Source organism: Nocardia sp. 2TAF39, assembly GCF_052114905.1.
In the GTDB taxonomy this organism is placed as follows: Bacteria; Actinomycetota; Actinomycetes; order Mycobacteriales; family Mycobacteriaceae; genus Nocardia.
In genome coordinates this window covers 113140-169458 of record NZ_JBFRFQ010000006.1, presented here as the reverse complement: position 1 = coordinate 169458, position 56319 = coordinate 113140, and the positions used below count along the sequence as shown (strand labels likewise).

Here is a 56319-nt window from a genome sequence, read left to right as displayed (position 1 = left end):
GGTCGTGGTGATGAGCAAGGAGAAGGCCGAATCGCTCGGTCTGAGCTGGATCGCCGAGATCGGTGCCGCGGGCGTGGTCGCGGGCCCGGATTCGACACTGCAGGATCAGCCCGCCAATGCGATTGCCAAGGCCTGCGCGCGGGAAGGCATCGCGCCCGCCGACCTGGATCTGGTGGAGATCAATGAGGCCTTCGCGGCCGTCGGTGTCGCCTCCACCCGCAAGCTGGGCATCGACCCGGCGAAGGTGAACGTCAACGGCGGCGCCATCGCCATCGGCCACCCGCTCGGCATGTCCGGCGCCCGCATCCTGCTGCACCTGGTGCTGGAACTGAAGCGCCGCGGCGGCGGCATCGGCGCGGCCGCGCTCTGCGGCGGCGGCGGTCAGGGCGACGCGCTGATCGTCCGCGTCTGACTGCGGGCAGCCCGCATCCCGCGCTGAACTGCAGATACCCGGTACCGCGTCTATCACGGAAGCTGGGTGTTCGCGCCCCCTCAGCAGGGCCATGGCGAGGGAATGCGCAATCTCGCGGCGCTCGACGATGCGAGTGTGACCCGTTCGACTACGACGGTCCGTAGTGCGTCCGGCAGAATGGTCACCATGGGCAATGTCTTCGACCTGAGCACGGTCGCCAAGCGGTTTCGCTTCATCGCGGTGCTCGAGGCGATCTCCTGGGTCTTCCTGATCATCGGCATGGTGTTCAAGCGCCTTCCTGAACCGGTGCTGTGGCCCGTCAAGGTGTTCGGCATGACGCACGGGATCATTTTCGTGCTCTTCGTGATCACCGCGATCGTGGCTGCGCGGGAGCTGGGCTGGAACGCCAAGACCACTGTTCTCGCGCTGCTGTCCAGCATTCCGCCGTTCTGCACCGTTCTGTTCGAGGTCTGGGCGGTGCGCGCGGGCCGGCTGGGTGAGCTGAGCAACACCGTGTCCACGGACTCCGGAGCTCCCGTATCCGTGACGTCGTGACAAACTGGAAACCGTGACTCGACCAGCTGCCCGCCGTCCTTCGCCCGCTGTCGCCGCCGCCATGTCCGGTGCGGTGGATCTGTCCAGTCTGAAGCAGCCCGCCGCCGGTGCGGGTGGTGCGGCGGGGGGCGATTACTCGGTCACTGAGGCCGATTTCGAGACGAAGGTACTACGCCGCTCGACGCAGGTTCCGGTCGTCGTCGTGCTGTACTCGCAGCGCAGCCCGGGCAGCATCGAGCTGGTGCGGACGCTGGAGCGTCTGGTCGCCGCCGACGGTGGCACCTGGGATCTGGCCACCGTCGAGGCCGAGGCCAATATGCGGATCGCTCAGGCGCTGCGGGTGCAGGGCATTCCGACGGTGATCGCGATTGCGGGCGGCCAGCCGCTCGCGGACTTCGAGGGCGCTCAGCCGGAGCCGCAGGTGCGGCAGTGGCTGAACGCGGTCGTCGACGCGGTCGCGGGCAAGCTCGAGCGCAACGGAGAACCGGAGCCCGCCGAGGACCCGCGCTTCACGGCGGCTGAAGCCGCGCTGGAGCAGGGCGATTTCGCGGGCGCCGAGGCGGCCTACGAGGCCATCCTCGCCGTCGAGCCCGCGAACGAGGAGGCCAGTGCCGCGCTTCGCCAACTCCGGTTCCTCGGTCGCGCGCAACAAATCCCGGAGTCGGCGATCGCGACCGCGGACGTCGACCCGTCGAATGTCGATACCGCGCTCGCCGCCGCCGATCTCGAACTGTTCCACCAGCGGCCCGAAGCGGCTTTCGACCGGCTGATCGCCGTCGTCAAGCACACCGCGGGGGACGAACGCACCAAGGCGCGCACTCGCCTGCTGGAGCTTTTCGAGCTGTTCGACCAGGCCGAGCCGTTCGTCGTCGCCGCGCGCCGCAAGTTGGCTGCCGCGCTGTACTGAGTTCGCTCAGCGTTCGGGAGGTCCGACGCGCTCTGCGCGCGCGGCTGCCGGCCCGTCGCTAGGCCGGGCGCAGCCAGACCGCGCTGTTCGGCGCGAGCGCAACCGTGGCCGACGCTGGACGGTCGTGCCACGGCTCCTCGGCGGCCACCACCTCGCCCAGATTCCCGATGCCGGAGCCGCCGTACTGGACGGCGTCGGTGTTGAGGATTTCGATCCAGCGGCCCGCGTGGGGGAGGCCGACGCGGTATGCGCCGTGTACGGAGCCGGAGAAGTTGTAGACGCACGCGACTACGGACCCGTCCGAGCCGTAACGCAGGAACGCCAGCACGTTGTTTGTGTGGTCGTTCGCCTCGATCCAGGCGTAACCGCCCGGTGTAGCGTCCTGGCTCCACAGGGCGGGATGGGCGCGGTAGACAGTGTTGAGGTCGCGCACCACCGCCGTAACGCCCTGGTGTAGTGGATTTTCCAGCTCGTGCCAGTCCAGTCCGCGATCGTGCGACCACTCGCGGAACTGGCCGAAGTCCTGCCCCATGAACAGCAGCTGTTTGCCGGGATGGGCCCACATGTAGGCCAGCAGTGCCCGCACGCCACCTGCTTTGGCGAATTCGTCGCCGGGCATCCTGGTCCAGAGCGTGCCCTTGCCGTGCACGACCTCGTCGTGGCTGATCGGCAGCACGTAGTTCTCGCTCCATGCGTACATCAGTGAGAAGGTGACCTCGTTGTGGTGCCAGGAGCGGTGGACCGGGTCGCGGCCGAGGAACCCGAGGGTGTCGTGCATCCAGCCCATGTTCCATTTCATGGTGAAGCCGAGCCCCCCGACGTCGGTGCCGCGGGTGACGCCCGGCCAGGTGGTGGACTCCTCGGCGATGGTCACGACGCCGGGATGATGGCGGTGCACCGTGTCGTTGAGCTCCTGCAGGAAGTCGACGGCCTCCAGGTTCTCCCGGCCGCCGTGCACGTTGGGTTCCCATTCTCCTTCGGCACGTGAGTAATCCAGGTAGAGCATGGAGGCGACCGCGTCGACGCGCAGGCCGTCGATGTGGAACTCTTCGATCCAGTAGCGCGCGTTGGCGACGAGGAAGTTGCGCACCTCGTGCCTGCCGAAGTCGAAAACATAGGTGCCCCAGTCCAGTTGCTCGCCTCGGCGCGGGTCGGCGTGCTCGTAGAGCGGGGTTCCGTCGAAGCGGGCCAACGCCCATTCGTCGCGCGGGAAGTGCGCGGGAACCCAGTCCAGCAGCACGCCGATGCCCGCCGCGTGCATGCGGTCGACGAAAGCGCGGAAGTCGTCCGGGGAACCGAATCGTGCTGTCGGCGCGTAGTACGAGGTGACCTGATAACCCCAGGAGCCGCCGAAGGGGTGCTCGGCGATGGGGAGTAGCTCGATGTGGGTGAAGCCGGCCGCACGCACGTATTCGGCGAGTTGGTCAGCTATTTCGCGGTAGCAGAGGCCAGGACGCCATGAGCCGAGATGCACCTCGTAGACGCTCATCGGCGCACTGGTCGGATCGGTCGCCGCGCGCCGGTCGAGCCAGGCGTGGTCGTGCCAGACGTAGTGGCTCTCGGTGACCACCGACGCGGTCGCGGGAGGCGGTTCGGTGGCGAAGGCCAGCGGGTCGGCGTGATCGACCGTCCGGCCGTCGGCGCCGTGCACGCGGTACTTGTACTTGGTGCCCGGTTCGACATCGGGGACGAAAACCTCCCAGATCCCGGACGATCCGAGCGAGCGCATCGGCGCGGTGTTGCCGCTCCAGCCGTCGAAGTCACCGATCACGGTGACGCCTCGCGCGTTCGGCGCCCACACCGCGAATGAGGTGCCCTGCACTGCACCGTCCAGCGTGGTGTACCGGCGTGGGTGTGCGCCGAGCACCTCCCATAGCCGTTCGTGGCGGCCTGCGCCGATGAGATGCAGGTCGAGTTCGCCGACGGTGGGCAGGAAGCGGTAGCCGTCCGCGCCGAGGACGGTCCGGCCGCCCGGATAGGTGCTCACGATGCGATAGTCCATGAGATCCGGGTACGGCACCACCGCGGCGAACACGCCGTGGCCCAACGGCTTCAGCGGATGATCGACGCCACCTACGCGCACGGACACCGTTTCGGCGTGCGGGCGCAGCGCCCGCACGGCCGTGCCGTCGGGATGGGGGTGGGCGCCGAGTACAGTGTGCGGATCCGTGTGGGTGCCCGCCGCCAGGAGCATCAGATCGCGGCGTTTCATCGCAGCGTCCTGCGATAGGTCAGTTCGCTGCGGGCCTGCTGCGGTACCGGGGGCAGGGTGAGGATGTGCGCGACGGCGTGCGCGGGGTCCAAGCGAACGTAATTGGTTTGGGCCCAGTGATATTGCTCGCCGCTGACCTCGTCGTACACGACCGGGTGGTCGTGCCACTCGCGGCCGATAGCGGGCAGGTCCAGCGAGATCATCCCCCATTCGGCGCCGAACGGGTTCAGGTTCACCACCACCAGCACCGCGTCGCCACTGGCCGGGTCGATCTTGGAGTAGGCGAGCAGCGCATCGTTGTCCACGTGGTGGAAGTGCAGGCAGCGCAACTGCTGCAGGGCGGGGTGCGCGCGGCGGATCTCGTTGAGCCGGGTGATCCACGGTTCCAGCGATTCTCCGTGCGCCAGAGCCTCGGCGAACGGGCGCGGGCGCAGCTCGTATTTCTCCGAGTCGAGATACTCCTCGCTGCCTGGGCGCACCGCCTGGTGCTCGAACAGTTCGAAGCCGGAGTAGACGCCCCAGGTCGGTGCGAGGGTGGCGGCCAGCACCGCGCGGACGGCGAACATGCCTGGTCCGCCGTGCTGAAGGCTTTCGTGCAGGATGTCCGGGGTGTTCACGAACAGGTTCGGGCGGGCTTCGTCGGCCTTCGCGGCCAGTTCGTTGCCGAACTCGGTCAGTTCCCACTTCGCGACGCGCCAGGTGAAATATGTGTAGGACTGGCTGAATCCGCGCCGCGCCAGGCCGTACAGCCGGGCCGGGCGGGTGAACGCCTCGGACAGGAAGATCACGTCCGGATCGGTGCGGCGCACGTTCGTGATCAGCCACTCCCAGAAGTCGGCGGGCTTGGTGTGCGGGTTGTCCACCCGGAAGATCTTGACGCCCAGGCCGATCCAGTGCCGCACCACGCGCAGCACCTCGGCGTACAGGCCGTCGGGGTCGTTGTCGAAGTTGACCGGGTAGATGTCCTGGTATTTCTTCGGCGGATTCTCGGCGTAGGCGATAGTGCCGTCCGGCAGGGTGGTGAACCATTCCGGGTGCGCCTGGACCCACGGATGGTCGGGTGCGCATTGCAGTGCGAGATCGAGCGCCACCTCGAGGCCGAGTCGTGTTGCCGCGGAGACGAAGTCGGCGAAGTCGGCTTCGGTGCCGAGCACGGGATGTATGGCGTCGTGGCCGCCGTACTTCGAGCCGATCGCCCACGGCGAGCCGACATCGCCGGGCTCGGCGACCAGCGCGTTGTTGCGACCCTTGCGATTCACCTCGCCGATCGGGTGGATCGGCGGCAGGTACACCACGTCGAAGCCCATGGCGGCCACGCGCGGCAGCTCGTTGGCCGCGGTGGCGAAGGTGCCGTGGATCGGCTTACCGGCGGCGTCGCGGCCGCCGGTCGACCGTGGGAAGAACTCGTACCAGGATCCGTAGAGCGCGCGGTGCCGCTCGATCTGCACGGTGTGCTGCGGTCCGCGGGTGACCAGGTCGCGCAGGGGAGCGGCCCGGAGAATATCGGCGACCTCGTCGGTGAACGCCGGAGCCACCCGCGCGGGCAGCTGCTCGTCGCTGCGCAGTGCCGCTGCGACCGCCCGCAGCCGCTCGAACTGCTTCTTCGGCACGGCCTGTGCCGCGCGATCGAACAGTCGGGCGCCGAGCTCCAGGTCGTTGGCCAGGTCAGCTGCGCTCTGCCCGACGGCCAGCTTTGCCTCCACCGCCGACCGCCAGGTGGCGAGGGGGTCGCTCCAGCCTTCGATGCGGTAGGTCCACGCGCCGGGCAGGTTCGGCGTGAAGGTCGCGTTGAACACGTCGGGTTCGTGATCCGGCGTCATCCGGATCCGGACCGGGCGTGCCGCGCCGGGCGACCGGACCACCAGCGTGGCCGCGACGGCGTCGTGGCCCTCCCGCCACACGACGGTGCGCACCGGGAACACCTCGCCGACCACGGCCTTGGCGGGCCGACCGCCTGCGATGGACGGGGCAGTGTCATCGATAGCGATGCGGCCGGTCACGGAACCAACCTACCGGCAGCCGGCCGTGTGGACCGGATCAGTGCGTCGATCAGATCGATCCCGCCGCGAATCGATCCCGCCGCGTGCGGAGTTCCCGGCGCTGTCCGAAGAACAGGTGCGATGCCGGACCGCTGGCGTGACCTCAGCGGGCGTCAGCGGCGAGGCCCAGACCGAGGGCGACCAGGAAGGCGCCGAGCGCGCGTTCGATCCGCTGCCGAATGCCGGCCCGGCGCAGCCAGGCGCCCGCGCGGTCGGCGGCCAGGACGACGCCCATGCACCAGGCGGTGTCGATCACCAGTTGGATGAGCGCGAGGATCGCGACCGTCGGCAGCACCGGTCCGCTGGACGGAAGGAACTGCGGCAGGATCGTCAGCCCGAAGACGGCCGCCTTGGGGTTGGCGGCGATCGAGATCAGCGACGCGCGGAAAGCGGCGCCGGGTGTCCGTCCCGACGGCAGCATCTTCGTCATCGTGGCGCCGAATTCGTCGTCACCGCGCGCGCCCCGCCACGCCTGGACGCCGAGCCAGATCAGCACCAGCGCACCGACGACGTGCACCGCGGTATTCATGGCCCGGTTCGCGACCAACAGCACCGATAGCCCGGCCCCGCCCGCCAGTGTCCAGCCGAGCACCCCGATTTCATTGCCCGCGACTGCAGCGAGCCCCGCCGCGCGGCCGTCGCGCACAGCGCGCTGAAGAAACAGGGCGGTCGCCGGGCCGGGTAGCGCCGCGAGGATCAGGCAGGCCGGCAGGAATTGGGGAAGGACGTGAACCCAGTGCGGCATCAGCCGATACTGCCCGTTGCGTTCGGGCGCCGGCCACTGATTTTCCGCATGGCACGTCGGGTGACATGCTTGCGAACCAGGAGATCCCCAGGTCAGCTGGGTTAATGGACACGCAGTCGATGAGACCGCGCTACTGCGGACCCGTGTAGTTTCTACCCAATGAAGGCATTGCGTCGATTCACCGTCCGTGCCCATCTGCCCGAGCGTCTGGCGGCCCTCGGTGAGCTCGGCACGAATCTGCGCTGGTCGTGGCATCCGCCGACGCAGGACCTGTTCGCCGAGTTGGAGCCGCGACGGTGGCAGGAGATGGGACACGATCCGGTCCGGATGCTCGGCGAGGTGCCCGCGTCCCGGCTGGACGAGCTGGCCGCCGACCCCGACTATGTCGGTCGCGTCGACGCCGCGGCCGCAGACCTGCGTGATTACCTGGCGGCGCCAGGGTGGTTCCAACTCCGCGCGGGGGAGGAGGAGGTCCGCGGAATCGCTTATTTCTCGATGGAGTTCGGCGTCACCGAGGTGTTGCCCAACTACTCCGGCGGTCTCGGCATCCTGGCCGGTGACCACCTCAAGGCCGCCTCCGATCTGGGTCTGCCGTTGATCGGCGTCGGATTGCTCTATCGCTCCGGCTATTTCCGGCAGTCGCTGTCCGCGGACGGCTGGCAGACCGAGCGCTATCCGGCCCTGGACCCGCAGGGTCTTCCGCTGCGCGCGCTCACCTCGGAGGGCTCGCCAGTCCTCGTCCACGTGGCCATGCCCGACAACCGTGTGCTGCGCGCGCGAGTGTGGATCGCGCAGGTCGGACGGGTTCCGCTGTTGCTGCTCGACTCGGATATCGCCGAGAACGATTCGGAACTGCGCGCGGTCACGGACCGTCTCTACGGCGGCGATCAGGAGCATCGGATCCGGCAGGAGATCCTGGCGGGCATCGGCGGCGTACGCGCTGTGCGTGCCTACACGTCCTCGGCCGGACTGCCCGATCCGGACGTCTTCCATATGAACGAAGGCCACGCGGGCTTCCTCGGTGTCGAGCGGATCCGTGAATTCGTCTCGGCAGGTAGGGATTTCGATTCCGCGCTCGCCGCAGTGCGGGCGGGCACGGTGTTCACGACCCACACCCCGGTCCCGGCGGGCATCGACCGGTTCCCGATGCCGATGGTGCGTCGCTACTTCGGCGGCGCACACGGCGAATCCGAATCCGCCATGCTGCCCGGCCTCTCCGTGGACCGGATCGTGGCGCTGGGCCGCGAGGCCGACCCTTCCGTCTTCAACATGGCGCACATGGGTCTGCGCCTCGCGCAACGCGCCAACGGTGTCTCGAAGCTGCACGGTGAGGTGAGCCGGGGCATGTTCGCCTCGCTGTGGCCGGGATTCGACGCCGCCGAGGTGCCGATCGGTTCGGTCACCAACGGTGTGCACGCCACCACCTGGGCCGCCCGCGAGTGGGTCGACAAGGCGCGCGAGCACATCGGCGCCGAGCTGGTCGAGGAGGCGCGCGGCTGGGAACGCCTGCGCGATATCGACCTGGCCGAGTTGTGGTCGACGCGGAACACGTTGCGCGCGACCTTGGTCGACGAGGTGCGCCGCCGGGTACGCGCGTCCTGGCTGGAGCGTGGTGCCGCGGAGGCCGAACTCGGCTGGGTGAATGGTGTTTTCGACCCGAACGTGCTGACCGTGGGGTTCGCGCGTCGGGTGCCGACCTACAAGCGACTCACCCTCATGCTGCGCGATCCGCAGCGGCTGCGGGCGCGACTGCTGGATCCGGAGCGACCGATGCAGCTGGTCGTCGCGGGCAAGAGTCACCCCGCCGACGACGGAGGAAAGGCACTCATCCAGCAGGTCGTCCGCTTCGCCGACGATCCCGAGGTGCGTCACCGGATCGTCTTCCTGCCCGACTACGACATGTCGATGGCCCGCTATCTGTACTGGGGCTGTGACGTCTGGCTGAACAACCCGCTGCGGCCACTGGAGGCGTGCGGTACATCCGGCATGAAGTCCGCGCTCAACGGCGGGCTCAACCTGTCCATCCGGGACGGCTGGTGGGACGAGATGTACGACGGCGAGAACGGCTGGGCCATCCCGACCGCCGACGGCGTCCGCGACGAGCACCGCCGCGACGACCTCGAGGCCGCCGCGCTCTACGACTTGTTCGAGCGCACCGTCGCCCCGCGCTTCTACGATCGCGACGCGTCCGGGATGCCGGTGCGCTGGGTCGAGATGGTTCGCCACACCTTGCAGACCTTGGGGCCGAAAGTGCTGGCCTCCCGCATGGTCCGCGACTACGCGGTGGGGTACTACGCGCCCGCCGCCACGGCCTATCAGCAGGCCATCGCCGACGATTTCGCGGTAGCCCGCGCCATCGCCGAGTACCACCACCGTCTGGAAGCGGCGTGGCCGTCGGTCAAGGTGATCCAGGTGGATAGTGCGGGCCTGCCGGATACGCCGATCATCGGGGCTCGGCTGTCGCTGACCGCGCGGATCGAGCTCGGCGGGTTGAGCGTCTCGGACGTCGTCGTGCAGGCGGTGCTCGGCCGGGTGTCCGCGGCCGACGATCTCTCGGATGTCACCACGGTCGCGATGACGCACAGTGGTTCCGATTCCGGTGTCGAGTTGTTCACCGTCGACACCCCGGTCCCGCTGTCCGGCGCGGTCGGCTACACAGTGCGCGTGCTGCCACACAACGATCTGCTGGCCTCCGACGCCGAACTCGGTCTGGTGTCCGCGCCGCACGCCTGAGTGACCGTACAGCTCGCCATGAGCTCTTCCGGCAGCCGGTCGGTCCCGGCGCGTTCGGCTGGTGCGCTGCCCGGTGAGCTGCTCTACGAACGCGATCAGCTCGATGAGGCCGAGCAGCTGCTGGACGAGTCAGCGGCTCGGGATCGAAGGTGGTGGCCCCGGTCACGGTTGCGCGCGGCTGTTCCACGGTGGGTTGTCCGAGTCAGTGAATCGTCGGCTACCGTGCCCTGGCACACCCGTATCGTTCCCGAGTGGAGTCAGCCATGGTCACCGACGTTCTGAATCGGACCCGAGGACGCCTCGACGCGTATTTCGGCATCAGTTCGAACGGCTCGACCATGAAGCGGGAAGTGATGGCCGGGACGGTGACGTTCCTGGCTATGTCCTACGTGCTCGCGGTGAATCCCGCGGTGCTCGGCGACCAGGGCGCGCTGGGCGAGCGCGGCATCCCCATGCAGGCGGTGTTCACCGCGACAGCCGTCGCCGCCGTGTTCGGCACGCTCGTCATGGGCATCTGGGCCAGGTACCCGATCGCGCTCGCACCGGGGATGGGGCTCAACGCGTTCTTCGCGTACTCGGTGGTGCTCGGCATGGGGATTCCGTGGCAGGTGGCGCTGTCGGGCACATTTCTGTCCGGGCTCGTCTTCTTCGTCCTCGCGGTCACCAAGATTCGCGAACGCATCCTCAACGCCATCCCGATGCAGTTGAAGCTGGCTGTCGGCGCGGGCATCGGGTTGTTCGTCGCGTTTCTCGGCCTGAAGAACGCGGGCATCGTGGTGAACAGCGACGCGACGTTGGTCACGCTCGGTGACTTCACCAAGGGCACGACGCTGCTCGCGCTGTTCGGGTTGCTGGTGACCGTGGTGTTCCTGGTGCTCGGCTGGCACGGAGCGGTGCTGTACGGCATCGTGCTCACCGCGATCGTCGGGATCGTCAGCGGCTTGGTCGACCTGCCCCGTGGCGTGATCGCCGCGCCGGAGGGGCTGGAGCACACCTTCGGCCAGGCGATTGTTCATCTGCCCGATGCGTTCACTGCTCAAATGGCCGTGGTGGTGCTGACCATGCTGTTCGTCGACTTCTTCGATGCTTCGGGCACCTTGATCGGCGTTGCGAACCAGGCCGGGCTGCTGGACAAGAACGGCAAGCTGCCGCGCGCGGCGAGTGCGCTGGCGGCGGACTCCGTGGGCACCATGGCGGGCGCGGTCATCGGCACCTCGACCACCACCGCCTACGTCGAATCGACTGCGGGCGTCTCGGCGGGCGGCCGTACCGGGCTGACCGCCGTCACCACCGCGGGCTGGTTTCTGATCGCGATGTTCTGCTATCCGATCTTCGCGGTGGTCGCGGGTTCCGGTGCGGTGACCGCGCCCGCCCTGATCGTGGTCGGCATCCTCATGGCCCGCGCGTTCGGCGAGATCGACTGGAACCGGTTGGAGTATTCGGTTCCCGCGTTCATCACCATCGTGATGATGCCGCTGACATACTCCATCGCTAACGGTCTCGCCATGGGCATGCTCTTCTACCCGGTTGTCATGGTGGCGAGGGGCCGGATCAAGGACGTGCACCCGGCCATGTGGGCGCTGATGGTGGTGTTCCTCGGCTACTTCTTCTTCCTCGCGGAATGACTCTCCCGTGCGTCTCGGGCTGAACCATTCCAGGGGCTGAACCGTGTGGAATGGGACCGGAAGTTGGTGCCCACGTGCGACGATCGGGCCGCGGTCCGATTCATTGCCGAGGCAGAGACCGTGTCCGGAACGACATTGCAGGGATGAGGATCACGATGACCAGGAAATCCGTACTCGAACGCACCGCGAACAACGCCGCATTGGATGGGATCTCGACCGATATCGGACTTCTGGTCCTACGCGTCGTCTTCGGCGGCATCCTCGCCGCGCACGGTTCGCAGAAGCTCTTCGGATGGTTCTCCGGCCCGGGATGGCGAGCGAACGCCGACGGCTTCGAGAAGATGGGTTACAACCCGGGCAAAGTGTTCGGGACACTGGCTGGCCTGTGTGAGTTCACCGGGGGTGTCTTGCTTCTGCTCGGTCTGCTGACTCCCCTTGCCGCGGCCATCGTGCTCGGCACGATGATCAACGTGATCAACACCACTTGGCACGGCGGACTGCTGACCGGCAAGGGTTACGAGATGGGACTGCTGTTCGCGGCGGCGGCCACGGCGATCGCGTTCACCGGACCCGGCAAGTTTTCGCTGGACGCGGGGCGTCCATGGCAGCGGCAGGGTTTTGTGTGGGGTGTGGGTGCGGTGATCATCGCGGTCGTTGCCGCAGTGCTCACCCTGATCCTGAAGTGGGTTCTCTGAGCCGGTGACCCAGCCGGTTTCGCGGCGCGGTGCTCGGCGCGGCGATCGCAGTATTCGGGCGACCGTTCGCCCGCGCAGACGCTGAGCGGAGTCGCCGCGCTCGCACTGCCGGGCATGGTGATCAGGGTCGACGCGGTAGCCGTGCGAGACTGACGTTCGTGGAGGGGGTTCGGGCCCCGCGCCGCGTGCAGGGCAAGGCGCGGGGACCGCCGATACTTCGGTGTGGGAATTGGGGGTCCACGGAAGTATCGCGAATCAATCTACTTCCATCCAGAAGTATGTGCGCATCGGTGTGCGCTGTATCACAGCGTGGCCGCTGTAAGCCGTTGCAGCGCTTTGACCACGACCTCCGGGTCTGCGGTCTCCCAGTAGGGCGGCAGCGAAGCGCGCAGGTAGCTGCCATAGCGGGCAGTGGCGAGGCGTGAGTCCAGGATGGCGACCACGCCACGATCGTCGACGCTGCGCAGCAGGCGGCCCGTGCCTTGGGCGAGCAGCAGTGCGGCGTGATTGGCCGCCACGGTCATGAACCCGTTTCCGCCGCGCAGTTCCACCGCCCGCTGCCGGGCCGCGAGCAGCGGGTCGTCCGGACGGGGGAACGGAATGCGGTCGAGGATGACCAGGCTCAGCGACGGACCCGGCACGTCGACGCCCTGCCACAGCGACAGCGTGCCGAACAGCGAAGTTTCCGGATCGTCGGCGAACTTGCGGACCAGCGCGCCCGTCGCGTCGTCGCCCTGGCACAGCACAGGAGTGCCCAGTCGCTCGCGCAGCGCGTCGCTGGCGGCGCGCGCCGCGCGCATGGAGGAGAACAGGCCGAGTGTGCGCCCGCCCGCAGCCTCGATCAACCGTTCGATCTCGTCCAGGTAGGCAGGCGCCAGCCCGTCGCGGCCGGGCGCGGGCAGGTGTTTGGCGACGTACAGGATGCCGGACTTGGCGTGGTCGAAGGGCGAGCCGACGTCGAGCGAGCTCCATCGGACGATGTCGGCGTCCGAGGGAGCTTCGGCGCCGTTCGCGGTGGCCGCGTCGGTGCGATTGCCCGACTGCGCGGGCAGACCCCAGGTGACGGCGAGTCCGTCGAACGATCCGCCGATCTGCAACGTGGCCGAGGTCAGCACGACCGTCGCGGTGCCGAAGAGCCTGCTGCGCAGCAGCCCGCCAACGGCGAGCGGCGCCATGCGCAGCGAGCGGCGTACGACGCCGCGCATCTCGTCGGCCGCCAGCCAGATGACATCGCGGCGGGAGGCAGGGTCCGGCTCGTCGAACGCGGTCAGCGCGCGGACCGCGCTGTCGTGCACCTCGTCGATCGCGGCCACCGCCAGATTCCGGGCAGCGGCGTTCTCGGGATCGCCCTGCGTGGTGGCGCCTTGTGGCGCGAGCGCGGTGCGCGCGTTCCACGCGGCGTCGCGGATGAGGGCGAGTATCGGGGCCACGCCGTCGGGCAGGCTGTCCCAGCGGGCGGCGGGCAGGTCGTCCAAGACGTCGTGCCACGACTCGGCGGCGCCCTCCAAACGATCCAGCTCCTGCTCGTCGATGAGCTTGGCGCAGCGCCGGGCGGCCGCGCTGATCGCGGTAGGGGCGAGTTCGGCGGTTGCCACGCCGGTGACTCGGTCGACCAGCTCGTGCGCCTCGTCGATGACCACGACGTCGTGCTCGGGCAGCACTTGGATGCCGCTGATCGCGTCGATCGCGAGCAGTGCGTGATTGGTCACCACCACGTCGGACTGCGCCGACTCGGCCCTGGCTCGCTCGGCGAAGCAGTCCTGACCGAAAGGACAGCGGGACTTGCCGAGGCATTCTCGCGACGACACGCTGACCTGTCGCCAGGCGCGATCGCTCACCCCCGGGGCGAGCTCGTCCCGGTCGCCGGTCTCGGTGTCGGAGGCCCATTCGTTGAGCCGCTGCACCTCGCGTCCCAGACGCGAGATCGCGAATGCGTCGAACAGCTCCGCCTCGGCGGGCTCGTCCGGGATCGCGCTGTTGATCTTGTTCAAGCACAGATAGTTGTTGCGCCCCTTGAGGATCGCGTATTTCGGGGTCCGCCCCAGTGGCTTGCTCAGCGCCTCGGCGAGCCGGGGCAGATCCCGGTCGACCAGCTGGCGCTGTAGTGCGATCGTCGCCGTCGAGACCACCACGGTGCGTCCGGTACGCACCGCGTGGCGCAGGCTCGGGACGAGATACGCAAGCGACTTGCCGGTCCCCGTCCCGGCCTGCACCGCGAGATGTTCCTTGGTGTCGATCGCGTGGTCCACCGCCGCCGCCATCGTCACCTGCCCGACACGCTCCTTGCCGCCGAGCGCCTGCACGGCGGTGGCCAAAAGGTCGGAAACGGGCGGCAGTTCGGGCACGCGAGCAGCCTACTTGGTACGTCCGACACAGCAGGGCGGTCAGCGAGACCGGACGGTCCTATCGGTGGATACTTCCTTCCAGGTCTACACCCGCCGTGCGCATGCGGTCCAGTGCGGCGTTGGTGGTGTCCGGTGCGACCCCTGCGGTGAGATCGAGCAGAACACGGGTGTCGAAGCCTTCGATGCGCGCGTCGAGGGCGGTGGCGCGCACACAGTGGTCGGTGGCGATGCCGACGATGTCGACGGCATCGATGCCGTGGTTGTGCAGCCAGTCCGCGAGTCCGGTGCCGTCCTCGGCGGCGCCCTCGAACCCGGAGTAGGCCGCGGAGTAAGCGCCCTTGGAAAAGATCTGGTGGATGGACCCGGTGGTCAGTGTGGGGTGGAAATCGGCGCCGGACGTGCCGACCCGGCAGTGTGGCGGCCAGCTGTCGACGTAGTCGGGGTTGTCGGCGAAGTGTTCGCCGGGATCGATGTGGTAGTCGCGGGTCGCGACGATCGCGTTGTAGTCCGTGGCCGCGAGGTGTTCGCTGATCCGCGCGGCCACCGCGGCACCGCCGGTGACGGCGAGCGAACCGCCCTCGCAGAAATCGTTCTGGACGTCGACGATGATCAGGGCTCGGGTCATGGTGGCCTCCCGCGGTATGAACTGTGTGGCCCGTCTCGATTCTGCCGCTACGTCGAACGACCTGTTCACGCGACTCGCGGTGAATTCCCTACCCGCGATGTAAACGCGGGCACCCCGGGCGCTGATCAATGAATGTCCCTTGTTCCCGTTCGGTCCGCCAGGTCCGTCGCCTCCCCGCACGGAGGACACCATGAGTCAACTCAGACTGTCTCGCACCGTAATCATCGGCACCGCTGTCTATCTCGCGATCTCGTTTCTCTCGAGCGACCGGCCCGGCGACGCCGTCGAATGGGTGCGGTTCGGCCTCATGGGCGCCGTGTTCGCGCTGTTGTTCGGCACCGGACTCCTCTTCCTCCGCCGCTTCACCGCCGGGCGGAGCTGACCTCAGGCGAAGGTGGTCGAGACGGCGGGCTCGCCGGCGGAGAGTTTCAGGCCCTCCCACGGCAGGCTGATCAGCCCGCGGGCGACCAGGTCGCGGCCAGCGGCCAGTGTGGGCAGCCCCTCGACCTGCTCGCCGGCGCGCACAAGCGGAACGAGCAGCTCGCGCGCCACCAGTCCGTCGACGGCGGGCGCAGGTCCGGTCGCCGGGTACACGATCTCCTCGACGATCGTGCCGGTGCGCCGGGCCAGCCGGACCGCCTTCTTCGTGCCGCCGCGCGACTCCTTGTGACTGCTGCGCTTGGCCACCGGCAACCCGTCTACCTCGACCAGCTTGTAGACCATCCCCGCCGTCGGGCCGCCCGACCCGGTGACCAGCGCGGTCCCGACACCGTAGACGTCGACCGGTTCGGCGCGCAGCGCTGCGATGGCGTACTCGTCGAGATCACCGGAGACCACGATGCGGGTCTTGGTGGCGCCGAGCGCGTCGAGCTGGTCACGCACCTGCCTGGCCAGCACACCGAGATCGCCGGAGTCGATCCGCACGCCACCCAGTTCCGGGCCCGCCACCTCGATGGCGGCCGCTACGCCCTTGGTGATGTCGAAAGTGTCCACCAACAGTGTGGTCCCGATCCCCAGCGTCTCCACCTGGCTGCGGAACGCGGCCGCCTCATGCGCGCCGTCGACGCCGCTGTGCAGCAGCGTGAAGGCGTGTGCGCTGGTGCCGGCGCCGGGAACCCCGTAGCGGCGCACCGCCTCGAGATTCGAGGTGGCGTCGAAACCGGCGAGGTACGCGGCGCGGGCGCTGGCGGGCGCGGCAAGCTCGTGGGTGCGTCGCGAGCCCATCTCGATCATCCGACGACCGCCCGCCGCGCTCACCATGCGCGCCGCGGCGGACGCGATGGCGCTGTCGTGGTTGAGGATCGACAGGATCAGCGTCTCCAGGACCACACATTCGGCGAAACTGCCGCGCACCGAGACGATCGGGGACCCTGGGAAGTACAACTCACCCTCTGCGTAGCTGTCGAGATCGCCGGTGAACCGGTAGTCGCGCAACCAGTCGATGGTGCGCTCGTCCGAGAACGACGCCGCGACAGCCAGCTCGGCCTCGCCGAAGCGGAAGTGTCGCAGCGCATCCAGCAGCCTGCCGATGCCGGCGACGACGCCATAGCGGCGCCCATTCGGCAAGCGCCTGGCGAACACCTCGAAGGTGCATCGTCGATACGCCGAGCCGTCGGCGAGCGCGGCGGCGAGCATCGTCAATTCGTACTGGTCGGTGAGCAGCGCCGTGCTGGTGACGCCGTCGCGGATATCCACCCAGTCACTGTAGACACGCCGGTTCCGCAGCTCAGGTGGGCATCGGGCCGGTGAGCTGGGTAAGGCGGCCAATCGGGGCCACGCGGGTGTTGTTTATCCAGAGTCGAGTCGTACCCTGGACGTTATGGCCTTGTGCAACATAGTCCGAGGTGACGTCGTTATGGGCGCCGCGAACGTGACACTGTCGGCGGCACAGGCGACTCCCGAGGCGGTCGAATACACCGAGATCCTGGAGGCGGAGGACCGCCCCTGGGTGACCGTCGTCTGGGACGACCCCGTCAACCTCATGCACTACGTCACCTATATCTTCCAAAAGCTGTTCGGCTACAGCAAAGCGAAGGCGACCGAGCTGATGCTGAAGGTGCACAACGAGGGTAAGGCGGTGGTGTCGTCGGGTTCGCGGGACAAGATGGAACACGATGTCCAGCGGCTACACGCCGCCGGACTCTGGGCCACCATGCAACGAGACGACTGAACAGGACGACTACCCTGACGCCGTGCGTAACTGGAGCAGGAAGAACTCGCTGAGCGGTCTCAAACTGCGTTCCGAAATGGACGCACGCGAGGCCAACGTGCTTCGGTCACTGGTCGGCGCGGTCGCCGGGCTGCTCACCGAACGCGCCGAGTCGTCACCTGAGGACGATCTCGCCGCGTTGACCGGCTTGCGCTCCGGCAACACGGAGCCGCCGGACGACCCGCGATTGAACAGACTCCTCCCGGACTTCCACCGCAGCGAGCCGGGCTCGCCGGATGCCGACCGCGCCGACCTCAACAGCGCGCTGCGCGGCCTGCACGAGCCGGACATCATCGACGCCAAGCTGGCGGCGGGTTCGGTCGTGCTGGACACCGTGCCGGACTCCGGCGGCAGGGTCGTGCTCACCCCCGAACAGGCCGATGCGTGGCTGACCGCGCTGACCGACGTGCGGCTCGCGCTGGGCACGGTGCTGGGCATCGACGCCGACACGCCCGATCATCTGGACCCCGATGACCCGCGCGCCCCCCACCTGGACGTGTACCACTGGCTGACCTGGATGCAGGACTCTCTGCTGCAGGCGTTGGCGCCCTGAGCGTGCCTCCGGTGCGAAGATCGATCGGAGCGATCGGCACATTCGCGCATCGTGAGGAGCAGAGATAGTGAATGGCGAAGCGGGGCAGCGTAATTCGCTCACCGACGTCCCCGGGCTGCTGGTCGGCCACCACCACGCGCTCGACGCCGACGCCACCCTCGGGGCCGGGGCGGCGACCGGATGCACGGTCGTGCGCATACCGGGCGCTGCGGTGGCGGCGGTCGACGTGCGCGGCGGTGGACCCGGCACCAGGGAGACCGACCTGCTCGACCCGGTGAACACCGTCCGTCAGGTCGACGCGATCCTGCTGACCGGCGGCAGCGCCTACGGCCTCGCCGCGGCCGACGGCGTGATGCGCTGGTTGGAGGAGAACGGCGCAGGCATCGTGATGGATCCGGCCGACGCGAGCCGGGTGGTACCTATCGTCCCCGCCGCGGTGATCTTCGATCTCCCCGTCGGCGCATGGGACATCCGACCCACCGCCGAGTTCGGCTATCGGGCGGCGGAGACGGCGGCGACCGAATTCGCGCGAGGCTCGGTCGGCGCGGGCGTCGGCGCACGCGCCGGATCCATCAAGGGCGGTGTCGGGACCGCGAGCATCGTGCTGAGCGAAGGCGCCGCGGCCGGGATCACCGTTGCCGCGCTGATCGTGGCCAATCCCGTTGGCTCGGTGTTCGATCCGCGCACCGGTCTGCCCTGGGGGTGCGGCACCGACGGCCCCGACTACTTCGGACTGCGCCCGCCGACCACCGAGAAACTGGCGGCGGCCAACGCGCTTCCGGTCAAAGGCACGGTGCTCAACACCACCATCGGCGTAGTTGCCACGGACGCCCCGCTGGATCCTGCGGGATGCCGACGAATGGCGACCACCGCGCACGACGGTCTGGCCAGGGCGATCCGCCCCGCACATTCTCCGCTCGATGGGGACACGCTCTTCGCGCTCGCCACCGGAACCGCCGATTCGGGCCCGGACATTCCGCTCCCGCCCGCCTTCCCCGCGGACCTGCTGGTCCTGGACGAGCTCTGCACAGCCGCGGCGGTCTGCGTCGAACGCGCCATCGTCGACGCGATTCGCTCGGCGCGCCCGGTTGCGGGCATCCCGGCCTACCACGACCTGTTCTGTGTTTGATTTGCCGCGCCTGCGGCGCGGCGTGTTCGCGGCCCCCTTATGGCTCGCGTCCGAGCGACCGCCGCTGGCGACTTTGTCGCGGACGCGACGGCCGCTCGGACGCGAGCCGGGCCGCGAACGGGGCATGCTCGGTCTCGCTGCGCTCGAAAGCGGGGGTTGGGCCGATTTGTTGCTGGGGCGGGAAGCGCGGGATCTGGATGTTTGTGCCGGTGTGGTCGGCGGGGTCTTGTCGTGCGGACGTGGTCGGCGGGGTCTTGTCGTGCCGACCTGTTCGAGGTGGATCTGTTCGGGGCCGACCCGTTCGCCGCTGACCCGTTCGCCGTTGACCCGTTCGACCCCGCCGACCACGTCCGACGTGCCGCGCGGAAGGTGGCAATCGGGGACCGGTCGACGGCGCTGGGGGAATAGCCGAATATCCTGGCTCGTTGTCGACTGCGATGGGTCGGCGTTGCGGAAGGGTGTTCGACAAGTGCTGGTGATCAGGGCCGAACTCGTGGAGGCGATGGTGGCGCATGCGCGCGCCGATCACCCCGACGAGGCCTGCGGCGTCATCGCGGGACCCGAGGGCTCGGATCGTCCGGAGCGCTTCATCGCCATGGTCAACGCCGAACGCTCGCCCACCTTCTACCGCTTCGACTCCGGCGAGCAGTTGAAGGTGTGGCGCGCGATGGACGCCGCCGACGAGACACCGGTGGTGATCTACCACTCGCACACCGCCACCGAGGCTTACCCGAGCCGGACCGACGTGTCCTACGCGTCCGAGCCGTTTGCGCATTACGTGCTGATCTCCACCCGCGATCCCGAGCGGCACGAACTGCGCAGCTACCGGATCGTCGACGGCGAGGTTACCGAGGAGCCGGTAAAAATCGTCGACGCGTACCAGAACTAGTCCGATGCCTGTTCGTGAAACCGAGGAGTACCCATGTCGGTAACCGTGTCCATTCCGACCATCATGCGCGGCCTCACCGGAGGTGAGAAGCGCGTGCAGGCGCAAGGCGGCACGCTGGCCGCGCTGATCGACAACCTCGAGGCCAACCACCCCGGACTGGCCGAGCGCCTGCTCAAGGACGGCAAGTTGAACCGCTACGTCAACATCTACGTCGATGACGAGGACGTGCGCTTCGCCGGCGGTCTGGCGGCCGAGGTGCCGGAGGATGCCAGCGTCACCATTCTGCCGGCCGTGGCCGGAGGCTGATCGATTCCGTGGCGCGTTACGAATCGCTGATCGCGACCCTCGGCAATACCCCACTGGTCGGCCTGCGCGCACTGTCCCCGCGGTGGGACGGCGAGAATCACGTGCGGCTGTGGGCCAAGCTGGAGGACCGCAACCCGACCGGCTCGATCAAGGATCGCCCGGCACTGCGCATGATCGAACAGGCAGAGGCCGACGGCCTGCTGCGACCGGGCTGCACCATCCTGGAACCGACCAGCGGCAACACCGGTATCTCGCTGGCGATGGCCGCCAAGCTCAAGGGCTACCAGCTGGTCTGTGTGATGCCGGAGAACACCTCGGTGGAGCGCCGCCAGCTGCTCACCATGTTCGGTGCGCGGATCATCGATTCCCCCGCGGCGGGCGGCTCGAATCAGGCTGTCGCGCAGGCCAAGCAGATCGCGGCGGAGAACCCGGACTGGGTGATGCTCTACCAGTACGGCAATCCCGCGAACGCGCTCGCGCATTACGAGACCACCGGCCCGGAGATCCTGGCCGATCTCCCCGAGATCACCCATTTCGTCGCCGGACTCGGTACCACGGGCACGCTGATGGGCACCGGCCGCTTTCTGCGCGAGAAGGTGCCCGGCATCGAGATCGTCGCCGCCGAGCCGCGCTACGGCGAGCTGGTCTACGGTCTGCGGAACATCGATGAGGGATTCATTCCCGAGTTGTACGACGAGACCGTGCTGACCACCCGTTTCTCGGTCGGACCCCACGACGCGGTCAAGCGCACCCGCGAACTCGTGCTGGAGGAAGGCATTTTCGCCGGAATCTCCACCGGCGCCATCCTGCACGCTGCGCTGGGCGTCGCCCGCAAGGCGGCGAAGGCGCAGGCCCGCGCGGACATCGCGTTCGTGGTCGCCGACGGCGGCTGGAAATACCTGTCGACCGGGGCCTACGACGGCACCCTCGAAGAGGCGGAAGAACGGCTCGACGGCCAGCTCTGGGCCTGATTTCCGGACGCGCCGGTACCCTCGTCAGAGGCGATGTCGCACGAGGAGGAGGTGGCGATGACCGGTGGTGCGGGACTCGGGCCTTCGTTCGATCCTGATCGGATCGCGTCGATTCGAGCGCGGTTGGGCAAGTCTGCGGAGGCGTCCACGACGCCTCCGGCGAAAACCACGGGTGGCCTCGCGGCGGTCAAACAACTCTGGCTGCGTGCCGGGGTCCTGATCATCGGATTCGTCGGGTTGCTCTACGGCATCGAGGGTGTCGACACCTTCACCGACCATCGGCTCGAGCACGCGGGCATCGAGCCGCGTCGAGCCGACGGACTATCCGGCATCCTGTTCGCCCCGGTGTTGCACGGTGGCTGGGACCACCTGATCGGCAACACGCTTCCGGTGCTGGTGCTCGGCTTCCTCGCGCTGCTGGCCGGCATCGGCCGCGGCTTGGCCGCGACCGCGATTATCTGGATCGTGGCGGGTGTCGGCACCTGGCTCACCGGGGCAACGGGCTCCGTGCACCTCGGCGCGTCGGTACTGGTGTTCGGGTGGCTGACCTTCCTCATCTCCCGGGGCTGGTTCGCTCGCAACCTCGGTCAGATCGTGCTCGGACTCGTCGTGCTGGCGCTCTACGGGTCGCTGCTGTGGGGAGTTCTGCCTGGACAACCCGGAATCTCTTGGCAGGGGCATCTTTTCGGTGCGGTGGGTGGACTGTTCGCCGGCTGGGTACTCTCTGGTGATGAACGTCGCCACCGCCGCGGGGATCGAGCCGGAGTCATTGTTCCGCCACGGTGAGGGTGCCGCCCTGCAGGAGATGTGGGGGACCCTTTCTTGAGCGAGAATTCAGCGTGGCAGCATGGGGGAATGCGCCTTACCGTCCTCGGGTGCTCGGGCAGCGTGTCCGGCCCGGACTCTCCAGCGTCGGGTTACCTGCTGACCGGACCGGATATGTCGCCGACGGTCATCGATTTCGGCCCGGGGGTGCTCGGCACGCTGCAGCGTTACGCCAATCCAGGTGAGGTCGACGTCTTCCTGACTCATTTGCACGCGGACCACTGCCTGGATCTGCCCGGCCTGCTGGTGTGGCGGCGCTACCACCCCACACCCCCGGAGGGGAAGGCGATCGTGCGCGGCCCGTCGGATACCTCACTGCGGATCGGCAACGCCTCCGCCGAGGTCGGCGGCGAATGCGACGACTGGTCCGACGTGATCGACATGCGTCCGTGGGCCGAGGGAGAGTCGGTCGAATTCGGGCCGGGTCACACCGTTACCGCGCGCCGGATGCTCCACCCGCCGGAGACCTATGGTCTGCGCATAGTGACCACGAGCGGGCGAACCTTCGTCTATACCGGCGACACCGCCCTGTGCCCGGAGGTCCACGAACTCGCCCAAGGCGCCGACATCCTGATGGCGGAGGCGTCCTGGACCCACGACCCCGCGAATCGGCCGCCGGGCATTCATCTTTCCGGCGTCGAGGCGGGTTTGATCGCGGCCGAAGCCGGGGCGAAGGAGCTGCTGCTCACCCACATTCCGCCCTGGACCTCCCGCGAAGACGTAATCGCCGAGGCAAAGGCGCAGTTCGCCGGACCGGTGCACGCGGTCGCACCGGGCGAGACATTCGATATCTGAGGTATTGCAGCGCCTGCGCCGTCGCGTGTTGGCGGCAGCTACCAACAAGCCGCGGACCTTCAGACGTAACGGTTGTCACCCAACGCAGCAACACAGGCCAGACTCGCACTTTCGAGCGCAGCGAGATCGAGCATTCCCCGTTCGCGGCCCGGCTCGCGTCCGAGTGGCCGCCGCGTCCGCGACGAAGTCGCCAGCGGCGGCCACTCGGACGCGAGCCACCAGGGGCTGCGAACACGCCGCGCCCGCGCGGCCGAGAACACAGCCCGCGAACACGCCGCGCGCAGGCGCGGCCAATCAAACACAGTAGGCTGTGGCCGTGTCGAGACGAGCCGATGGCAGGGCGGACGATGAACTCCGCGAGGTACGGATCACCCGTGGATTTACCACGCATCCAGCCGGTTCGGTGCTGGTGGAATTCGGCCAGACGCGGGTGATGTGCACCGCGAGCGTCACCGAGGGCGTGCCCCCGTGGCGTCGCGACTCCGGGCTGGGCTGGCTCACCGCCGAATACGCGATGTTGCCTGCCGCGACGCACACTCGCAGCGGCAGGGAGTCGGTGAAGGGCAAGGTCGGCGGACGGACCCAGGAAATCAGTCGGCTGGTCGGTCGCTCGCTGCGCGCGTGCATCGACCTGGCCGCCATCGGCGAGAACACCATCGCGATCGACTGCGACGTGCTGCAGGCCGACGGCGGAACCAGGACGGCCGCCATCACCGGTGCGTACGTCGCGCTGGCCGACGCGGTGACCTATCTCGGCGCGGCGGGCGGCTTGGCCGACCCGCAGCCGATTTCGTGCGCGATCGCCGCGGTGAGCGTCGGCGTCGTCGACGGCAGGGTGCGCTTGGACCTGCCGTACGAAGAGGATTCGCGTGCGGAGGTCGACATGAACGTGGTCGCCACAGATACCGGCACACTGGTCGAGGTCCAGGGCACGGGTGAGGGCGCCACGTTCCCGCGTTCCACACTGGACAAGCTGCTCGACGCCGCGCTCGCGGGTTGTGAACAGTTGTTCGTCCTGCAGAAGGAGGCGCTGGCGCTGCCGTACCCAGGTGTGCTTCCCGAGCCGTCCGAGCCGAAGAAGAAGTGATGACTCGCCTTCTGGTCGCCAGTCGCAACCGCAAGAAGCTGAACGAGCTGCGTCGGATCCTCGACGAGGCGGGCGTCGCGGGTATCGAGATCGTAGGGCTCGACGACGTTCCCCCCTACGATGAGGCGCCGGAGACCGGGGCGACATTCGAGGAGAACGCGCTCGCCAAGGCCCGGGACGGCGCCGTGGCCACCGGCCTGGCCTGTGTCGCGGACGATTCCGGCCTCGAGGTGGACGCGCTGAACGGTATGCCCGGTGTGCTGTCGGCGCGCTGGTCGGGTGGGCATGGTGACGATGCCGCGAACAACGCGCTGCTGCTCGCACAGCTCGCCGATGTCCCGGACGCGCGGCGTGGGGCGCGGTTCGTGTCGACCTGCGCGCTGGTGGTGCCGGGCGGCGGGGAAATCGTGGTCCGCGGCGAATGGCCGGGCTCGATCGGCCGGAAGCCGGTGGGCGACGGCGGTTTCGGCTACGACCCGCTGTTCGTCCCGGAGGGCGGCGCCGTCACCGCGGCCCAGCTGACGCCCGCCCAGAAAGACGCGGTGTCACATCGGGGGCGTGCGCTGATCCAGTTGCTGCCGAAGCTGGCCGCGCTGACCGCGAGCTGACGGGAGGCGTCAGATTCCGAAGTCCTGTTTGACCTTCTTCGCGTTGACATGCTCGACGAAGAACGACAGCAGTGGGATGGTGCCCGCGAGCAGGGTTCCGACGGTACGGAGCACGGGCCAGCGGACCTTGACCGCGAGATCGGCGGTGACCAGCAGGTAGACGAAGTACACCCAGCCGTGCACCACAGCGATCCAGCTGGGGGTGTGCACGTCGAAGCCGTATTTGGCGATCATTTCGCCGGTGAGCAGCAGCAACCAGAGACCGGTGATCCAGGCCAGCGCACGGTAGCGCAGCAGCGCCGAGGCGATCTTGGGGGTGTTCGCCGTCGGCGCGGGCGCCACGGTGGCCTCGGTGGAATTCTCGCTGGTGGTCAACCGGCGCTCCTCTCGGGTGTGTTCAGGCCCGCCGCGCGGACCTGGTCATCGATGTCGTGGGCGTGCAGCGCGGCGAGGTACCGGTTGTACTCGGCGAGCGCGGGGTCTTCGTCCCGAACGGCCTTCGGGCGCTCGGGCAGCAGACCCGCTGGAAGCTCCTTGGGTGCAGCGGGTCTCGCGGCAAGCCTCGCCTCGACGGGCTCGTGCTGCGCGGCGTCGGCGGGCTTGTCGTTCTGTTCGGCCTCGCGCTCGAGCCGGACGAATCGGAAGTAGGCGAAAACGGCAAACGCGGCGAACAGCGGCCACTGCAGCGCATACCCGAGATTCTGACCGGTGCCGCTGGCGGATTCGAACCGCTCCCACTGCCACCAGGCCAGCGCCAGGCAGCCCAGCGCGGCGACAATCACCAGCACGATGAGGGCCGGGCGATTGTGCGCCGAGCGGCGGGGTGAGGCGGACACGGCTTCCACGGTACCCGTGTCGGTTTTGCCAGCGCCTGGGGCGCTGGGTGTTCGCTGTGTTATCGGCCGCGCGGGCGCGGCGGGTTCGCGGCCCCCTTGTGGCTCGCGTCCGAGCGACCGCCGCTGGCGACTTCGTCGCGGACGCGTCGGCCGCTCGGACGCGAGCCGGGCCGCGAACGGGGAATGCTTGGTCTCGCTGCGCTCGAAAACGGGACCGGGGCCGATGTGGTCGCGCTGCGCGCTGATGACGACGCGGGCGGACCGGTGGCGATCAGAACTTGTAGCTGACCCCGGTCAGCCGCTCGGATTCGGCCCACAGCCGCTCCCACAGGTCCTTGTTCTTCGACAGCCGAGAGGACGGTGACGCGTCCACCGGGCCTCGGGTCTGGAACAGTCGGGACGGGCCCCAGTACACCTCGGGGTCGGCGTCGGGCATGGTCGCTGCGAAAAGTGTCGAGTGCGCGGCCTTCGCGGGCGAGTGTCCGATCAGGCGGATGAACGGCTTGGCGATCCAGTCGATCGGCGTCTCGGTGTGGGCGAACAGGTCGGTGGCCGAGACACCGGGGTGCACGCTGTAGGAGCGCTTCGGCGAGGCGGCTTCGGCCAGTCTGCGCTGGAGTTCCCGCGCGAACATGAGGTTGCACAGCTTGGACTGCGCGTACGCGAGATTGCGCTGATAGCGACGGTGCTCGTAGTCGAGGTCGTCGATCCGGAGTTTGGGGGTCTGCTTGTGCGCGATGCTGGCCAGCGTCACCACCCGGTCGGTGATCCGGTCCAGCAGTAGTCCGGTCAGCGCGAAGTGGCCGAGATGGTTGACGCCCCACTGGGTCTCGAAGCCGTCCTCGGTCCGCGAGAACGGGACGTTCATCAGGCCGGCATTGTTGATCAGTACGTCGAATTCGGCACTGTCCTCGGCGAATTCGCGGACCGAGGCCAGGTCGGCCAGGTCCAGTTCGGCTACCCGCACGTCGCCCTCGATGCCGTCGGCGACCTTCTTCGCCTTATCCGCGTTGCGGCAGGCCATGACGACGGTAGCGCCTTTGGCCGCGAGGACTCCGGTGGTGACGGCGCCCAGTCCGCCGTTCGCGCCGGTGATCACATAGGTGCGTCCGGTCTGGTCCGGGATTTCAGTGGGTCTCCACGCCATGAGGATAACCTTACTATTGAGTAAGTTCTGAGGGAAGCCGCGCCGGCAGCCTCGCGTCGATTGTCACGTACGGAAATATCCTTGTCGCCGCACGGAATTCGATGACATGGACACCGCGCTCTGCCGGCGTCTGCTCCTGGAAGGTGGCCGCTGCGCGCCGGGTGTCCACGGTTTCACCCCCACCGGACAGGTGGCGGGATCCGGCGTCATCGATCCCACGTCGATGATCGTGGCGCCCTGCGCCCCGGGCTGACCTGCGAAGCGGTCTTTCGTCGCTACGGCAAGGGGTGCGAGCAACTTCGGTGTGTGCCTGCGGGAGGTGACCACGCGAGAACCTCTTCGTTCCACGGCGACATATGTGATCCCGTTTGGTTTCAGACTGTGTCGATTATGCCCGGTTATGACTCGGATCACAACTACCGCCCGTCCAGGGCGTTCGCTCGCCAGTCGCCCGCACCATAGGCCGCGGGTCGCGGTTTCGCTACGGTGAGAAGTGTGACGGCGATAGGGGGCAGGCAATACGGCGGGCGCGCCGTCGTGGAGCGCAAGGCCGAGCGGCGCCAGCGGTTTCTCGAGGCGGCGACCCGGATCTTCGCCGAGCGCGGCTACGCGAACTGCTCGCTGGCCGACGTGTGCGCCGCCGCGGGCCTGTCGAAGCGGCAGTTCTACGAGGAGTTCCAGACCAGGGAGGATGTGCTGGTCGCGGCCTACGACCGGATCCAGGACGAGGCCGCCGCCGCGGTGCTGGCGAGGATGGGTGAGCTCGACCCCCGATTCGACCTCACCGGCGCGATGACCGCCGTAGTCACCGCGTATCTCGAATCGATCGGCTCCGACCCGTATCGAGCCAAGGTCGCCTTCATCGAAGTGGTCGGAGTGAGCGACCGGATGGAGCGGCACCGCCGCGAGCGGCGGCACGCCTGGGCGTCGGTGCTCGAGTCCGCCGTTGTTCCGGTCGTCGCGCCCGGCGCACGGGTACGTGGTGGTCCCGGTTGGGCCGCAAGCGCGCTCATCGGTGCGATCAATGGGCTCGCACACGAGTGGGTCCTCGCCGATCCGCGCCCGACGGTCGCCGAGTTGGTGGACCTGCTGGTCCCGATCGCGCTGTCGCTGATCGAGGGGTCGGGGGTGGCTCCGTCGCCACGCACGGCGTAATCGGCCGCGCCTGCGGTTGCTCGAGCGGGTGCACAAGCTCTCGGCTAGGTGATCGAGTCGATCTATGACCAGGTCGGCGCCGAGGGGTACGTGGTGTGGAGGGGCACGGTGCGGCTCACCGGCTCGGGCACGGTTGACCTCGACCGGATCCGAGCCGCCTGGCGAGGCCGGCTCGACAGCAGGTTGGACGACTGGGGCTGTCGCCAACCCGGCCGATCGCGCCGCTGGACCAAGTGCTCACAACATCGCGACGGCTGCTCTAGAAGGAGGCGCGAGCGGTGTGGCCATCCGAAGCTTGCGGCCGATTACTCGTTGACGTATATTCGTATACGAGTAATCGGGAGGTGCCGTGGCCGAGAAGCGCAAAGTGAACAACTTGCTCGCACTCGCGGTGCTCTCCGCGATCGTCGAGCGGCCGATGCACCGGTACGAGATCGCGCAGACCCTGCGGGACCGGGGCAAAGAGCGAGACATGGACATCAAGTGGGGCTCGCTCTACACCGTCGTACAGAACATGGAGAAGGTCGGTTTCCTGGAAGTCGTCGGCAGCGAGCGCGACGGTGCGCGACCGGAGCGGGTGATCTATCGGATCACCGACATGGGTCGCGCCGAGATGGCCGACTGGACCAGGGAATTGCTCGCAACCCCCGAGCCGGAACACCACCGGTTCGTCGCGGGCCTGTCCATCCTCGCGGTACTGCCGCCTGCGGAGGTGATCGAGCTATTGGGCCGGCGTCTCGATGCGCTGGGGCGCAACATCGAGGCTGTGCGCCGCGAACTCGACGAGCTCGCCGCCGCCGAGCTGCCGCGACTGTTCGTCGTCGAGTCCGAATTCGGGCTCGCGATGCTGGAAGCCGAAGCGGCATGGACGCGTTCCCTGCGCGACGAGCTGACCAAGGGCACCTTCCCCGGACTGACGCAGTGGCGGGACTGGCACGAGCGTGGCATGGACCCGTCGGAAGTCGTCGAGCTGGTGGAGAGGGGGACGACCGAGAACTAGCCGAAACCGGGCCCGGCAGGGTGCGGCAACACCGCCGCCGGGCCCGATCGAACAGTCTCGAACCGCGCCCGCGAACGCGCACCCGGCTACAAGGCTGGCAACCACAGGATAACCAGGTGGATGACGCGCGGGTCGGTTCGGGGAACCACAACCCGTATCGCACAGATCCTGGAGACACCCATGTCCACAACACGTACCGCCCTCGTGATCGGCGGCGGCATCGCCGGACCCGTCGTCGCGACGGCCCTGCGCAAGGCGGGCATCGAAGCCCGCGTCTACGAGGCCTATCCCGGCCCGTCCTATGGCATCGGCAGTGGGCTCGCGCTGGCGCCGAACGGCGTCGCCGCCCTCGACCTCATCGGCGCGGGCGATCCCGTGCGCGACATCGCGCTGCCCGTCACGGGGATGAACATGTCCGTCGGCGGCAAGCTCCTGCAGGTGCCCGGCCTGCCGGATGTCCCGCCCCTGCAGGTGGTCGACCGCAGCGAACTGCACAGGGCATTGCACCAGCACGCGGTCACCGCCGGCGTCCTCTTCGAGTACAACAAGCGTCTGGTCGACGTGCGCGAGGACGAATCGGGCATCACCGCCCGGTTCGCCGACGGCAGCACGTCCACCGCGGACGTGCTCATCGGTGCCGACGGCATCCGCTCGACAGTGCGCGACCTGATCGACCCGAACGCGCCCGGTCCCGACTACCTCGGCATGCTCGGCTTCGGCGCGATCACCGAGTGTGACGTCGACGTCCCGCCCGACACCATGACTTTCGCATTCGGCAAGCGGGCGTACTACCTCTACTGGCGAACCACAGACGGAAGGGTGATGTGGGGAGCCAACCTGCCGCACAAGGAGTACCTGTCGCTCACCGCGGCACGGGCCATCCCGAAAACACACTGGCTCGAGGTCCTGCGCGAGACCTACCGCGACGACGATCCCGGCGGCGAACTGGCCCGGCGCACCACCGAGGACCAGCTCGAAGTGACCGGTGCGCTGCACATCATGCCGCCGGTGCCGCACTGGTACCGCGGGCGGATGGTGCTGGTCGGCGACGCGGTGCACGCGCCGTCCAACAGCTCCGGACAGGGCGCCTCGCTGGCTATCGAGAGCGCCGTACAGCTGGCCCGGTGCCTGCGTGATCTGCCGACACCCGCCGAGGCGTTCGCTGTCTACGAGCGGCTGCGGCGCAGCCGGGTGGAGGGGGTCGCGGCACGCGCGGCGAAGATCAACCACAGCAAGACGCCGGGGCCGGTGGCGCGCAAGGCGATGCAGCTGCTGATGCCGCTCATGGTCAAGACACTGATGAACCCGGAGAAGACCATGGGGCCCGAGCAGCGCTATCGGATCGACTGGGACGCGCCTGCCGACGACGAACTCGTGACGAGCTCCGTCTAGGCGAGTGGTCCTGCCGGTCCCTCGGACCGGCAGGACTTGTCCGACCCGGATCGCAGTGCGGCGCGCTCGCGCAGGAGCCGCGCGGTCTCCTCGTCCGCGGGCAGAAACGCTTCCAACTGCAGCTCGGCAAGCGTGATGTCGACGGCGGTGGCGAACGAGGTGATGGTGGTGATCAAGCGCAGCTCGCCCTCGTCGCCGCGCAGGCGCAGCGGCACCGCGAAGCCGAGATGGTCCTGGCCCGGACCTGTCGGTGGCAGATAGCCTTCCAGCTCGGCGATCAGCTCGTCCAAGGCGGGGTCGGGGCTGCGTGCGACTCTGCTCCGTAGCGCCTCGGTGACGTGCCTGCCCCATTCCGGCAGGTTGAGCACCCTGGCCGCCAAGCCACGGGGGTGCAGCGCGAGCCGCAGCACATTGACCGGGGGTTCGAGCAGCCACGGTGCGGCGCCCTCGGTGAGCACGTCGAATGCGGCGTTGGCGGCGAGCAGGATGCCGTAGGGCCGGGCGATCAACGCCGGGTACGGCAGGTGGCCGTCCAGGATGGCCATCAGCGCCTCCAGTACCGGCGCCAATTCCGCAGTGTCCAAGTCGGATTCGGGAAAGACCGGAGCGTAGCCAGCGGCGAGCAGCAGCCCGTTGCGCTCGCGAAGGGACAAGTCCAGCGACTCGGCGAGCCGCACCACCATGGTGCGTCCCGGCCGCGACCGCCCCTGCTCCAGAAAGCTCAGGTGCCGCTGCGTCGTGTCGGCGCGGATCGCGAGGTCGAGCTGGCTGACCCGCCGCAGGGTCCGCCAGTGTTTGAGCTGCCGAGCGAACCCGGACTCGATCGCCGTCGTCATCTCAGCAGTATCGATGCCGCGGGGTTGCTCCGCCATTCCCCGCGGGGAATCGCACGCGACAGGGGGACCGGCGAAACTCTGTCGCATGAGCAACCAACTCGATGAGCAGCAGCTGACAGACTTCACCGACCGGTATATCGCGATGTGGAATGAGCCCGACGCCGTAATCCGGCACAAGCAGGTCCGGGAGTTGTGGGCGGTGGACGGCGCGCAGGTGCTGGTGGATCCGCCGCAGGCAATGCGAGAGGCGCTCGCCGCGCTGTCCTTCCCGATCCCGACCGTGGAGATCCGCGGCTACGAAGCATCGGACCGTCGGGTCGACCGCGCCTACGAAATGTTCGTCGCCCCTGGCGAGCACGTATTCGTGCTGGGCGGGCGGGCGGTCCGCCTGTCGGCCGACCTGATCGGCTTCACCTGGCGGATGGTGACCAGGGACGGCGCGGCGGTTGCCGGCGGCGGATACGACGTCGTCGCACTCGACGATGAGGGCCGGATCCGGTGGGACCACCAGTACATCGGGGTCGCGTGATGAGCGCGGTTGCCTACCACCTGGACCCGTCGCGCGGCCCGGCCGGTCTGACCATCGCACCGCAGCCGACGCCGGAGCCGGGTTCGCACCAGGTCGTGGTTCGCGTGCTGGCCGCGTCGCTGAACCGGCGCGACCTGATGCTGCTGGACGGTACCTATCCGCTTCCGGCCACACCTGGGATCGTGCCGCTCTCCGATGGCGTCGGCGAAGTGATCGCGGTGGGCGACAAGGTGACCCGCGCCGCGGTGGGCGACCGGGTAACCGCGACGTATTTCGTCCGGTGGATCGATGGTCCGCAACGGCAGTCGCATGTCCTCGAGCAGTACGGCGCCACGTATCACGGCATGCTCGCCACGTACGCGGTACTGGAAGAGGATTCGGTGGTGCACGTCCCCGGGCATCTCACCGATATCGAAGCGGCCACACTGACCTGTGCGGGCGTGGTTGCCTGGGCGGCGCTCACCGCACCGCTTCCGGTCCTGCCGGGCGAGCGTGTCCTGATCGTCGGTAGCGGAGCGGTCGCGCTGTTCGGCGCGCAGCACGCCGAAATGCTCGGGGCCGAGGTTATTTCGATTACCTCCGATGCGGACAAGGCCGAGCGGCTGCGCAAGCTCGGCGTCGACGAGGTGATCGATCGGAGCCGGACGCCGGACTGGGAGCGGGCCGTGTTGGACCGCACCGGCGGCGACGGTGTGGAACATGTCCTGGATGCGGTGGGGTTGCCGACGCTGGCGCGATCGGTGCGGTCTGGTGCGTACAACGCACGGATCACCATGGTCGGCGCAATGCCCGCCGAGGCTGCGCCCACCGGCAACCCATTCGGGACGTCCTATCTGTCCATTCGTCGGATCGCGGTAGGCAGCAGAGCCGATTTCGAGGCAATGAACCGAGCGATCAACGAGCACCGGATGCGTCCGGTGATCGATCGGGTCTTTCCCTTCGATCAGGCGGAGGCGGCCTACCACCACCTGCGCACCGGTGATCCATTCGGCAAGGTGGTCATCGAGTTGCCGTAGCTCAGGGGCAGGTGCTCAGTTTCTGGATCATGACGTCTTTTTCGGGCTGGGTGACCCAGAGCCGATAGGCCGCTTTCACCTGGATTTGCCTGGTCAGGTAGGCGCAGTGGTAGCCCTTGTTCGGTGGAAGCCAGGACGCTGCGTCGGAATCGCTCTTGGACTGGTTGGTCGGTCCGTCAACCGCCTGCAGGTTCAGTGGGTCGTTGGCCAGATCTCGGCGGCGTTCGGCGGAAAGCTGTTGTGCGCCTTTCTGCCAGGCGTCCGACAGCGCGATGACGTGATCGATCTGCACCTCGTCGGAGGTCTTGGTGCCACGCACGAAGTGGATGGTCTTTCCGGTGTAGAGGTCGTTCAGCGTGCCCGTCGCGACGACGCATTTGCCCGACTTGAACGTCACGTCGGTGAGGTCGCGCTGCAGGATGTCATTGCGGGTGTCGCAGCCGTTGTCGCCACCGGGCACGGAGACGTCGTCGGACCAGGCCGGGCCGAATTCATCACGGCTGTAACCGGTTTTGGCCGCGCGGCCCGCGACACGCAGGGAATCGAGTAGGGCGAGCGCGTCGCGGCTGGGCATGGGTGCCGGCGTGTCGCTGCACACGCGGCCGGAGCCGCACGCGACTTTCGCGGTCGAGTCGCCGCAGCCGACGGAAAAGCATGCCAGTCCGACGAATGCCGCGACCACGAGGCCGATCCGAGCCGGCCGCCGTGCTGTGAACTTCATCGAACTTCCTCACGCCAACGCACTTCAACTGTAACCGGCGTCAAGGTATCCGGTGATCGCGACGAAATAACCGAACGGCGCGTATGAGATTCGGCACAGCTGGACGGTATTCGTCGGTTTGCCAAGGTGACTGGACAGGCCGACAGGAATGTGGGCCCGCCCTCGAGTCGCCGTGCCGGCGCCGACTCGAGGGCGGCTACTCACGAGGGAGACTGGTGGTGCGGCTGTGCGGACGGGTGTCCAGTCCGAGGACCGCACTCTACGACACCACGGGGCTGATGAGGGAGGTCCCGAGGTGTCGAGCCGCACCGACTCCGAGCTCGCTCGTGATGATCAGGGGTGAATCGGAATCCGGTCCGCGTCGGCTGCCTCGGCCATCCGTAACCGGTTGCTCACCAGTCGCTGCCGCACCGCTGTTCTCCGTCCCGACTACGCTTTGTTCTACGTATCAAGACAGTAGATAGCGACCGGTGGCCTTGGCAAGTTCGTGCCGCTGTACCCGAAAGTTTCTCAGCTGATCTTCAGTATCCGCAAGTCATCTACTGCACTCCTGCGGATTTCTCCGGCCACACCGCACTGTGACAAGCGTCACCTGAAAACCGGTCACACCTGCCGTGATCGTGTGTCGAAAACAGGCATAGGGAGCAAGCCGATATTTGGAGGACAACCTTATGCCTACCGTCGACATTCTCGACTCGTTCATCAGCTACCGCGACACCGGCGAGGGGACGGTGCCGGTGGTGTTCCTGCATGGCAACCCGACGTCGTCACACCTGTGGCGCAACGTGCTACCGCACGTCGCGGACCGGACCAGGGTGCTGGCACCCGACCTGATCGGGATGGGGGAGTCGGGCAAGCCCGATATCGGCTACCGCTTCACCGATCACGCCGCATACCTGGATGCCTGGTTCGACGCGCTCGGGCTGGACCAGGTGGTCCTGGTCGGTCACGACTGGGGCGGAGCGCTCGGTATGGACTGGGCCGCACGGCATCCCGGCCGGGTTCGCGGCATCGCGCTGATCGAGACCTTCCTGCGGCCGATGCGCTGGGACGAACTGCCCGGGCTCGGCGCCGAGCTGTTCCGTAGGTTCCGCTCGGACGAGGGCGAACGAATGGTGTTGGAGGAGAACACCTTCATCGAGTTCAACCTTCCGAATGGAGTGGCCGCCCTCTCCGCCGAGGACCACGACGTGTACCGGGCGCCGTATCCGACCCCGGCCTCGCGCAAGCCGCTGCTGGTGTGGCCCAGGGAGTTCCCGCTCGACGGCGAACCCGCCGACGTCGTCGCCATCGTGCGGAACTACGGCACCTGGGCAGCCGCGACGCCCGAGGTACCCAAACTGGTGATGGCGCTGGAGAACGGGGTCGGGCTCGGGTCGCCGGAGGCGGTCGAATGGGCCGCGACCACATTCGCGAGCGCCGAGGTCGCGCCGATCGGCCCGGCCGGGCACCACGCGCCGGAAGACCGGCCGGAGGAGATCGGCCGGGCGGTCGCGGACTGGCTGGACAGGCACGTTGTGCTCGGTGCGCTCGCCGCACGGCCCTGACCCACCTGATCAGCGCTTCTTGCGCGTTCTGCGGGCAGCCCGAATGATGGCCGAATGGGCACGGAGCACGACCTGGTCGCGGACGAAGAGAAGGCCATTGTCGCCCGTGCGGTCGCGGGCGACCGGGAGGCTGTCGCGCAGGTGGTGCGGCTGCTGCAGGACCCGCTCTACCGGCTGGCCCTGCGCATGGTCTGGCGACCCCCGGAAGCCGAGGACGCGACGCAGGAGATCCTGCTGCGTGTCCTCGGCCACCTGCACACCTGGCGGGCCGAGGCGAAGCTGCTCACCTGGGCCTACCGGATCGGCGTCAACTACCTGCTGAACCTGAAGCGGCAGACCGCGCAGGAGGCCGCGCAGCTCAGCCTCGACTCCTATCGGGAAGGGTTGGCCGACGGGTTGGCGGACGCCGACTACCGCGGGCCGGAGGCGGCGCTGCTGACCGCCGAAGTGCGGCTCAACTGCAGCCAGGCCATGCTGCAATGTCTGGTTCGCGACGAGCGGATCGCCTTCGTGCTCGGCGAGGTGTTCGAGCTGAGCTCCGTCGATTCCGCGTGGATTCTCGATATCACACCTGTCGCCTACCGAAAGCGGTTGGAGCGGGCCAAGAAACGGCTCGGCAACTTCTTGAACGCGACCTGTGGTCTCATCGACCCGACGGCGTTCTGCCGCTGTTCGCGCCGGGTGGACAAGGCGCTGGCCCTCGGTCGCGTCGACCCGCGCGGGCCGGTTTTCGCCAGGCACGCGGTAAGCCAGGGCGGGCGCACCGCAGTGGTTGCCGAGCAGCAGATGATCCGGCTGCACGACGCGGCGTCGGTGCTACGCGCGCACCCGGATTACGCGGCGCCGCAAGCGAAGTTGGATGCGATCGCCGGGTTGCTCGACTCGGGCCGGTTCCCGCTGCTGGACTAGAAGTCGCAGCCCGGTGCGGTGAGTGCCGGCACAGGAGACCGAATCGCCAGCGTGGTGCCGACGACAACCGCCGATACGTCCATCTCCGCGAGTCGGATCCGCTCCCGAAGGGTGAGCGGAAATGCGACGACAATCGCGGCATCGACCTTGCGCCGCAGCGCTGTAATGACTCTATAGAGGCAAACGTTCACGTGCCATTTCGAGGAGATTCGATGTCGCAGTCCGTGCAGTCGGCCGCACACCCCCCTACGGCCCGAGAGACGGAACCGTGGTGGAAGACGGCCGTCGTCTACCAGGTCTACATCCGCAGCTTCGCCGACGGGAACGGCGACGGCATCGGCGATCTGACCGGATTGCGATCGAAGCTCTCGTATCTGGGCCAGCTCGGCGTCGATGCCGTGTGGATCAACCCGTGGTACCCGTCGCCGATGGCCGACGCCGGCTATGACGTCGCCGACTTCCGGAACATCGAACCGTCGTACGGCACCCTCGAGCAGGGCGAGACCTTCATCGTCGAGGCCCACGAGCTGGGCATCCGCGTGATTCTCGACATCGTTCCCAACCACACCTCCAGCGACCACCGCTGGTTCCAGGCCGCGTTGCGCGACGAGCCGGGCGCCCGCGACCGGTACATCTTCCGTCCGGGGCGCGGGCCGCGCGGCGACCAGCCGCCCAACGACTGGCAGAGCGCGTTCGGCGGTCCCGCGTGGAGCCGTCTCGATACCGGTGAGTGGTATCTCCACCTCTTCGCACCCGCCCAGCCCGACCTGAACTGGGAGCATCCCGAGGTGCGAGCCGAGTTCGAGGACATCCTGCGCTTCTGGTTCGACAAGGGCGTCGACGGCTTCCGGATCGATGTCGCGCACGGCCTCACCAAGGACCCCGCGCTGCCCGATGCCGGTGAGCGCCTGCCCGGTTCGCAACACACCGACCCGCACCCGGCATGGGATCAGGACGCCGTGCACGAGGTGTACCGCGGGTGGCGCGCGGTTGCGAACGAGTACACCGACCGCGTCTTCGTGGCCGAGGCCTGGGTGCCGAGCAACGACCGTCTGGCTCGTTACCTGCGTCCGGACGAGCTGCACACCGCGTTCCAGTTCGACTTCCTCCGTGCCCCTTGGCGTGCAGAGAGCATCCGCGCCGTGATCGACGACGCCCTCTCGCAGGCCCGGACGGTGGGTGCGCCCGCGACGTGGGTGCTCTCCAACCACGACGTCCCCCGCACCGTCACCCGCTACTCTCGCTCGCAGCCCCACCACCTGGTCGAAACCGACTGGGAGCGAGGCCGTTGGGCCAGCGAGCAGCCCGACCTCGCGCTGGGGCGTCGCCGTGCCCGCGCGGCCGTGCTGCTGCAGGTGGCGTTGCCGGGCACGGCGTACATATACCAGGGTGAAGAGCTCGGGCTCGAAGAGGTCGAAGATCTCCCCGGTGAGGTGCGTCAGGATCCGACGTGGTTCCAAACCGGCTTCACCGACGTCGGCCGGGACGGTTGCCGTGTGCCGATCCCGTGGTCGGACGACGAAGCCCCGTACGGCTTCTCGCCGCTCGACGCGGAGGAGGACCCCTGGCTGCCGCAGCCCGGGCACTGGGCACCACACACCGTGCAGGCCCAGGATGGCGACCCGGGGTCGTTCCTCACCCTGTACCGCCAGGTCCTCGCGCTCCGTCCGCAACTGTGGACCACGCACGAGCCGGTGCGGTGGCTCGACACCCCTCGTGACGTGCTGGCGTTCGCCCGCGGCGGCGTTCAGTGCTGGGTGAACGCCGGAGCCACCGACACCGAACTGCCCGCGGGCATGCAGGTGATCCTGGCATCGGGGCCGGGCGTCACCGGCGGTGTGCTCCCGGCCGACACCTCGGTATGGCTGACGGAACCGGAGCGTGACAGATGAGGCGTGGCGCGATCGCAGTGCTTGCCGCCGGAATCATGCTGGCCCTGACGTCCTGTGCGGACCAGGGAATCAGGGCTGCCGCGCGAGCCGAACACGGCAACCTCGACGGACGCGGACCCATCACCTATGTGCAGGGCAAGGACAACTCGAATGTCATCCGGCCCCTCATCGACGAATGGAACGCGACGCACCCCGGCGAGCAGGTGATGTTCAAAGAACAGTCCAACAAGCCGGACCAGCAGCACGAAGACCTGGTGCAGCACTTCCAGTCCCGCGACTCCGGGTACGACGTCACCGCCGTCGACGTCGTCTGGACGGCCGAGTTCGCGGCCCGCGGATGGCTGCAGCCACTCGAGGGCCCGATGTGGATCGACACCGCCGAGTTGCTGGAGCCCATCGTGACGGGTGCCAGCTACGGCGACGTCTTGTACGCGGCCCCGCAGGTCAGCGACGGCGCGCTGCTCTACTACCGCACCGATCTCGTGGACCACCCGCCCGCCACCTGGAACGAGCTGATCGCGCGGTGTGGTGCCGCGCGGGACACCGGAATCGGCTGTTACGCCGGTCAGTACGCCAAGTACGAGGGGCTCACCGTGAATGCGGCCGAAGCCATCACTACGGCGGGCGGTTCGATCATCGGTGCGGACGGGGTGACACCGACCATCGACAGCCCCGAGGCCAAGGCCGGACTACAGTCGCTCGTCGACGCCTACCGGAACGGCGACATCCCACGCGAGGCAGTCACGTTCCAGGAGGAGCAGGCGCGCCAGGCCTTCCAGAGCGGCAGCCTGATGTTCATGCGTAATTGGCCGTACGCGTACAGCCTGATGAACGGTCAGGGCAGTTCCGCGGTGGCAGGCAAGTTCGCCGTCGCCCCGCTGCCCGGGAAGATCGGGACCGGCAGCTCCAGCCTCGGCGGCCACAACGTCGCGATCAACGTGTACTCCGGGCACAAGGCCACCGCCCATGACTTCCTGGCCTTCATGATGAACAAGAAGACCCAGGAATTCTTTCTGTCGCGGGGCTCCCTCGCACCGGTACGCGCCGACGTCTACGACGACCCGAAGCTGATTGCGCAGTACCCGTATCTCCCCACGTTGAAGACGTCGATCGAGAACGCGGTCTCACGCCCGATTACCCCCTTCTACCCGGCGGTGACGCGGGCGGTTCAAAACAATGCGTATGCCGCGATCAGGGGCGAGAAGACGGTGGACCAGGCCGTCGCCGACATTCGATCCGCCATCTCGGCGGCCGGGTCCTAGAGGAGATGTGCGATGAGTCTTCAAGATCTACCCGTTGAGAAACCGGCCGAGACCGTGCTCCACCCGGATGATCTCCCGACCGGCGAACCGCCATCGGTACACCGCAAGGGGCAGAGCAAGGTGGCGATCCTCCTAATCCTGCCGACGATGATCCTGCTCGGCGTCGTCATTGTCTACCCGGTGGTCAGCGCCATGGTGCTGTCGCTGTTCAAGGACCCGGCGATCGACCCGGCTACCGGCAAGTTCGTCGACCAGGGCTTCGCAGGCCTGTCCAACTACAGCCACTGGCTGCTGCAGCGGTGCACCGACTCCACCGGCACCGCGGTCCCGTGCCCCAGCGGCACCCTCGGCTCGTTGTTCTGGCAGTCGATGTGGGTCACCGTGTTCTTCACCGTCGTCACCGTCGCCGTCGAGGTCGTGCTGGGACTGTGGTTCGCCACGATCATGAACCGCGCGTTCCGCGGCCGGGCGCTGCTGCGTACCAGCATCCTCGTGGCCTGGGCGATCCCGACAGCTGTGAGCGCGAAGCTGTGGTCCTTCGTCTTCGCCTATGACGGCATCGCCAACAAGATCCTCGGCACCGAGATCCTGTGGACCGGCGACACGTGGCCGGCACGGTTCGCTGTCGTCGTCGCCGACGCCTGGAAGACCACCCCGTTCGTGGCCCTCCTCATTCTGGCCGGACTGCAGACGGTCCCCGCCGAGGTGTACGAGGCAGCGCGGGTGGACGGTGCCGGTGCGTGGCAGCGGTTCCGGCTGATCACACTTCCACTGATCAGACCGGCGATCTTCGTCGCGGTCCTCTTCCGCGTGCTCGACGTGCTGCGGATCTATGACCTGCCGGCCATCCTCACCGACGGTGGCGGCGGCGACGGCACCGCGACAACGACCCTCTCGATCCTCGTCATCGACCAGATGCGGCAGGGATTCGACAACGCCTCCGCCCTGTCGACGATCACGTTCCTGTTCATCTTCGCCGTCGCCTACGCGTTCGTGAAGGTGATGGGCGTCAACGTCGTAGAGACCCAAGAGAAGCAGCGAAAGGCCTGACATCATGTCCACAGCAGTTGTCACCCGAGGCAGGTCGGGGCTTTCGCCGGCGCGACGCCGCCTCGGCACGCGATTCGCCTCGGCTCACACCTCCTTCGGGCTCGCCGTCATCGTCGTCTGGGGCCTTGGCCCGGTCTACTGGATGGTGGTCGCCGCCTTCCGGCACTCCGACTACACCTTCGACACCACCCCGTGGCCCACCCACGTCACCGTGGAGAACTTTGCGAGCGTGTTCTCCACCGACACCGGTAACCACTTCGCCCGGGCGCTGATCAACAGCACCATCATCGGCGCGGTCACCACCACGATCGGTCTCGTGTTCGGGATCTTCACCGCCTACGCGCTTGCCCGGCTGAACTTCCGCGGCAAGAACCTTGTCCTCGGCATTGTGCTTGCGGCCTCGATGTTCCCCGGCGTCGCGCTCTTGACACCACTGTTCCAGCTGTTCACCACGATCGGGTGGTTCGGCACGTACCAGGCGCTGGTTGTCCCGAACATCTCCTTCGTGCTGCCTCTCACCATCTACACGCTCACGGCGTTCTTCAAGGAACTGCCGTGGGAGCTCGAGGATTCGGCCCGGATCGACGGAGCCACTCGGGCACAGGCCTTCCGGATGGTGTTGCTGCCCTTGGCCGCGCCGGGCCTGTTCACGACGGCGATCCTGGCGTTCATCGCGTCCTGGAACGAGTACCTGATCTCCAGTCAGCTGTCGAACGACGTGACCCAACCGGCCACCGTGGCGATCGCCCAGTTCGCGGGTAGCAAACCACATGAGGATCCGTTCACGTCCGTGATGGCCGCGGGCACCGTCGTCACCATCCCGCTCGTGATCATCGTGATCCTGCTCCAGCGCCGCATCGTGTCCGGCCTCACGGCCGGCGGGGTGAAGGGCTGATGAATCACCTGCGTCCGCTGACACGACGTCGAAGGGAAGCGGCCAACCGGTTCGCCGAGAGACCGCAGAGTTTCCGCGGGTTGGAAAGTCATGCCGTGGCCCGCGACATCTACGCCGTCGCGCGGCGCACCGGCGCTGACCGACCGGGTCAGCCGGGCGTTCGGTCGGTGGAATCTGGGCGCACCGGTTTGCTGGCCGCATGCGCAGGGAGTGCGGCCGCGAGTCGGGCGATATCGGCAGGACCGACGCGACAGCATCCGCCGACGATGCGCGCTCCCCGCGAGACCCATTGGGTAGCAAGCGCTGCGGAGAATTGCGCGGAGCCGATCCACGCGCGCTGGTCGGCGTCCCATCCTTCGCCGCTGTTCGGGTAGACGATCACCGGTATGCCGGTGTCCGCCGCGAGTTCGATCGCGGCGCCGACATCGGCGGGCGCGCAGCAATTCACGCCGACCGCGGCGACCGCAGCGGACTCCGAGGCGACGGCGAAGGCGTCGGCGAGCGGTTGCCCGGCACGGGTGCGCGAGCCCGTGATGGTGTAGCTGAGCCACGCGGGCACGCCGGCTTCGGCGACCAGATCCACCAACGCCTCGGCTTCGTCGACGTCGGGAATGGTCTCCAACGCCAGCAGATCGGCGCCCGCATCCGCGAGGATCTCCAGCCTCGGACGATGCCATGCTCGCAGTGCGGCGACGCTGAGTCCGTAGCGCCCACGGTATTCCGAGCCGTCCGCACGTGCGGCACCGTACGGGCCGACCGAGGCCGCCACCCACCGGCGCTGCCCGTCATCGCAGGCGTCCCGCGCCGCGCGGGCCAATGCCACGCTGCGGCGCAGCAGCCGAACCGCCTCCGCCCGGGTCGAGCCGCGCGCGGCGAACCCCTCGAACGACGCCTGATAGCTCGCGGTGGTCGCGATATCCGCGCCGGCGCGGAAGTACGCCGCGTGTACGGCCTCGATCGCGTCGGGCGCGTCCCTCAGCAGCCGGGCCGACCACAGCGCGTCGGACAGGTCGTGGCCGCGCGCCTCCAACTCGGTGGCCAATCCGCCGTCCGAGATCAGTACCCCCGCTGCGGGGTCGAACACCACAACACCACTGTAGGACGCGGGTTACTCGTCGTCGGTGGGTTGGGCCGTCGGGGGAACGCCGGTGTCGAGGAAGCAGATCAGCCGTTCGATGCGGGCCGTGTGATCGACGCAGCGCTCCAGGTGGTGACCGAGCAATGCGATGTCGATCGCCGCGTCGGTCGGTGGCTGAGAGGCCGGGTCGGCCAGCGCCGAATGCAGTTGCCGGTGCGGCGTTTCCATCGATCGAGTGCCCGGTTCGTCCTCGGATACCGGGTGGTGGCCCGCGACCGCCTGACCGGCCAGCGCGGTGCGCTCGGCCGCGAGCTGTCCCATCGCGGCGAGGATGTCCAGAATGGGCTGCTGTGCCACGTGTCCGGGGTGACTCTTGTACACCTGGTCGGCGACGCGGCTGGCCAGCCGGCCGATCTCGGACAGCTCACCGGCGATCTGGATGGCGGTCACCACATGTCGTAGGTCGCGGGCAACCGGCGCCTGTAGCGCGAGCAGTACCACAGTCCGCGCCTCGCAGGCCCCGTACATCTTCTGTAGCTGCTCGTCGAGCGCGAAGACCTCGTAGGTCGCGGTGAGGTCGGCGTCGACGAGCGCATCGGTGCCACGTTCGACGGCGTCGTGAGCGAGCCTGCACATCAGCGTCAAATCATTGGTCAACGCGATGAGCTCGGCAGTGAACTGGGTCCGCACCGCCAAATTCTCGCCTATCGACGGGCACCGGGTCGATCCATCGCGATGTTCCTGCCGAACCGCCGCCGCTTCGACACCTCCCGCTGTCGTGCCGCGTATCACAGCAAAACCTTGGTGCTTCCGGCTTTTCATTCGATTGCTCATCGCATGCCCGCTCGGCCTCAGTGCGGTACCGACATCCGTTCGGCACTGTGCGTTGGTTGGTCGCGTGTTTGCCGGGCACGGCCCGAGTGCGCGGATGGCCATGACCGCTGCGACGAAGCCGGTTCCGCGCTCGAAACACGCGAACGGCGAACACCGCCGACGGATTTGTCCGGTGTTACTGTCGCGGCATGCCGAACATGCGCGATATTCAGCATCGGGTGGTAACGGCGTTCCAGCGCCGGGTCGGCAACCCGATCCTTCGCAGGCTGCCTGGGCAGCCGCTCCTGGAAACCACCGGCCGGGTCAGTGGGCAGCCGCGCGTCACCCCAATCGGCGGACGCAAGATCGGACGGGAGTTCTGGCTCGTCTCCGAGTTCGGGGAGCGCTCGCAGTACGTTCGGAACATCAAGGCGGACAACCGGATTCGGCTTCGCCTGCACGGACGCTGGCACACCGGCACCGCGCACCTGCTGCCCGGCGACGACCCGCGCGCCCGTCTCGCCGCCCTGCCCCGTGCCAACAGCGCGGCCGTCCGGCTCGTCGGCACCGACCTGCTCACCGTGCGGATCGATCTGGACGACTGAACGGACAGTCGGGAGCAGCGATCGATCACCTGACCGATCGGTGCGGGCCACAGTCGCGACGCTGGCCACGCTCAGCCTCTGGCTCTGTTCTCGGCTTTGCGTCGTCGACAGTGCGATCACCGTGCCGAAAGTGCTCCAGTTAATTCTGGGCACTTTCTCGAATGCGCACTGAGCTGGGAAGATGTTTCTTTGGAAAGTCGATCTGCCAAATGGCAACCTTCGATAGCCTGCTGGATAGGCGTGCTGTTCGTGACAGTAGTTCCTACCCGGCAGCGAAGGCGGACCGATGGCCACATCCGGCAGCGGTCGCGGCCCCGACGACGATCGTGGCGGCGACAGTTCACGCATCCTCCCCAATGCGGCGTTGATCGCCGCCGTTCTCGCCCTCGTGGTCGGGATCCTCGTCCTGCTGCAGCCCACCGGCGACTCGGCCGACGACAAGCCGCCGCACTCGGCAGCCGCCACGGCGACGCGGACGCGCGCCTGGCCTTACGCCAAGTCCCTTCAGACGCCGACGCCGCCCGAACTCGTGCCCCTGCGCCCCGCGCGTGAGGTCGGCGGCGATTGTTCGGCGGGCGGTATCTCCGCGTACTGGGACATGCGCGACGGACAGTGGACGTGCGTGCCGCGAAACGCGCATCAGATCGGTGACGACTGCTCACACAGCGGTGTCGTCGCGCACTGGGACCTGACGCCGGACCGACAGTGGGTCTGTGTTCAGCAGCAGCAGCTCGGCCTCGAGCCGCCGCCTACGACGCCCGGTGGCTTCTAGGGGCGGAAAACTCACGGGTGCGTCATCTCGGCGCTGCCGTCGAATGGTGCGAAGCTTCTCGGCGTCGGCCGACACCTCCGCGCAGGGATACGGCCGACGTGCGCGGTGGTCGATACCGTGACACACATGCACTACGCCCAGCGTCGACTACGCATGCACGAATGGGACGCCATCCGTGGTTTCGCATTGTGCGGGATCTTGGTGGTCGACATCTGGCAGATCACCGATATGGCCGCTACGACAGGACCGGGCGAGATGGTTCCGGTCCGGCACGTGCTGTCGGTGTTGTTCGAAGGACGGTTCTTTCCGATTTTCTCATTCCTGTTCGGCTCGAGCTTCGCACTGCTCCTGGACAACGCGGCCCAGCGGACCGACCGACCGCGACGTGTCCTGGTCCGCCGCCTGCTCGCACTCGGGGTCATCGGTCTGGTCCACCACCAGTTCCAACCGGGTGAGGCGCTGCTGCCGTACGCGATCGTCGGGTTGGTGATCTTGCTGCCCGCGTCCGCGCTGCCGAACTGGGTGGTGCTGAGCGTGGGCACGGCGGTTACCCTCGCCGTGGCGCTGACGCTCGGCGGCGGGCTGGCCATGGTGCCAGGGCTGTTCCTGCTCGGCCTGGCCACCGTCCGCTACGGGATCGCCGACACCCTGGACGAACGCGGCTGGCAGATCGGCGCGGTCTTCGCCCTCGCGTTGCCCGCCGCCGTCCTGGCGGACCGGTGGGAGTACCGCACGCCCTACCTCGAGCTGTGGTCGACCCCCGCCGCGCCGGTCGCGGGCCTGCTCGGCGCGCTCGCCTACCTCACCGGCCTGTTGCTGTTGATGCGCATCCAGCCAGGGCAGGTGCTGTCGGAAGTGCTCGAGCCGCTCGGCCGCATGGCATTGACCAACTATGTCTGTGCCACGGCGGTGATCCTGCTCGCGGATCCGTGGCTGGGACTGTCCGGTTCCGACAACTACGCGGCGCTGCTGGGCTTGGCGGTCGCGATCATCGTGGCGCAAGCGATCCTCAGCGCTGTGTGGTTGCGGTTCTTCCGTTATGGACCGCTCGAATGGGTGTGGCGCTGCATCACCTGGTGGGAGTGGGTGCCTGCCCGGCCTTCCCGGGTCCCGAGCCGCCGTTACTGAGATCACGAGGGAGGCAAGGTTCACCCGTCGACTCCAGTGCGGCTGATACCGCGGAAGCAAGCGGTGCGGACGATGTGGTCCTGCCGCACCTTCGAGGTATCGATCCAGGCAGTGATCCGCATCGCTCACTCGAGCTCCTCGTTCTCGATACGGCGCAGGATATCCAGCATTGCCAGCACCGACTCCTGGCGGACCGTACCCTGTCGCAACCCGTCGCGAAGCACCACCTCCAGTACCTCGTGTTCGGCATTTCCCTTGAGCGCGTTGATCAACGCCCGCTCGTTCCCGCGCGCCGCAGCCAGCCGCGGGTCGGTAAACGGATCGAGACTGTCCAAACCGAAGTAGCCGCGCAGGACCTCCAGCGTCTCGTAGGACGGGTTCATCGCCTGCCCGGTGCGCAGTTTCCAGAGGTAGTTCGCCGATAGGCTCGCCCCGGTGCTGCGGCGGATGTCGTCGGCGAGGGCGCGGTGAGTGATCTCCAGCGGGTGCCCGTCTTTGCTTGCGGGCGGGTGCATTCCATTGATCAGTGCGTTCAGCGCGCGCGTGAACTGGTGTAAATCCTCCCCCATGATCAACCTGTCTCCTGTAGTTGACGGGGTGTGGTGCACAGAGTACGGGCAGTGCTCCGCCAGCCCATTTCGGTGCGGTCAGCCCAAGGGAGCGACCACGAGAGGCCAGGCCCCACGGTAGCGGCAGCGTCGGATGGGGCGATCATTGTTCGCTCGCCCCATCTCATCCGAGCTGCACCGGCAGCGTCAGCGGTCCACGATGCCGAAACCCCGAACGCCAGGCGATCTCTCGTTCGTCCACCGCGAGCACCGTATCCGGCCACCGGGTGCCGACGTGATCCAGAGCGGCCGCGGTCAACGTGCGCACCAGCGCGTTGCCCAGACAGGCATGCACGCCGTAGCCGAGCGCGAGCTGAGTGCCGCGGTCCCTGGTGAGATCCAATTCCGCAGGCTGGTCGAAGATTTCGGGGTCGTGATTGGCGGAGGCGAGGCACAGCAGCACGGTCTGTCCCGGCCGAATTCTCGTTTCGCCGATGGTCAGCTCGGTGGTCGCGAAGCGCGGCCCGGCCAGCACCTGCGGGGACAGATAGCGCAGCAGCTCGTCGACAGCGGCCTGCCTGTCCGGCAGCACGCGCAGGAGTTCCCGCTGATCCGGGCGGCCGAGCAGCGTCAGCACGGCGCCCGCGACCAGGTCGACCAGCACCTCGTACCAGACGAACAGCAGGTAGAACAGCAGCCCGGCCAGTTCGTCGGCGCTGGGCGACCCGGTGTCGGCGTGCGCGGTGACCAGCCGCCCCAGCACCGTGTCCGTGCGGTGCGTCCGCGCGTGTTCGGTGGTGTCGGTGATGATCGCGAGCATGGTGGCCAGGGTGTCGCGGGCGCGCGGGGGCGACGCCGACGGCAGCAGCGTCGATTTCGCCCAGCCGAGCAAGCGTTCGCAAGTCGGTTTGTCGAGGCCGAGCAGTTCGCCGAGCACGGCCGCGGGCAGCGGCACGGCCAGTCGCTCGACGAGATCGACCCGCTGGCCCGCATCCAGGCCCCGCAGGCAGGAATCCACCAGCTCGGGCGCCGATCGCGTCCACTCGGCCAGCCGTCGCGGCGACAGCTCGCCGGTTACCAGACTGCGCAACCGGGCGTGGTCGGCCGGGTCGGTATTGAGCAGGTTTTCGTCCAGCGGTGGTGGAACGGTGAATCCCCGATAGTCGTCGTTCGCGTGCCGGACATGGGTGGACAGCCGGTCGTCGAGCAGTCCCGCTCGCACGTCGCGGTACCTGGTCACCAACCAGGCCGGGGGTCCGTCCGGTGTGCGGATACGGTGTACGCCGCCTGCGGCGCGCAGCCGCTCCAGCGTGGGCCACGGGTTTCGCGCGAACTCGGAGTCGAACAGGTCCATCACCGGGTCATCATCGCGCATGTGGCGGTGGACGTACGTCGGTGATGCGGACTGTTCATCCGTGTGTGGTGCTGATTTCCGCACTCGCTGCCTCGATGGCGGCAGCACCCGACGGCGCTTCGGTCAGGAGGCGGCGACGCCGGCCCGGCGGATCGCGTCGAGGACCTCGCCGTAGGCGAGCGTGGAATTCACCATGGCACGCTCCGAGGGCACATCGATGTCGACCGAGTCGATGCCGTTGACGCCGCGCAGGTTCGCTTCGATCGCCGAGGCGGACTCGCGGGTAACGTTCGGCAGAGTAATGGTGTACGTCATGCTTTCCGCATAGACCGATTCGCTCGGCTCAAACTTTTCGATGTGCCGGGTTTGACTCTTCTGCCGCCGGGAATAGCCGCGTTGTAATGCAAACTCGACGTAACAGGGATTGTCATGATCATCATCATCGGGCTCGTCGTCTTGATCGCTGCAGTGATCATCGGGGTTGCCGCTGTGGTCGGCAACATCGGTGAAGCCCAGCAATTGACGAGCGACTTCGCGGCGTTCGATTACCACTTCCACGGTTCCACGGGAGCGCTGTTCGGCTACGGAATCATGCTCGGTGCGATCGGGATGCTCGGGCTCGCACTCGTGCTGACCGGTGCGTGGCGGGTTACACGGCGTGGCGCGGCCGCCCGCCGCGAACTCCGGCAGTCCCGTCGTGAAATGGCGGCGGTCCGGCGCGATCTCGCGGCAGGCACACCTGACGTGCGCCAGCAGACCGAACCGAAGGCGACCCGCGAGCCGGCCTGGCGCCGGCTGTTCGGCAAGCCGGCGACAGGTCCTGCCGGTGATACTCCGCGTACCGGAGGCACCCGCGGTGTGCAGGTGTCGACGTCGAAATAGATATCGAGAAAAGGAAATGCGACCATGATTATTCTCGGCCTTATCCTTCTCGTCGTCGGATGGCTGCTCGGAATTTCGTTGCTCGTCACCGCCGGCATCATCGTCTTGGTCATCGGCCTCGTGCTGATGCTGGCCGGTGCGGTGGGCCGCCCGGTCGGTGGCCGCCGTTGGTACTACTAGGAATTCGTCATGATGAAGTTCGATGATCGGATCTCGCACCGGATGCAGGCCACCCGGGGCAGTGTCAGGAAATTCCTCGGCAAAGCGACCGGGGACCCCCGTCTGGAAGCCGAAGGACGTCGTGAGCGGACTCGTGGAAACGTCAAACGGGCTGCGGACAAGTTGCGGGACGCATTCAAGCGCTGATCCCGGACCGGCGGCCGTAATTTCACGTCGAAACGACTTCTGCACCAGCGTTACTCACACTCCGGCAATCTCGGCCAGCTGTCCGATGCCGTATGTCACCGCCATGGCCAGCCCACCACCGAGCACGACCCGCACTACCGCCCTGCCGCGGGCACTTCCACCGAGGCGGGCGCTGACCGAACCGGTGAGGGCGAGCGCGCCCAGCACGGCGGCGAAGGTCACCGGAATGCGGGCGGTGACCGGCGGCAGCAGGATCGCCAGCAGCGGCAGCAGCGCGCCGAGCGTGAATGCCACTGCCGAGGAGAAGGCCGCCTGCCAGGGATTGGTCAGCGCCTTCGGATTCAGGCCGAGTTCGGCCTCGGCGTGCGCGGTGAACGCGTCGTGCGCCGTGAGTTCCTCCGCGACTTTGCGCGCGGTTGCCGCGGACAGTCCCTTGGCCTCGTAGATCCCTGCGAGTTCGGCCAGCTCGTAGTCCGGCTCGTCGGTGAGTTCCCTGCGCTCCTTGGCCAGCAGCGCTCGCTCCGAATCGCGCTGGGTGCTGACCGAGACGTATTCGCCGACTGCCATCGAGATCGCTCCAGCCGACAGGCCCGCTATGCCTGCGGTGAAGAGGGCGCCCGTGCTGGTGGTCGCCGCGGCGACGCCGACGACGAGGCCCGCGGTGGACACGATGCCGTCGTTCGCGCCGAGCACGCCCGCGCGCAGCCAGTTCAGTGTGGACGTGGCTCCCTCGCTGTGCGGCTCGTACGGATGGTCCCCCGATACGCCGGTCGTTCCGTCCATGAGGCGCAGACTATGCCACCGCGAGCGGAAGTGCCGGTGTGCAGGGCGATCGAACCATGCTGTGCGCGTGACCGCCGACCTTGTCCAGCAGGCGCGGCGGCGCGGCTATTCGGGCGGATGGTGGCGGATCGGCAGGGGATACGGCAGGAACCTCCGGTGGACGGTCTGCAGAATCAGCAGGAACAGCACCGACAACACCGCGGTGGTGAAATCGCCGAGCAGGAGGGCTAGGAGCGCGAACGCGCCGAACATCGGTACCTCCAGTACTGCGCACCACCGCAGTATCCGGAGTCGTCGGGCATTGGCGGCCAGCCGCTCGATGCCGTCGTCGATGATGTCCAGCGCGGTGTCGTGGCGAACCAGTCCGTCGCCGAACTGAACGAACATGTGCACCGCTTGGTCGCGGGTCAGTTCGCCCAGCCAGGTACGGTCGATCAGCCGCTTGCCCTCCTCGGCGACCTCCTTGATGACCGCGTCCATGCGGCCCCCTTCCAGTCGATCCAGAGGATTCTATGCGGCCGATCCGTGCCTTCCCAGCAATGATTCAGGCGTCTCCGCGGCCGCCGAGCAAGCCGTGCCGCCGAACCAGCGCGCGCTGCTCGATGAGAACATGACTAAGTCGGTCCGTGCGCGCCGTCACGTCGCAGTACGGTCGGCGTTGTACCCCACCATCTTCGGGCGCACCGGGTGAACGTCGCCTGCTCGGATAATCCGATCAGCGAGGCGACCTGACTCATCGGCATATCCGTTGTGGTCAGATACCGCCGCGCCGCGTCACGGCGGACGTCGTCGAGGATCGCGGCGAACGAGGTGTTCTCGGCGGCGAGGCGCCGCTGCAGGGTGCGTGGATGAATGGTCAGAAGGCCCGCGACAGCGCTTATTTCGGGTGGTGCGGTACCGAGGAGCTGTTGCACGGCGGCGCGCACCTTCGGTTCGATCGCGGCGTCCGCGCCGCCGGATTGTTCGGCGAGGAACGCCATGGCCAGCCGGTGCAGGTTCTCGTCGCCGCCGGTCAGCGGTCGGGTCGGCAGGGTGCTCGGCACCCGCAGCGCCGCCGACGGACGGTCGACACGCACGGGCGCACCGAAGAACTCCTCGTAGGTCGAGATCGGCGCGCTCGGCCGATAGGGGAGTTCGACCGAGCGCAGCCCATAGCGGTCGTCCACCAAGCGTTGCATGGTGCGATGCACGAACGCGAGCCCGAGATCCGTGCCCTGGATGGGTGTCGGCATTCCCGGCTGCACGCCGTAGCGCAACGCGATGACGCCGCGGTCGCCGTACGGGTCGGGCTCCAGCGTCAGGCTCAGGGAACGCGTGTGCAGGAACAGGTACCGCGACGAGCATTCGAGCACGTCGGCCAGCGAGGGCGAGTTCCGGATCGCGAGTGCCAGCGGGCCGAGCATGTCCAGGTCTTGGCGCTTGGAGATCCGCAGCCCGAGATCGGGGCAGTTCAGCTGGTGTGCGGCAAGCTCGAGCGCCGCGGCCATCGCCTGATCGGGAACCAGCAGGTCGTCGGTGTCGAGCGCGGCGATCGGCAATCCGCATGCCGTGGCCAGCGCCTCGGCGTCGCCACCCAGCTCGGCGACCGTGGCGCGATAGCCGCGCAACCCCGCCGACCGAATCACCGACATGTCGTTCAGAATCAAATAGTTGTCGTGCAAAGTCAAGATAGCCGACCCGTCGGATCGCACACTGGAACTATGACCGAGTCCGTCGTAGCTCCGGAACATCTCGATGTCGTGATCGTCGGGGCGGGCCTGTCCGGCATCGGTGCGGCCTACCGGCTGCAGACCGAGTGCCGCGGCAAGACCTACGCCATCCTGGAGGCGCGTGACACCCTTGGCGGCACCTGGGACTTGTTCCGGTATCCGGGTATCCGCTCGGACTCGGACATGTTCACGCTCGGCTACCCGTTCAAACCATGGCGCGACGCCAAAGCCATCGCCGACGGCTCGTCGATCCTGCGCTATATCGAGGAGACCGCGACGGAATACGGCATCGACCGGCATATCCGCTACCGCACCAAAGTGGTCTCCGCCGACTGGTCCAGCGCGACCGCCCGCTGGACGCTGACGCTCGAGCACCGCGACGAGGCGGGCGGCATCGAGTTGCGCACACTCACCTGCGGCTTCCTCTACGCCTGCGCCGGGTACTACAACTACGACCAGCCGTACACGCCCGAGTTCCCCGGTATCTCCTCGTTCACCGGCCAGGTGGTGCACCCGCAGTTCTGGCCGGAGCACCTCGACTACACCGGCAAGCGCGTCGTCGTGATCGGCAGCGGCGCCACCGCGGTCACCCTGGTCCCTGCGATGGCCGAGCAGGCCGAACTGGTCACGATGCTGCAGCGCTCGCCGACCTGGATCAGCCCCGTCCCCGGCCGGGACAAGCAGGCCGACAAGATCCGCGAACTGCTCCCGCCGCGGCTGGCCCATCGGGTGATCCGCACCAAGAACATCCTGTTCGATATCGGCTTCTACCAGTACTGCCGCCGCCGCCCGGAGTCCGCGCGCAGACTGCTGACCGGTCTCACCACTCGAATCCTGAAGGACGGCAAGGCCGTAGCCGAGCACTTCACGCCCACCTACAACCCATGGGATCAGCGATTGTGCGCTGTGCCCGACGCCGACTTCTTCAAGGCGATGAAGAAGGGCAAGGCCGACGTGGTCACCGACCACATCGATAGCTTCGTGCCGGAAGGTATTCGGTTGCGGTCGGGGCGGGTGCTGGAAGCGGACGTCGTGATCACCGCCACCGGGTTGCAATTGCTCGCCTTCGGCGGCATCGTCCCGAGTGTCGACGGCAGGCGGGTGGACCTGGCCGAGCAGTTCGTCTGGCAGGGCACGATGATCACCGGGGTCCCCAATTTCGCAGTCTGCATCGGCTACACGAACGCTTCCTGGACCCTGCGCGCCGACCTCACCTCCCGGCTGATCTGCAAGATCCTCAATCACATGGACCGCAAGGGCTACGCCGCCGTAGTGCCCGAACCTCGGGGCGAACTCGATGAGCGCCCGCTGCTCGATCTCGCCTCCGGCTACATCCAGCGGTCGATCGGCGACTTCCCGCGCCAGGGCGACCGCCACCCGTGGAAGGTCCGGCAGAATTACCTGCTCGATTCGGCCACCACCCTGCGTACGGATTTGACCAAGACGCTCACTCCGACGCCGAAATCTGCTGTCCGGGAACCGGCACCGGTTCTCTAGCGCTGGCCGAACACCCTTCCTGGTGGACTTGGCTTCGGGTCACGTCGCCGTGACCCGAACGTCCGACCGAACCTGTCATTCGACATGACGCCGGTTGTGCGGAGCAGGTGTCCCAGGTACAGCGGGCAGACCGCGGCTGATTTGCTAGACCACCCGCTCGAGCGCGCGCAGGTCTGCATCCAGCTTCCTGAACAACCAATAAACGGCGACGAACGCGAGCCCGGAGGCCGCGCACAACCCCAGAACCGAATCGCGCACGAGCGGAAGCTCCGCAGGTTCGAGGGCGCTGAATCCGGCCAGCACCCCGACCAGCGGCACCGACGCTGTCACCGCGAGATAGACCGTGGTTCTTCGACGCTGCTCGCGAAGATCGGCGGAGTCACGCGCCGTGGTGCGGCCGTGGCGCAAATAGATGGGATAAACACAGCGGACGACGTAGAACGTCGAAAGGAAATACGTGTAGGCAACCGAGATGCTGCCCGTCACCAGAACGGTCGTTGCCGCATGGACCAGCATCCGCACCGGAAGGTCGGTAAACCAGATGAGCAGCATCACCCCTGTCACGGTTCCGAGAACCGCGAACAGGAGGGTGTTCATCGCACACAGATCTCCCCAGAATAGTGTTCGCGACCGCACCCGCGCGAGCTTTACCTCGTCGTAGCGTCTGCCATCGCGCGAGCCGCGCGGGACAGCGAGCAAATCGCGCGATATGTATACGTAGATGAGGACGGACAGCGGAAAGGCAAAGAGGTCGTAAATGATGGTGCCCTTGTAGAGCTGCGAGGCGGTGACATCGGGCAGGCGCGCGGCGATCAGTTCCTGGAGGTGCACGGCCAGGTAGACCGTAGCCAGGCCGACGCCGACCAACGAAGATGACCACAGAATGGGGGTGGGTCGTCGTGAAAGTCGTGCCCGCCAACTGTTCGGCGGCGGATAGACGAGGTCGCGGGCCCTCTCGTCGAGGCACAAGTCGAGCTGCTGGGCCAATTCCGAACCGCAGGAGTAGCGGTCTTCGCGGTGGGGCGACAGACACTTCAGCAGCACCAGGCGCAACGCCATGGGGCAATCCGGCGGAAGCTCCGCCAGGAACTTCGCCTCGACGGGTCTACGCCGCAGTGCGAGCATGCGGGCCAGCGACGTCTCCGACTCGCCGGCGGACCGTTCGTCCGCGAATGGGCGGCGTCCGGTGAGCAACTCCCACAGCATGACGGCCAGCGCGAAGATGTCGCTTCGAGTGTCGAGGTCGGCGGCGGTCGCCGACAGGTCGGGATGACAGGCTTCGAGCTGTTCGGGCGACATGTACGCCAGTGACCCGCCGAAGTACGCCAGGGGACTTGCCCCCCTGATTCGTGTGCTGGAGCTGACGTTGAAGTCGGCCAATTTCGGGATTCCCTCGGCGCTCAGCAGCACGTTCGCGGGTTTGATGTCTCGATGCAACACCCCTCGTTCGGCCGCATGCTCGAGTGCGTCCGCGAGTCGGCGGCCCAGCCAGGCGATGGTCTCCGGCCATGTCAGTGTGGCGGTTCGGGTCCGAATGGCAGATTCTGTGGGCCGAACCTCGCCTTTATCGGAAAGTATCTGGTCGACAGCATCGAGCAGCAGTTGCCCACTGCGGTGTTCCGCAGGCGTCGTGCGCTGTAAGCGTAGTACGTCGAGCAGCGTTCCTCCGGGTAGGTACTGCATGTAGAGCAGCTTCAGCTCGCCATCGGCGATGAGTCGCTGGTCGTAGATGCGCACGATGTATTCGTGGTCCAATTGGGCGAGAGTCTGTGGCTCGATGCCATGATTGTGGGAAATCTTGACCGCGACCAGTCGCTGCATCGATTGTTGCCGGGCGAGGTACACCTGGGCGAAGGCGCCGGACCCGACCCTCATCAGGAGGTCGAAATCGTCGATATGGTCGCCGACGTCGATGGCGTCGAGGACTACTTGGGCACTTGGACGAGCAATCATCGTGCTGCGGTAATCGCTCGTGAGCCGTGCCACTTCAGGGCCGGCCGCCGTAGCGGCGGCCTCAGCGATCATGGTCGCCGGTGCGTGCGGACCGCGGCGCATGGCGTGGAATTCCTCGTAGACCAATTCGGCTGGAAGCGGGCCATTCTGCAGTTCTGCGAATTCCGCACGATATTCGATCAGTCGTTTGGGAAAGTGATGACGAAGCCAGCGGTATTCGAGGTCGATCTTGATCAGTTCGATCAATATCGTTCGCCGCTGAGCTGGTTCAGAGGGTAGGTATGCCGACAGGTCGGGTGGGGACCCGGACGCCCAAGCCTCTGAAAAAAGTGCCACGACAGTGGCAAGCGCTGTGCGGGTTCGTTCAGCTGAATCGACCAGATCGATCGGCTCGTGCATCGGAAGCTCGAGATCAGCCCCGGGCGATCACATGGCGGCTACGCGCGATGCGGCCCTGCCTCCTAGTTGACCCACAGTATCTCCTTTCCGCCAGACCTCCCTACTCAAGGGTATCGCTCCGATGCGCGGCAGCCACCCGGTGCCGGTGTCGACGGCCACACCAGCAGGTCCTCGGTGTGTCCGGGCATCAGCAGTACTTCCGGCGACAACCCGCCCAACTGGAGTCGAACCCGAACCATTTCCCGCCCGAGTCCGCCTCGGACGTCGCCCATGCCGGGATTGTGGGCCCGTCGGTGCTGCTGGTGGCCGGCGGTCTCCTTGTCGGTGGGCGGGTGCATCGCCGCGGCGGTGTTCGGCGGCGTGCACATGCACGGTCAGCACACTAGGCGGCACTCGGATGCGTATCGAACCCAAGAGGATCCGGATCGCGAGGTTCTGCGCGTCGAGGGACCGCGAAGAATCCCGCGAAGACGGCAGCGAGAATTCCCACCGCCCACCACAGCGTGAGCCCGAACGTACGGGAGAAGTTTTCCGCGTTCGCCTTTTCGCCTGCTGCGCTGAGGATTTCGGTTACCCGATCAGGCCTTCCGGACTGAGTGGCCCGAGCCTGGACGGCCTGGCAGCTCGGCGGAGCCTCGGTGGGGTTGGTGCCTGCCGATCTGTCCTGCACGCAAGCTCGCAAGTCGGAGATGATCCGCGCCTGCGCCGAGGTGTCCAAGCCGACCGCGGCGAGTTCGGTGCGCACCTGGGGTGCGACCGTGTCGACGCCGCGATCGGAACCGCTGTCGAGCTGGGCGAAGAAGATCACGCCGGCGAGCGAGACGCCGAGTGCGATGCCGAGCTGCTGCGCGGTGTTCAGCAGACCGGAGGCCGAACCGGCATCGTCTTCGGGGACTTTCGCCAGCACGAAGTCGACAGTCGGCGAGACGACCAGGCCGAAGCCGAGTCCCGAAACGATCAGCGGGGCGATCATCTGCCAGGAGGTGATCGCGGGGCCGTAGCGCCACGCGGCCCAAATGTAGCCCGCGAAGCCGATCGCGTTGAGCAATGCTCCCGTCAGCAGCACGCGCCGCCCGTACCGAGGTACGAGCACCTGCACGGACATGCCTGCCGCCGCGGCAGCGCCGATGGCGAAGGCGCCGGAAGTCAGACCGGCCCGCAGTGGCGACCAGCCGAGGCCGAGTTGCATGTAGAGCGTCCAGACGAGGAAGAATCCGCCGAGCGCGATCCAGAAGATCAGCCAGAGCCCGCTGCCGATCGTGAACGATCGCGCCCGGAACAACCCGAGCACGACCAGCGGTGAACCGACCGTCCGGTCCCGCCGCCGTTCGTAGCGGACAAGGACCGCAAGCAGCACGGCCGCTCCGGTCATCATTGCGAAAGTCCATGCCGGCCAGCCGAATCGGCGGCCTTCGGTGAGCGGGTAGACGAGCATCGCGATCGCGGCAGTGACGAGTGCGGCGCCGACGAGATCGAGCTTCGCAGCGGTCGCGGACTTCGATTCACGCACCACGAACCGGGCCACAGCGATAGCGGCGATACCGACCGGGACATTGATCAGAAAGATCAGCCGCCAGTGGAGGTCGAACACATTCCAGTCGACCAGTGCACCACCGAAGGCCGGCCCGACGACTGCCGCCGACCCGACGACGGCGCCGAAGAAGCCGAACACCCTGCCGCGGTCGTGGAGCGGGAAGGTCACGTGGATAATCGCCAGGATCTGCGGCACCATCAGGCCGGCGGTGCCGCCTTGAAGAAACCGAGAGACGATGAGCATGCCTGGGCTGCCCGCGATGCCGCACAGCGCCGAGGTGATGGTGAACCCTGCGACTCCGGTCAGGAACAGCCGGCGTCGGCCGTAGATGTCGCCGAGCCTGCCGCTGGTGATGAGGACCGCGGCGAACGCCAGCACGTATCCCGCGACGATCCATTCGAGCTGTGCGTATTGCGCCCGAAGGTCGCGTTGGATGCTCGGTACCG

The 56319-nt window shown here is 67.5% G+C and carries 57 protein-coding genes (2 of these 57 cut by a window edge); 36 read left to right on the top strand and 21 right to left on the bottom strand.

The features are described 5' to 3' along the window. The 3 genes from AB4Z47_RS06145 to AB4Z47_RS06135 form a co-directional block, all read left to right on the top strand. Positions 1-412: the final stretch of an acetyl-CoA C-acetyltransferase gene (locus tag AB4Z47_RS06145; RefSeq protein WP_441948532.1), read on the top strand. 767 nt of this gene lie to the left of the window's left edge; 412 of the gene's 1179 nt are visible here — the last part of the coding sequence; the start codon falls outside the window, past its left edge; its stop codon occupies positions 410-412. A gap of 177 nt (positions 413-589) precedes the next feature. Beyond that, the gene (locus tag AB4Z47_RS06140) at positions 590-967 is read left to right on the top strand and encodes a DUF3817 domain-containing protein (RefSeq protein ID WP_441948556.1); all 378 of its coding nucleotides are present in this window, start codon (positions 590-592) and stop codon (positions 965-967) included. A gap of 61 nt (positions 968-1028) precedes the next feature. Further along, positions 1029-1874, top strand: coding sequence for a tetratricopeptide repeat protein (locus tag AB4Z47_RS06135; RefSeq protein ID WP_441948554.1), 846 nt, complete (start codon positions 1029-1031; stop codon positions 1872-1874). Between the two features lie 58 nt (positions 1875-1932). Here the strand turns inward: AB4Z47_RS06135 and glgB are convergent, their stop codons facing one another. The 3 genes from glgB to AB4Z47_RS06120 form a co-directional block, all read right to left on the bottom strand. Next, on the bottom strand, positions 1933-4086 hold the full coding sequence (gene glgB / locus AB4Z47_RS06130) for a 1,4-alpha-glucan branching protein GlgB (RefSeq protein WP_441948530.1): 2154 nt from the start codon (positions 4084-4086) through the stop codon (positions 1933-1935). Next, positions 4083-6086 carry a maltotransferase domain-containing protein gene (locus tag AB4Z47_RS06125; protein ID WP_441948528.1) on the bottom strand — a complete coding sequence of 668 codons (2004 nt, stop codon included), beginning with the start codon at positions 6084-6086 and terminating at the stop codon, positions 4083-4085. The genes glgB and AB4Z47_RS06125 overlap by 4 nt, the downstream gene beginning before the upstream one ends. Before the next feature lie 142 nt (positions 6087-6228). Beyond that, positions 6229-6870: a LysE family translocator gene (locus AB4Z47_RS06120; protein WP_441948526.1), complete on the bottom strand. Its 642-nt coding sequence runs from the start codon at positions 6868-6870 to the stop codon at positions 6229-6231. Positions 6871-7029: 159 nt separating this feature from the next. Between AB4Z47_RS06120 and glgP the strand changes: the two genes are divergently transcribed. The 3 genes from glgP to AB4Z47_RS06105 all read left to right on the top strand — a co-directional run bounded on the left by glgP (position 7030) and on the right by AB4Z47_RS06105 (position 11923). Next, a complete protein-coding gene (glgP, locus tag AB4Z47_RS06115) occupies positions 7030-9603 on the top strand; it encodes an alpha-glucan family phosphorylase (protein ID WP_441948524.1) in 2574 nt (857 codons plus the stop codon). A 263-nt stretch (positions 9604-9866) separates the two neighbouring features. Further along, positions 9867-11228 carry an NCS2 family permease gene (locus AB4Z47_RS06110; protein WP_441948552.1) on the top strand — a complete coding sequence of 454 codons (1362 nt, stop codon included), beginning with the start codon at positions 9867-9869 and terminating at the stop codon, positions 11226-11228. 155 nt (positions 11229-11383) lie between these two features. Continuing rightward, the gene (locus AB4Z47_RS06105; protein WP_441948523.1) at positions 11384-11923 is read left to right on the top strand and encodes a DoxX family protein; all 540 of its coding nucleotides are present in this window, start codon (positions 11384-11386) and stop codon (positions 11921-11923) included. A gap of 302 nt (positions 11924-12225) precedes the next feature. On the opposite strand, the gene AB4Z47_RS06100 is transcribed toward AB4Z47_RS06105, so the two are convergent. Both AB4Z47_RS06100 and AB4Z47_RS06095 read right to left on the bottom strand, forming a co-directional pair. Next, on the bottom strand, positions 12226-14268 hold the full coding sequence (locus AB4Z47_RS06100; protein ID WP_441948522.1) for an ATP-dependent DNA helicase: 2043 nt from the start codon (positions 14266-14268) through the stop codon (positions 12226-12228). A 58-nt stretch (positions 14269-14326) separates the two neighbouring features. Then, positions 14327-14893, bottom strand: coding sequence for an isochorismatase family protein (locus AB4Z47_RS06095; RefSeq protein WP_441948520.1), 567 nt, complete (start codon positions 14891-14893; stop codon positions 14327-14329). Between the two features lie 190 nt (positions 14894-15083). On the opposite strand from AB4Z47_RS06095, the gene AB4Z47_RS06090 reads away from it, so the two are divergent. Beyond that, the gene (locus AB4Z47_RS06090) at positions 15084-15275 is read left to right on the top strand and encodes a hypothetical protein (protein ID WP_441948518.1); all 192 of its coding nucleotides are present in this window, start codon (positions 15084-15086) and stop codon (positions 15273-15275) included. Between the two features lie 2 nt (positions 15276-15277). Here the strand turns inward: AB4Z47_RS06090 and AB4Z47_RS06085 are convergent, their stop codons facing one another. Further along, on the bottom strand, positions 15278-16588 hold the full coding sequence (locus AB4Z47_RS06085; protein ID WP_441948517.1) for a nicotinate phosphoribosyltransferase: 1311 nt from the start codon (positions 16586-16588) through the stop codon (positions 15278-15280). A 124-nt stretch (positions 16589-16712) separates the two neighbouring features. Between AB4Z47_RS06085 and clpS the strand changes: the two genes are divergently transcribed. The 11 genes from clpS to rdgB all read left to right on the top strand — a co-directional run bounded on the left by clpS (position 16713) and on the right by rdgB (position 24265). After that, a complete protein-coding gene (clpS, locus tag AB4Z47_RS06080) occupies positions 16713-17063 on the top strand; it encodes an ATP-dependent Clp protease adapter ClpS (RefSeq protein ID WP_441948516.1) in 351 nt (116 codons plus the stop codon). A 22-nt stretch (positions 17064-17085) separates the two neighbouring features. Beyond that, positions 17086-17655, top strand: coding sequence for an oxidative stress transcriptional regulator AosR (gene aosR, locus AB4Z47_RS06075; protein WP_441948515.1), 570 nt, complete (start codon positions 17086-17088; stop codon positions 17653-17655). 67 nt (positions 17656-17722) lie between these two features. Continuing rightward, a complete protein-coding gene (locus AB4Z47_RS06070) occupies positions 17723-18784 on the top strand; it encodes a P1 family peptidase (protein WP_441948514.1) in 1062 nt (353 codons plus the stop codon). 231 nt (positions 18785-19015) lie between these two features. Next, positions 19016-19192 carry a hypothetical protein gene (locus AB4Z47_RS06065; protein WP_441948513.1) on the top strand — a complete coding sequence of 59 codons (177 nt, stop codon included), beginning with the start codon at positions 19016-19018 and terminating at the stop codon, positions 19190-19192. 61 nt (positions 19193-19253) lie between these two features. Next, the gene (locus AB4Z47_RS06060) at positions 19254-19673 is read left to right on the top strand and encodes a Mov34/MPN/PAD-1 family protein (RefSeq protein WP_441948512.1); all 420 of its coding nucleotides are present in this window, start codon (positions 19254-19256) and stop codon (positions 19671-19673) included. A 33-nt stretch (positions 19674-19706) separates the two neighbouring features. Further along, positions 19707-19979, top strand: a complete 273-nt coding sequence (locus AB4Z47_RS06055) for a MoaD/ThiS family protein (RefSeq protein WP_441948510.1) — start codon at positions 19707-19709, stop codon at positions 19977-19979. 8 nt (positions 19980-19987) lie between these two features. Then, complete coding sequence (locus AB4Z47_RS06050) at positions 19988-20950, top strand: PLP-dependent cysteine synthase family protein (protein WP_441948508.1); 963 nt, start codon at positions 19988-19990, stop codon at positions 20948-20950. Positions 20951-20983: 33 nt separating this feature from the next. Then, positions 20984-21736, top strand: coding sequence for a rhomboid family intramembrane serine protease (locus AB4Z47_RS06045; RefSeq protein WP_441948507.1), 753 nt, complete (start codon positions 20984-20986; stop codon positions 21734-21736). 69 nt (positions 21737-21805) lie between these two features. Next, entirely contained in the window at positions 21806-22570 is a 765-nt protein-coding gene (locus tag AB4Z47_RS06040) for a cyclic nucleotide-degrading phosphodiesterase (RefSeq protein WP_441948506.1), read from the top strand. Between the two features lie 316 nt (positions 22571-22886). Then, the gene (gene rph, locus AB4Z47_RS06035; protein ID WP_441948504.1) at positions 22887-23657 is read left to right on the top strand and encodes a ribonuclease PH; all 771 of its coding nucleotides are present in this window, start codon (positions 22887-22889) and stop codon (positions 23655-23657) included. Further along, positions 23657-24265, top strand: a complete 609-nt coding sequence (gene rdgB / locus AB4Z47_RS06030; protein ID WP_441948503.1) for an RdgB/HAM1 family non-canonical purine NTP pyrophosphatase — start codon at positions 23657-23659, stop codon at positions 24263-24265. The genes rph and rdgB overlap by 1 nt, the downstream gene beginning before the upstream one ends. Before the next feature lie 9 nt (positions 24266-24274). Here rdgB and AB4Z47_RS06025 read toward each other — a convergent pair whose 3' ends face one another. From AB4Z47_RS06025 to AB4Z47_RS06015, 3 genes are all read right to left on the bottom strand, one after another. Next, on the bottom strand, positions 24275-24640 hold the full coding sequence (locus tag AB4Z47_RS06025; RefSeq protein ID WP_441948502.1) for a DUF3817 domain-containing protein: 366 nt from the start codon (positions 24638-24640) through the stop codon (positions 24275-24277). Next, positions 24637-25101, bottom strand: coding sequence for a transcriptional regulator (locus tag AB4Z47_RS06020; RefSeq protein ID WP_441948501.1), 465 nt, complete (start codon positions 25099-25101; stop codon positions 24637-24639). Before AB4Z47_RS06020 ends, AB4Z47_RS06025 begins: the two co-directional genes overlap by 4 nt. Positions 25102-25372: 271 nt before the next feature. Further along, the gene (locus tag AB4Z47_RS06015) at positions 25373-26248 is read right to left on the bottom strand and encodes an oxidoreductase (protein ID WP_441948500.1); all 876 of its coding nucleotides are present in this window, start codon (positions 26246-26248) and stop codon (positions 25373-25375) included. A 495-nt stretch (positions 26249-26743) separates the two neighbouring features. Between AB4Z47_RS06015 and AB4Z47_RS06010 the strand changes: the two genes are divergently transcribed. The 3 genes from AB4Z47_RS06010 (at position 26744) to AB4Z47_RS06000 (ending at position 29795) form a co-directional block, all read left to right on the top strand. Next, entirely contained in the window at positions 26744-27403 is a 660-nt protein-coding gene (locus tag AB4Z47_RS06010) for a TetR/AcrR family transcriptional regulator (RefSeq protein ID WP_441948498.1), read from the top strand. A gap of 349 nt (positions 27404-27752) precedes the next feature. Next, complete coding sequence (locus AB4Z47_RS06005; protein ID WP_441948497.1) at positions 27753-28403, top strand: PadR family transcriptional regulator; 651 nt, start codon at positions 27753-27755, stop codon at positions 28401-28403. Positions 28404-28583: 180 nt separating this feature from the next. Continuing rightward, positions 28584-29795, top strand: coding sequence for an FAD-dependent oxidoreductase (locus AB4Z47_RS06000; protein ID WP_441948495.1), 1212 nt, complete (start codon positions 28584-28586; stop codon positions 29793-29795). Here AB4Z47_RS06000 and AB4Z47_RS05995 read toward each other — a convergent pair. Next, a complete protein-coding gene (locus AB4Z47_RS05995; protein WP_441948493.1) occupies positions 29792-30631 on the bottom strand; it encodes a helix-turn-helix domain-containing protein in 840 nt (279 codons plus the stop codon). The genes AB4Z47_RS06000 and AB4Z47_RS05995 overlap by 4 nt on opposite strands. 85 nt (positions 30632-30716) lie before the next feature. Between AB4Z47_RS05995 and AB4Z47_RS05990 the strand changes: the two genes are divergently transcribed. Both AB4Z47_RS05990 and AB4Z47_RS05985 read left to right on the top strand, forming a co-directional pair. Next, positions 30717-31160: a hypothetical protein gene (locus tag AB4Z47_RS05990; protein WP_441948491.1), complete on the top strand. Its 444-nt coding sequence runs from the start codon at positions 30717-30719 to the stop codon at positions 31158-31160. Beyond that, complete coding sequence (locus AB4Z47_RS05985; protein WP_441948490.1) at positions 31160-32176, top strand: zinc-dependent alcohol dehydrogenase family protein; 1017 nt, start codon at positions 31160-31162, stop codon at positions 32174-32176. Before AB4Z47_RS05990 ends, AB4Z47_RS05985 begins: the two co-directional genes overlap by 1 nt. 1 nt (position 32177) lies before the next feature. Here the strand turns inward: AB4Z47_RS05985 and AB4Z47_RS05980 are convergent, their stop codons facing one another. After that, positions 32178-32897, bottom strand: a complete 720-nt coding sequence (locus tag AB4Z47_RS05980; RefSeq protein ID WP_441948488.1) for an HNH endonuclease family protein — start codon at positions 32895-32897, stop codon at positions 32178-32180. A gap of 671 nt (positions 32898-33568) precedes the next feature. Here AB4Z47_RS05980 and AB4Z47_RS05975 point away from each other — a divergent pair. The 6 genes from AB4Z47_RS05975 to AB4Z47_RS05950 all read left to right on the top strand — a co-directional run bounded on the left by AB4Z47_RS05975 (position 33569) and on the right by AB4Z47_RS05950 (position 40452). Continuing rightward, a complete protein-coding gene (locus tag AB4Z47_RS05975) occupies positions 33569-34444 on the top strand; it encodes a haloalkane dehalogenase (protein WP_441948486.1) in 876 nt (291 codons plus the stop codon). Between the two features lie 54 nt (positions 34445-34498). Then, positions 34499-35353: an RNA polymerase sigma factor gene (locus AB4Z47_RS05970; protein ID WP_441948485.1), complete on the top strand. Its 855-nt coding sequence runs from the start codon at positions 34499-34501 to the stop codon at positions 35351-35353. A gap of 212 nt (positions 35354-35565) precedes the next feature. Next, positions 35566-37245, top strand: coding sequence for a glycoside hydrolase family 13 protein (locus tag AB4Z47_RS05965; RefSeq protein WP_441948484.1), 1680 nt, complete (start codon positions 35566-35568; stop codon positions 37243-37245). Further along, positions 37242-38507: an ABC transporter substrate-binding protein gene (locus AB4Z47_RS05960; RefSeq protein WP_441948482.1), complete on the top strand. Its 1266-nt coding sequence runs from the start codon at positions 37242-37244 to the stop codon at positions 38505-38507. Before AB4Z47_RS05965 ends, AB4Z47_RS05960 begins: the two co-directional genes overlap by 4 nt. A 12-nt stretch (positions 38508-38519) precedes the next feature. After that, positions 38520-39557, top strand: coding sequence for a carbohydrate ABC transporter permease (locus AB4Z47_RS05955; RefSeq protein WP_441948481.1), 1038 nt, complete (start codon positions 38520-38522; stop codon positions 39555-39557). Positions 39558-39561: 4 nt separating this feature from the next. After that, positions 39562-40452, top strand: coding sequence for a carbohydrate ABC transporter permease (locus tag AB4Z47_RS05950; RefSeq protein WP_441948479.1), 891 nt, complete (start codon positions 39562-39564; stop codon positions 40450-40452). Positions 40453-40600: 148 nt separating this feature from the next. Here the strand turns inward: AB4Z47_RS05950 and mmuM are convergent, their stop codons facing one another. Together mmuM and AB4Z47_RS05940 are read right to left on the bottom strand one after the other, a co-directional pair. Then, positions 40601-41536 carry a homocysteine S-methyltransferase gene (gene mmuM, locus AB4Z47_RS05945; RefSeq protein WP_441948551.1) on the bottom strand — a complete coding sequence of 312 codons (936 nt, stop codon included), beginning with the start codon at positions 41534-41536 and terminating at the stop codon, positions 40601-40603. A 24-nt stretch (positions 41537-41560) separates the two neighbouring features. Continuing rightward, positions 41561-42220: a phosphate signaling complex PhoU family protein gene (locus AB4Z47_RS05940; protein WP_441948477.1), complete on the bottom strand. Its 660-nt coding sequence runs from the start codon at positions 42218-42220 to the stop codon at positions 41561-41563. A 332-nt stretch (positions 42221-42552) separates the two neighbouring features. Here AB4Z47_RS05940 and AB4Z47_RS05935 point away from each other — a divergent pair, with 332 nt between their 5' ends. The 3 genes from AB4Z47_RS05935 to AB4Z47_RS05925 all read left to right on the top strand — a co-directional run bounded on the left by AB4Z47_RS05935 (position 42553) and on the right by AB4Z47_RS05925 (position 44848). Beyond that, positions 42553-42948 carry a nitroreductase/quinone reductase family protein gene (locus AB4Z47_RS05935; protein WP_441948476.1) on the top strand — a complete coding sequence of 132 codons (396 nt, stop codon included), beginning with the start codon at positions 42553-42555 and terminating at the stop codon, positions 42946-42948. Between the two features lie 286 nt (positions 42949-43234). Further along, the gene (locus tag AB4Z47_RS05930) at positions 43235-43720 is read left to right on the top strand and encodes a hypothetical protein (RefSeq protein WP_441948474.1); all 486 of its coding nucleotides are present in this window, start codon (positions 43235-43237) and stop codon (positions 43718-43720) included. 126 nt (positions 43721-43846) lie between these two features. Further along, positions 43847-44848, top strand: coding sequence for a DUF418 domain-containing protein (locus AB4Z47_RS05925; RefSeq protein ID WP_441948472.1), 1002 nt, complete (start codon positions 43847-43849; stop codon positions 44846-44848). Positions 44849-44973: 125 nt separating this feature from the next. Here AB4Z47_RS05925 and AB4Z47_RS05920 read toward each other — a convergent pair whose 3' ends face one another. The 3 genes from AB4Z47_RS05920 to AB4Z47_RS05910 form a co-directional block, all read right to left on the bottom strand. Then, positions 44974-45417: a hypothetical protein gene (locus AB4Z47_RS05920; protein WP_441948470.1), complete on the bottom strand. Its 444-nt coding sequence runs from the start codon at positions 45415-45417 to the stop codon at positions 44974-44976. A 163-nt stretch (positions 45418-45580) separates the two neighbouring features. Beyond that, positions 45581-46750, bottom strand: a complete 1170-nt coding sequence (locus AB4Z47_RS05915; RefSeq protein WP_441948549.1) for a cytochrome P450 — start codon at positions 46748-46750, stop codon at positions 45581-45583. Positions 46751-46873: 123 nt separating this feature from the next. After that, positions 46874-47308, bottom strand: a complete 435-nt coding sequence (locus tag AB4Z47_RS05910; RefSeq protein ID WP_441948469.1) for a hypothetical protein — start codon at positions 47306-47308, stop codon at positions 46874-46876. 33 nt (positions 47309-47341) lie between these two features. On the opposite strand from AB4Z47_RS05910, the gene AB4Z47_RS05905 reads away from it, so the two are divergent. The 3 genes from AB4Z47_RS05905 to AB4Z47_RS05895 are packed head-to-tail and all read left to right on the top strand — an operon-like array spanning position 47342 to position 47998. After that, positions 47342-47632, top strand: a complete 291-nt coding sequence (locus AB4Z47_RS05905; RefSeq protein WP_441948467.1) for a hypothetical protein — start codon at positions 47342-47344, stop codon at positions 47630-47632. 24 nt (positions 47633-47656) lie between these two features. Then, a complete protein-coding gene (locus tag AB4Z47_RS05900; protein WP_441948466.1) occupies positions 47657-47812 on the top strand; it encodes a DUF6131 family protein in 156 nt (51 codons plus the stop codon). Positions 47813-47821: 9 nt separating this feature from the next. Continuing rightward, entirely contained in the window at positions 47822-47998 is a 177-nt protein-coding gene (locus tag AB4Z47_RS05895) for a CsbD family protein (protein WP_441948465.1), read from the top strand. 54 nt (positions 47999-48052) lie between these two features. Here AB4Z47_RS05895 and AB4Z47_RS05890 read toward each other — a convergent pair whose 3' ends face one another. The 3 genes from AB4Z47_RS05890 to AB4Z47_RS05880 all read right to left on the bottom strand — a co-directional run bounded on the left by AB4Z47_RS05890 (position 48053) and on the right by AB4Z47_RS05880 (position 50472). Beyond that, a complete protein-coding gene (locus AB4Z47_RS05890; protein ID WP_441948464.1) occupies positions 48053-48781 on the bottom strand; it encodes a VIT1/CCC1 transporter family protein in 729 nt (242 codons plus the stop codon). Between the two features lie 105 nt (positions 48782-48886). After that, positions 48887-49261 carry a hypothetical protein gene (locus AB4Z47_RS05885; protein WP_441948462.1) on the bottom strand — a complete coding sequence of 125 codons (375 nt, stop codon included), beginning with the start codon at positions 49259-49261 and terminating at the stop codon, positions 48887-48889. Positions 49262-49395: 134 nt separating this feature from the next. Then, entirely contained in the window at positions 49396-50472 is a 1077-nt protein-coding gene (locus tag AB4Z47_RS05880; protein WP_441948461.1) for an AraC family transcriptional regulator, read from the bottom strand. A 9-nt stretch (positions 50473-50481) separates the two neighbouring features. On the opposite strand from AB4Z47_RS05880, the gene AB4Z47_RS05875 reads away from it, so the two are divergent. Continuing rightward, positions 50482-51987: a flavin-containing monooxygenase gene (locus tag AB4Z47_RS05875; protein ID WP_441948459.1), complete on the top strand. Its 1506-nt coding sequence runs from the start codon at positions 50482-50484 to the stop codon at positions 51985-51987. 144 nt (positions 51988-52131) lie between these two features. On the opposite strand, the gene AB4Z47_RS05870 is transcribed toward AB4Z47_RS05875, so the two are convergent. Both AB4Z47_RS05870 and AB4Z47_RS05865 read right to left on the bottom strand, forming a co-directional pair. Further along, on the bottom strand, positions 52132-54186 hold the full coding sequence (locus AB4Z47_RS05870) for a serine/threonine-protein kinase (RefSeq protein ID WP_441948457.1): 2055 nt from the start codon (positions 54184-54186) through the stop codon (positions 52132-52134). 535 nt (positions 54187-54721) lie between these two features. Next, positions 54722-56319, bottom strand: partial view of an MFS transporter gene (locus tag AB4Z47_RS05865; RefSeq protein ID WP_441948455.1) — the 3' portion only. 247 nt of this gene lie beyond the right edge of the window; only the last 1598 of its 1845 coding nucleotides appear in the window; its start codon lies off the right edge, out of view; the stop codon is at positions 54722-54724.

Coding starts and splice junctions, on each gene's coding strand:
- AB4Z47_RS05975 (WP_441948486.1), top strand. CDS start 33,569: ATGCCTACCGTCGACATTCTCGACTCGTTCATCAGCTACCGCGACACC.
- AB4Z47_RS06095 (WP_441948520.1), bottom strand. CDS start 14,893: ATGACCCGAGCCCTGATCATCGTCGACGTCCAGAACGATTTCTGCGAG.
- AB4Z47_RS05925 (WP_441948472.1), top strand. CDS start 43,847: ATGCACTACGCCCAGCGTCGACTACGCATGCACGAATGGGACGCCATC.
- AB4Z47_RS06000 (WP_441948495.1), top strand. CDS start 28,584: ATGTCCACAACACGTACCGCCCTCGTGATCGGCGGCGGCATCGCCGGA.
- AB4Z47_RS05980 (WP_441948488.1), bottom strand. CDS start 32,897: ATGAAGTTCACAGCACGGCGGCCGGCTCGGATCGGCCTCGTGGTCGCG.
- AB4Z47_RS05885 (WP_441948462.1), bottom strand. CDS start 49,261: ATGGACGCGGTCATCAAGGAGGTCGCCGAGGAGGGCAAGCGGCTGATC.
- AB4Z47_RS05930 (WP_441948474.1), top strand. CDS start 43,235: ATGGCCACATCCGGCAGCGGTCGCGGCCCCGACGACGATCGTGGCGGC.
- AB4Z47_RS06105 (WP_441948523.1), top strand. CDS start 11,384: ATGACCAGGAAATCCGTACTCGAACGCACCGCGAACAACGCCGCATTG.
- clpS (WP_441948516.1), top strand. CDS start 16,713: ATGGCCTTGTGCAACATAGTCCGAGGTGACGTCGTTATGGGCGCCGCG.
- AB4Z47_RS05915 (WP_441948549.1), bottom strand. CDS start 46,750: ATGGACCTGTTCGACTCCGAGTTCGCGCGAAACCCGTGGCCCACGCTG.
- AB4Z47_RS05990 (WP_441948491.1), top strand. CDS start 30,717: ATGAGCAACCAACTCGATGAGCAGCAGCTGACAGACTTCACCGACCGG.
- AB4Z47_RS05995 (WP_441948493.1), bottom strand. CDS start 30,631: ATGACGACGGCGATCGAGTCCGGGTTCGCTCGGCAGCTCAAACACTGG.
- AB4Z47_RS05895 (WP_441948465.1), top strand. CDS start 47,822: ATGATGAAGTTCGATGATCGGATCTCGCACCGGATGCAGGCCACCCGG.
- AB4Z47_RS05985 (WP_441948490.1), top strand. CDS start 31,160: ATGAGCGCGGTTGCCTACCACCTGGACCCGTCGCGCGGCCCGGCCGGT.
- AB4Z47_RS05905 (WP_441948467.1), top strand. CDS start 47,342: ATGCTCGGTGCGATCGGGATGCTCGGGCTCGCACTCGTGCTGACCGGT.
- AB4Z47_RS05875 (WP_441948459.1), top strand. CDS start 50,482: ATGACCGAGTCCGTCGTAGCTCCGGAACATCTCGATGTCGTGATCGTC.
- AB4Z47_RS05955 (WP_441948481.1), top strand. CDS start 38,520: ATGAGTCTTCAAGATCTACCCGTTGAGAAACCGGCCGAGACCGTGCTC.
- AB4Z47_RS05935 (WP_441948476.1), top strand. CDS start 42,553: ATGCCGAACATGCGCGATATTCAGCATCGGGTGGTAACGGCGTTCCAG.
- AB4Z47_RS06140 (WP_441948556.1), top strand. CDS start 590: ATGGTCACCATGGGCAATGTCTTCGACCTGAGCACGGTCGCCAAGCGG.
- AB4Z47_RS06090 (WP_441948518.1), top strand. CDS start 15,084: ATGAGTCAACTCAGACTGTCTCGCACCGTAATCATCGGCACCGCTGTC.
- AB4Z47_RS06135 (WP_441948554.1), top strand. CDS start 1,029: ATGTCCGGTGCGGTGGATCTGTCCAGTCTGAAGCAGCCCGCCGCCGGT.
- AB4Z47_RS05960 (WP_441948482.1), top strand. CDS start 37,242: ATGAGGCGTGGCGCGATCGCAGTGCTTGCCGCCGGAATCATGCTGGCC.
- AB4Z47_RS05900 (WP_441948466.1), top strand. CDS start 47,657: ATGATTATTCTCGGCCTTATCCTTCTCGTCGTCGGATGGCTGCTCGGA.
- AB4Z47_RS06015 (WP_441948500.1), bottom strand. CDS start 26,248: ATGGCGTGGAGACCCACTGAAATCCCGGACCAGACCGGACGCACCTAT.
- AB4Z47_RS05970 (WP_441948485.1), top strand. CDS start 34,499: ATGGGCACGGAGCACGACCTGGTCGCGGACGAAGAGAAGGCCATTGTC.
- rdgB (WP_441948503.1), top strand. CDS start 23,657: ATGACTCGCCTTCTGGTCGCCAGTCGCAACCGCAAGAAGCTGAACGAG.
- glgB (WP_441948530.1), bottom strand. CDS start 4,086: ATGAAACGCCGCGATCTGATGCTCCTGGCGGCGGGCACCCACACGGAT.
- AB4Z47_RS05965 (WP_441948484.1), top strand. CDS start 35,566: ATGTCGCAGTCCGTGCAGTCGGCCGCACACCCCCCTACGGCCCGAGAG.
- AB4Z47_RS05950 (WP_441948479.1), top strand. CDS start 39,562: ATGTCCACAGCAGTTGTCACCCGAGGCAGGTCGGGGCTTTCGCCGGCG.
- AB4Z47_RS06110 (WP_441948552.1), top strand. CDS start 9,867: ATGGTCACCGACGTTCTGAATCGGACCCGAGGACGCCTCGACGCGTAT.
- glgP (WP_441948524.1), top strand. CDS start 7,030: ATGAAGGCATTGCGTCGATTCACCGTCCGTGCCCATCTGCCCGAGCGT.
- AB4Z47_RS05920 (WP_441948470.1), bottom strand. CDS start 45,417: ATGGGGGAGGATTTACACCAGTTCACGCGCGCGCTGAACGCACTGATC.
- AB4Z47_RS06045 (WP_441948507.1), top strand. CDS start 20,984: ATGTCGCACGAGGAGGAGGTGGCGATGACCGGTGGTGCGGGACTCGGG.
- AB4Z47_RS06055 (WP_441948510.1), top strand. CDS start 19,707: ATGTCGGTAACCGTGTCCATTCCGACCATCATGCGCGGCCTCACCGGA.
- AB4Z47_RS06120 (WP_441948526.1), bottom strand. CDS start 6,870: ATGCCGCACTGGGTTCACGTCCTTCCCCAATTCCTGCCGGCCTGCCTG.
- AB4Z47_RS05890 (WP_441948464.1), bottom strand. CDS start 48,781: ATGGACGGAACGACCGGCGTATCGGGGGACCATCCGTACGAGCCGCAC.
- AB4Z47_RS06040 (WP_441948506.1), top strand. CDS start 21,806: ATGCGCCTTACCGTCCTCGGGTGCTCGGGCAGCGTGTCCGGCCCGGAC.